This window comes from Spirillospora sp. NPDC047279, from assembly GCF_040643285.1.
Taxonomy (GTDB): domain Bacteria; phylum Actinomycetota; class Actinomycetes; order Streptosporangiales; family Streptosporangiaceae; genus Spirillospora.
Map to the genome: position 1 here is coordinate 281261 of NZ_JBEYUA010000002.1, position 57671 is coordinate 338931.

47 protein-coding genes, 1 tRNA gene and 1 pseudogene (2 of these 49 running past the window's edge) are annotated in these 57671 nt (G+C 71.6%); 22 read left to right on the forward strand and 27 right to left on the reverse strand.

Annotation, left to right across the window (positions count from 1 at the left end; all coding sequences use genetic code 11):
• From ABZ810_RS05565 to topA, 8 genes are all read right to left on the reverse strand, one after another.
• A protein-coding gene (locus tag ABZ810_RS05565; RefSeq protein WP_358399568.1) for a fructosamine kinase family protein crosses the window boundary here: on the reverse strand, nucleotides 1-53 show its start. The gene continues 820 nt to the left of window position 1, outside the view; only the first 53 of its 873 coding nucleotides appear in the window; its start codon is at nucleotides 51-53; the stop codon falls past the left edge of the window.
• Between the two features lie 3 nt (nucleotides 54-56).
• Complete coding sequence (locus ABZ810_RS05570; RefSeq protein WP_358399571.1) at nucleotides 57-536, reverse strand: low molecular weight protein-tyrosine-phosphatase; 480 nt, start codon at nucleotides 534-536, stop codon at nucleotides 57-59.
• A gap of 42 nt (nucleotides 537-578) precedes the next feature.
• On the reverse strand, nucleotides 579-1190 hold the full coding sequence (locus tag ABZ810_RS05575) for a permease-like cell division protein FtsX (RefSeq protein WP_358399573.1): 612 nt from the start codon (nucleotides 1188-1190) through the stop codon (nucleotides 579-581).
• Nucleotides 1187-1723 carry a SigE family RNA polymerase sigma factor gene (locus ABZ810_RS05580; protein ID WP_358399575.1) on the reverse strand — a complete coding sequence of 179 codons (537 nt, stop codon included), beginning with the start codon at nucleotides 1721-1723 and terminating at the stop codon, nucleotides 1187-1189. Before ABZ810_RS05580 ends, ABZ810_RS05575 begins: the two co-directional genes overlap by 4 nt.
• Nucleotides 1724-1867: 144 nt before the next feature.
• A complete protein-coding gene (locus ABZ810_RS05585; protein WP_358399578.1) occupies nucleotides 1868-3589 on the reverse strand; it encodes a S8 family serine peptidase in 1722 nt (573 codons plus the stop codon).
• Nucleotides 3590-3886: 297 nt separating this feature from the next.
• A complete protein-coding gene (locus ABZ810_RS05590) occupies nucleotides 3887-5080 on the reverse strand; it encodes a DNA polymerase III subunit delta' (protein ID WP_358399580.1) in 1194 nt (397 codons plus the stop codon).
• Between the two features lie 19 nt (nucleotides 5081-5099).
• Nucleotides 5100-7268: a dTMP kinase gene (gene tmk / locus ABZ810_RS05595; RefSeq protein ID WP_358399583.1), complete on the reverse strand. Its 2169-nt coding sequence runs from the start codon at nucleotides 7266-7268 to the stop codon at nucleotides 5100-5102.
• 158 nt (nucleotides 7269-7426) lie between these two features.
• Nucleotides 7427-10102: a type I DNA topoisomerase gene (gene topA / locus ABZ810_RS05600; RefSeq protein ID WP_358399584.1), complete on the reverse strand. Its 2676-nt coding sequence runs from the start codon at nucleotides 10100-10102 to the stop codon at nucleotides 7427-7429.
• Between the two features lie 252 nt (nucleotides 10103-10354).
• On the opposite strand from topA, the gene ABZ810_RS05605 reads away from it, so the two are divergent.
• A complete protein-coding gene (locus ABZ810_RS05605; RefSeq protein ID WP_344544196.1) occupies nucleotides 10355-10540 on the forward strand; it encodes a DUF5703 family protein in 186 nt (61 codons plus the stop codon).
• Nucleotides 10541-10895: 355 nt separating this feature from the next.
• On the opposite strand, the gene ABZ810_RS05610 is transcribed toward ABZ810_RS05605, so the two are convergent.
• The 3 genes from ABZ810_RS05610 to ABZ810_RS05620 form a co-directional block, all read right to left on the reverse strand.
• Entirely contained in the window at nucleotides 10896-13031 is a 2136-nt protein-coding gene (locus ABZ810_RS05610) for a chaplin family protein (RefSeq protein ID WP_358399587.1), read from the reverse strand.
• Between the two features lie 318 nt (nucleotides 13032-13349).
• Entirely contained in the window at nucleotides 13350-14099 is a 750-nt protein-coding gene (locus ABZ810_RS05615) for a hypothetical protein (RefSeq protein WP_358399589.1), read from the reverse strand.
• Between the two features lie 115 nt (nucleotides 14100-14214).
• Nucleotides 14215-15525, reverse strand: a complete 1311-nt coding sequence (locus ABZ810_RS05620) for a M20/M25/M40 family metallo-hydrolase (RefSeq protein ID WP_358399591.1) — start codon at nucleotides 15523-15525, stop codon at nucleotides 14215-14217.
• 121 nt (nucleotides 15526-15646) lie between these two features.
• Between ABZ810_RS05620 and ABZ810_RS05625 the strand changes: the two genes are divergently transcribed.
• Nucleotides 15647-15735 (forward strand) — tRNA-Leu (locus ABZ810_RS05625).
• A 63-nt stretch (nucleotides 15736-15798) separates the two neighbouring features.
• Here ABZ810_RS05625 and ABZ810_RS05630 read toward each other — a convergent pair.
• From ABZ810_RS05630 to ABZ810_RS05640, 3 genes are all read right to left on the reverse strand, one after another.
• On the reverse strand, nucleotides 15799-17502 hold the full coding sequence (locus ABZ810_RS05630) for a SulP family inorganic anion transporter (protein WP_358399594.1): 1704 nt from the start codon (nucleotides 17500-17502) through the stop codon (nucleotides 15799-15801).
• Nucleotides 17503-17560: 58 nt separating this feature from the next.
• Entirely contained in the window at nucleotides 17561-19360 is a 1800-nt protein-coding gene (locus ABZ810_RS05635; protein WP_358399595.1) for an alkyl sulfatase dimerization domain-containing protein, read from the reverse strand.
• 638 nt (nucleotides 19361-19998) lie between these two features.
• On the reverse strand, nucleotides 19999-20310 hold the full coding sequence (locus ABZ810_RS05640; protein ID WP_358399597.1) for a UBP-type zinc finger domain-containing protein: 312 nt from the start codon (nucleotides 20308-20310) through the stop codon (nucleotides 19999-20001).
• A 473-nt stretch (nucleotides 20311-20783) separates the two neighbouring features.
• Here ABZ810_RS05640 and ABZ810_RS05645 point away from each other — a divergent pair, with 473 nt between their 5' ends.
• Nucleotides 20784-21776: an acyl-CoA desaturase gene (locus ABZ810_RS05645; protein ID WP_358399600.1), complete on the forward strand. Its 993-nt coding sequence runs from the start codon at nucleotides 20784-20786 to the stop codon at nucleotides 21774-21776.
• Nucleotides 21777-22037: 261 nt separating this feature from the next.
• Here the strand turns inward: ABZ810_RS05645 and ABZ810_RS05650 are convergent, their stop codons facing one another.
• Nucleotides 22038-22364, reverse strand: a complete 327-nt coding sequence (locus tag ABZ810_RS05650) for a UBP-type zinc finger domain-containing protein (protein WP_358399602.1) — start codon at nucleotides 22362-22364, stop codon at nucleotides 22038-22040.
• Between the two features lie 376 nt (nucleotides 22365-22740).
• Here ABZ810_RS05650 and ABZ810_RS05655 point away from each other — a divergent pair, with 376 nt between their 5' ends.
• Nucleotides 22741-23655 (forward strand): LysR substrate-binding domain-containing protein, encoded by a 915-nt coding sequence (locus ABZ810_RS05655; protein WP_358399604.1) that lies wholly within the window; start codon nucleotides 22741-22743, stop codon nucleotides 23653-23655.
• A gap of 61 nt (nucleotides 23656-23716) precedes the next feature.
• On the opposite strand, the gene ABZ810_RS05660 is transcribed toward ABZ810_RS05655, so the two are convergent.
• The 6 genes from ABZ810_RS05660 to ABZ810_RS05685 form a co-directional block, all read right to left on the reverse strand.
• Complete coding sequence (locus ABZ810_RS05660; RefSeq protein ID WP_358399607.1) at nucleotides 23717-24142, reverse strand: STAS domain-containing protein; 426 nt, start codon at nucleotides 24140-24142, stop codon at nucleotides 23717-23719.
• A gap of 56 nt (nucleotides 24143-24198) precedes the next feature.
• The gene (locus ABZ810_RS05665; protein ID WP_358399609.1) at nucleotides 24199-24807 is read right to left on the reverse strand and encodes a DUF5994 family protein; all 609 of its coding nucleotides are present in this window, start codon (nucleotides 24805-24807) and stop codon (nucleotides 24199-24201) included.
• A 455-nt stretch (nucleotides 24808-25262) separates the two neighbouring features.
• Nucleotides 25263-25640, reverse strand: a complete 378-nt coding sequence (locus ABZ810_RS05670; RefSeq protein ID WP_358399612.1) for an STAS domain-containing protein — start codon at nucleotides 25638-25640, stop codon at nucleotides 25263-25265.
• 814 nt (nucleotides 25641-26454) lie between these two features.
• Nucleotides 26455-27141 carry a pentapeptide repeat-containing protein gene (locus ABZ810_RS05675; RefSeq protein WP_358399614.1) on the reverse strand — a complete coding sequence of 229 codons (687 nt, stop codon included), beginning with the start codon at nucleotides 27139-27141 and terminating at the stop codon, nucleotides 26455-26457.
• The gene (locus ABZ810_RS05680) at nucleotides 27138-28790 is read right to left on the reverse strand and encodes a hypothetical protein (protein ID WP_358399616.1); all 1653 of its coding nucleotides are present in this window, start codon (nucleotides 28788-28790) and stop codon (nucleotides 27138-27140) included. The genes ABZ810_RS05675 and ABZ810_RS05680 overlap by 4 nt, the downstream gene beginning before the upstream one ends.
• Nucleotides 28791-29049: 259 nt before the next feature.
• Nucleotides 29050-29862: a methyltransferase domain-containing protein gene (locus ABZ810_RS05685; RefSeq protein ID WP_358399618.1), complete on the reverse strand. Its 813-nt coding sequence runs from the start codon at nucleotides 29860-29862 to the stop codon at nucleotides 29050-29052.
• 173 nt (nucleotides 29863-30035) lie between these two features.
• On the opposite strand from ABZ810_RS05685, the gene ABZ810_RS05690 reads away from it, so the two are divergent.
• On the forward strand, nucleotides 30036-30599 hold the full coding sequence (locus ABZ810_RS05690) for an OsmC family protein (RefSeq protein ID WP_358399621.1): 564 nt from the start codon (nucleotides 30036-30038) through the stop codon (nucleotides 30597-30599).
• A 3-nt stretch (nucleotides 30600-30602) separates the two neighbouring features.
• On the forward strand, nucleotides 30603-31832 hold the full coding sequence (locus tag ABZ810_RS05695) for an NAD(P)/FAD-dependent oxidoreductase (protein ID WP_358399623.1): 1230 nt from the start codon (nucleotides 30603-30605) through the stop codon (nucleotides 31830-31832).
• 6 nt (nucleotides 31833-31838) lie between these two features.
• Here the strand turns inward: ABZ810_RS05695 and ABZ810_RS05700 are convergent, their stop codons facing one another.
• The gene (locus tag ABZ810_RS05700; protein WP_358399625.1) at nucleotides 31839-34298 is read right to left on the reverse strand and encodes a winged helix-turn-helix domain-containing protein; all 2460 of its coding nucleotides are present in this window, start codon (nucleotides 34296-34298) and stop codon (nucleotides 31839-31841) included.
• A 114-nt stretch (nucleotides 34299-34412) separates the two neighbouring features.
• On the opposite strand from ABZ810_RS05700, the gene ABZ810_RS05705 reads away from it, so the two are divergent.
• A complete protein-coding gene (locus ABZ810_RS05705; protein WP_358399627.1) occupies nucleotides 34413-34574 on the forward strand; it encodes a hypothetical protein in 162 nt (53 codons plus the stop codon).
• 11 nt (nucleotides 34575-34585) lie between these two features.
• Here the strand turns inward: ABZ810_RS05705 and ABZ810_RS05710 are convergent, their stop codons facing one another.
• On the reverse strand, nucleotides 34586-35137 hold the full coding sequence (locus tag ABZ810_RS05710) for a GAF domain-containing protein (protein ID WP_358399628.1): 552 nt from the start codon (nucleotides 35135-35137) through the stop codon (nucleotides 34586-34588).
• A 354-nt stretch (nucleotides 35138-35491) separates the two neighbouring features.
• On the reverse strand, nucleotides 35492-35719 hold the full coding sequence (locus tag ABZ810_RS05715; protein ID WP_358399631.1) for a hypothetical protein: 228 nt from the start codon (nucleotides 35717-35719) through the stop codon (nucleotides 35492-35494).
• 268 nt (nucleotides 35720-35987) lie between these two features.
• Here ABZ810_RS05715 and ABZ810_RS05720 point away from each other — a divergent pair, with 268 nt between their 5' ends.
• On the forward strand, nucleotides 35988-36191 hold the full coding sequence (locus ABZ810_RS05720; protein WP_358399633.1) for a cold-shock protein: 204 nt from the start codon (nucleotides 35988-35990) through the stop codon (nucleotides 36189-36191).
• A 96-nt stretch (nucleotides 36192-36287) separates the two neighbouring features.
• Here ABZ810_RS05720 and ABZ810_RS05725 read toward each other — a convergent pair whose 3' ends face one another.
• Nucleotides 36288-39647 (reverse strand): DUF4132 domain-containing protein, encoded by a 3360-nt coding sequence (locus ABZ810_RS05725; protein ID WP_358399636.1) that lies wholly within the window; start codon nucleotides 39645-39647, stop codon nucleotides 36288-36290.
• A 585-nt stretch (nucleotides 39648-40232) separates the two neighbouring features.
• Between ABZ810_RS05725 and ABZ810_RS05730 the strand changes: the two are divergent.
• The 6 genes and pseudogenes from ABZ810_RS05730 to ABZ810_RS05755 form a co-directional block, all read left to right on the forward strand.
• A pseudogene (locus ABZ810_RS05730) lies at nucleotides 40233-40538 on the forward strand (aldehyde dehydrogenase family protein); the annotation flags it as partial.
• On the forward strand, nucleotides 40538-40936 hold the full coding sequence (locus ABZ810_RS05735; protein WP_358399638.1) for a DUF779 domain-containing protein: 399 nt from the start codon (nucleotides 40538-40540) through the stop codon (nucleotides 40934-40936). The pseudogene ABZ810_RS05730 and the gene ABZ810_RS05735, both read left to right, overlap by 1 nt.
• A 135-nt stretch (nucleotides 40937-41071) precedes the next feature.
• Nucleotides 41072-41449, forward strand: a complete 378-nt coding sequence (locus tag ABZ810_RS05740) for a DUF2255 family protein (protein WP_358399640.1) — start codon at nucleotides 41072-41074, stop codon at nucleotides 41447-41449.
• A gap of 15 nt (nucleotides 41450-41464) precedes the next feature.
• The gene (locus ABZ810_RS05745) at nucleotides 41465-41698 is read left to right on the forward strand and encodes a DUF2945 domain-containing protein (protein ID WP_358399642.1); all 234 of its coding nucleotides are present in this window, start codon (nucleotides 41465-41467) and stop codon (nucleotides 41696-41698) included.
• A gap of 288 nt (nucleotides 41699-41986) precedes the next feature.
• Nucleotides 41987-42874, forward strand: a complete 888-nt coding sequence (locus tag ABZ810_RS05750) for a peptidase inhibitor family I36 protein (protein WP_358399644.1) — start codon at nucleotides 41987-41989, stop codon at nucleotides 42872-42874.
• A gap of 18 nt (nucleotides 42875-42892) precedes the next feature.
• Nucleotides 42893-43837 carry a SpoIID/LytB domain-containing protein gene (locus tag ABZ810_RS05755; protein ID WP_358399647.1) on the forward strand — a complete coding sequence of 315 codons (945 nt, stop codon included), beginning with the start codon at nucleotides 42893-42895 and terminating at the stop codon, nucleotides 43835-43837.
• A gap of 110 nt (nucleotides 43838-43947) precedes the next feature.
• Here the strand turns inward: ABZ810_RS05755 and ABZ810_RS05760 are convergent, their stop codons facing one another.
• Together ABZ810_RS05760 and ABZ810_RS05765 are read right to left on the reverse strand one after the other, a co-directional pair.
• Nucleotides 43948-48222: an AAA family ATPase gene (locus ABZ810_RS05760; RefSeq protein ID WP_358399648.1), complete on the reverse strand. Its 4275-nt coding sequence runs from the start codon at nucleotides 48220-48222 to the stop codon at nucleotides 43948-43950.
• An 89-nt stretch (nucleotides 48223-48311) separates the two neighbouring features.
• Complete coding sequence (locus ABZ810_RS05765) at nucleotides 48312-49031, reverse strand: NUDIX domain-containing protein (RefSeq protein ID WP_358399650.1); 720 nt, start codon at nucleotides 49029-49031, stop codon at nucleotides 48312-48314.
• 101 nt (nucleotides 49032-49132) lie between these two features.
• Between ABZ810_RS05765 and ABZ810_RS05770 the strand changes: the two genes are divergently transcribed.
• The 8 genes from ABZ810_RS05770 to ABZ810_RS05805 form a co-directional block, all read left to right on the forward strand.
• Nucleotides 49133-52033, forward strand: coding sequence for a BREX system ATP-binding domain-containing protein (locus ABZ810_RS05770; RefSeq protein ID WP_358399653.1), 2901 nt, complete (start codon nucleotides 49133-49135; stop codon nucleotides 52031-52033).
• 136 nt (nucleotides 52034-52169) lie between these two features.
• Nucleotides 52170-53039, forward strand: a complete 870-nt coding sequence (locus tag ABZ810_RS05775; protein WP_358399655.1) for an AraC family transcriptional regulator — start codon at nucleotides 52170-52172, stop codon at nucleotides 53037-53039.
• A gap of 31 nt (nucleotides 53040-53070) precedes the next feature.
• On the forward strand, nucleotides 53071-53742 hold the full coding sequence (locus tag ABZ810_RS05780; RefSeq protein WP_358399658.1) for a response regulator transcription factor: 672 nt from the start codon (nucleotides 53071-53073) through the stop codon (nucleotides 53740-53742).
• Between the two features lie 140 nt (nucleotides 53743-53882).
• On the forward strand, nucleotides 53883-54287 hold the full coding sequence (locus tag ABZ810_RS05785) for a peptidase inhibitor family I36 protein (RefSeq protein WP_358399659.1): 405 nt from the start codon (nucleotides 53883-53885) through the stop codon (nucleotides 54285-54287).
• Nucleotides 54280-55212 carry a hypothetical protein gene (locus ABZ810_RS05790; RefSeq protein ID WP_358399662.1) on the forward strand — a complete coding sequence of 311 codons (933 nt, stop codon included), beginning with the start codon at nucleotides 54280-54282 and terminating at the stop codon, nucleotides 55210-55212. The genes ABZ810_RS05785 and ABZ810_RS05790 overlap by 8 nt, the downstream gene beginning before the upstream one ends.
• Nucleotides 55209-56468: a peptidoglycan-binding domain-containing protein gene (locus ABZ810_RS05795; protein WP_358399665.1), complete on the forward strand. Its 1260-nt coding sequence runs from the start codon at nucleotides 55209-55211 to the stop codon at nucleotides 56466-56468. The genes ABZ810_RS05790 and ABZ810_RS05795 overlap by 4 nt, the downstream gene beginning before the upstream one ends.
• Nucleotides 56465-57187 carry an ABC transporter ATP-binding protein gene (locus ABZ810_RS05800; RefSeq protein ID WP_358399668.1) on the forward strand — a complete coding sequence of 241 codons (723 nt, stop codon included), beginning with the start codon at nucleotides 56465-56467 and terminating at the stop codon, nucleotides 57185-57187. The genes ABZ810_RS05795 and ABZ810_RS05800 overlap by 4 nt, the downstream gene beginning before the upstream one ends.
• Nucleotides 57184-57671, forward strand: the 5' portion of a protein-coding gene (locus tag ABZ810_RS05805; RefSeq protein WP_358399670.1) for an ABC transporter permease. The gene runs 772 nt beyond the window's last position; only the first 488 of its 1260 coding nucleotides appear in the window; it begins with the start codon at nucleotides 57184-57186; its stop codon lies beyond the right edge, outside the window. Before ABZ810_RS05800 ends, ABZ810_RS05805 begins: the two co-directional genes overlap by 4 nt.

Genomic DNA, 57671 nt, shown 5'->3' on the forward strand with positions numbered 1-57671 from the left:
CGCTCGGCCGGTACGCCGAGCAGGTCACCGATGCGTTCCCGGTCCAGCACCACCGCTCAGCGTTCCTTGAGCGCGGCCCGGACCTCGTCGAGGAGCCCCGGGACCGCCGCCTCGACCAGGTCGCGAACGTGCTCGAAGTCACTCCGGCCGCCGTAGTAGGGGTCCGGCACGTCCAGGTCGTCGCCCGCGGCCGGGTCGAACTCGCGGAGCAGCCTGATCTTGTCGCGGGCCGCCGCGTCCGGGGCCATCGCGCGCAGGTCCCGCAGGTGCCCGTCGTCCAGCGCGATGATCAGGTCGTAGGTGTCGAACCAGGACGCTTCGAACCGCCGCGCCGCGTGCGCCGACCGGTAGCCCGCCCGCCGCAGGGCCTGCACGGTCCGGTGGTCGGCGTCGTCGCCCACGTGCCAGCCGCCGGTGCCCGAGCTGTCGACCTCGACGTCCAGGCCCTCGTCCGCCACGTGGTGGCGGAAGATCGACTCGGCCATCGGCGAGCGGCAGATGTTGCCCGTGCAGACGAACGTGACGCGATACGGCATACCCCCATCCTGCCCGACGCCGGCGGGGCCGCCCACGGAGGCTCAGGAGCCGACGGCGACGGCGGTGTCGACGCCGGGAAGCCCGGTCGCCCAGTCGAGGATCATCTGCGCCTCGCCGGGGGACGCGATCCCGACGAGGAACGCGTCGGGAATGTCACCCGGATTGGCGTTCGCCGCGAAGCCCAGCCTGTCGTCGAAACGTTCCCTGAACCGCTCGTACGCCTGCTGCCTGCTCTCGTACTCGACGTTGACCACGCCGGGCAGTTCGCCCAGGCCGGCACGCAGGCTCTCCTTCTGCGCCGGAGTCGCGTCGCGGCCCAGGCACGAGGGCCTGGCCGACGTCTTGACGCACAGGAAGACGGCGACCTGACCACCCCGTCCCGCCGTGGAGGAGCCGACGGCAGGGCCGTGGCGGACGTCAGGCTCACCACCACCCGAGTTCTGGATCAGGGCCGTTCCCCCTGCCGCGACCACGACGGAGGCCGCCGCTGCGGCGATCACGAACATCGGCCTGCCGGCGAACGGCCGGCGGCCTCGGAGGCTCCTGCGGCCTCGGGAGCCGGCGAGATCGAGCGGGGGGACGTCGTGCGGCCCGAAGGTCTCGCCGACGGCCCGCATCGCCTCGGTGAGGCGCTCCTCGGTGGTGGTGTTCATGACCGCGCCTCCAGGATCCGGCCGAGCGCGGCGAGCGCCCGGGACGTCGTCGACTTGACCGTGCCTCGGCTCACGCCCATGGCCTCGGCGATCTCCGCCTCGCCGAGCTCCGCGAAGTAGCGCAGCACCAGCGCCTCGCGCTGGCGCACCGGCAGCCGGTGCAGGGCCGCCATGACCTCGCCGCGCTCCTCGCCCACCAGGGCCTGCGCCTCGGCGGACCAGACCGGCGGTACGTGCACCGCGCGGAGCGGGCGGTGGCGGCGGCGCAGCGCCGTCCGGCACCCGTTGAGGACCGACGACCGCACGTACGTGAGCGCCTTGGTCCGGTCCTCGACGTTCGCCCATCGCCGGTAGAGGCCGAGGAACGCCTCCTGCACCACGTCCTCGGCCGTCGCCCGGTCGCCGACCATCATCAGCGCGAGCCGCGTCAGGCCCAGGGCGTGGCCGCGGTAGAGGTCGGTGACCGCGGCGGTCGCCTCGTCCTCGCGTGTTCGTCCGCTCGCGGGTTCGCTCAGCACCGCTTCAGCTCTCATGCCCCAGAGACGCCAGGAGGCCCCCGAGGTTGCCTCGCCCTCGGGGAAATCACCCCGGGCGGCCGACGTCGGCTCGATGTAACGGAACGTGGCCCCCGGCCGAAGCCGGGGGCCACGCTCAGGACGCGGTGATCAGCGCTGGGGTCAGCGCTTGACGGCGTTGAACGCGTCGATGATGCCGCTGCCGTAGAACCCGTTGTACTTCTTCGAGCCCTCACAGGCGTGCGTGGCGACGACCTTCTGGAACGAGCCGTCGGCCTGCTTCACGTACCGCGTGTAGGTGTACGAGCCGCCCGCCGGGCAGGGCGTCTCGGCCGCGGTGCCGGTCAGGACCGAGCGGACGATCGCCGGGGACAACGTCAGACCGCCGTTGCCCCTGTCGCGCTTGCCGTACCGGCTGACGATCAGGGCCGCGACACCGGCCGCGTGCGGCGAGGCCATCGAGGTGCCCTGGATCGACTGGTAGTACGCGCACGTGCCGCCCTTGCAGCTGCGCACGACGCGCGGGGTGTTGGGCGTGCCGTCCGCGTTCAGCTCGCCCCGCTCGCGGGCGATCGACTCGGGGTAGGCGGCCCAGATGCCGGCCTTGTCGTCGAGCTTCTGGTCGGCGGTGTCGTACTTGTCGCCGCCGGGCGCGGCGACCGCGATGTAGCCCTTGCCGAAGCTGGAGTAGTAGGCCTTGCGCTTGCTGACGCCGGTCGAGGACACCGGGATGACGTGGTCGCCCTCACCGGGCAGCGAGAGGCAGCTCGGCGGGATCTGGCGCTCGTACGGGGCCTCGCCCGGCTCCGAGGCGAAGTCGGGGCTGGTGGCGTCGGTGTTGGTCTTGGTGTAGTCGATCGCCTCGTTGCCCGCCGCCGCGACCAGCGTGACGCCGTGCTCGTACGCGAAGTTGAGCGCCCGGTTGGTCGCCTCGATGACGGTGCGCTGCTCGGCCTGGTCGGCCGGCGAGTCGGCGGGGTTGTTGCCGCAGTTGAACAGCCACGGGTCGATGTAGTAGCTCATGTTGACCACGTCGATGCCGTTCTTGCCCGCGTAGGTCAGCGCGTCGACCGACGGCTGCAGGAAGAAGTAGCCCGAGTCCTGGCCGGCGCGCAGGTTGACCAGCGAGACGTTCGGCGCCACGCCCGCCATGCCGAGCCCATTGCGGGGCGAGGCGATGGTCGAGGCGACGTGCGTGCCGTGCTCGTTCTCGTCCACGTCCGCCGGGTCGTTGCAGGACTTGTCCGGCTCGGCCTCGCACGGCCCGTCGATCTCGTCGCCGTTGGCGTCGACCGGGACGTCGGTGGTGAAGTTGCGGCTCAGCGCCCGGTTGAAGTTGGGCTTGATGTCGGGGTGGGAGCCGTCCACGCCGGTGTCGATGACGCCGACGGTCACCCGCCGGTCGCCGGGCTCGACCTTGTAGGAGCCCTTGGCGGTGGCGTTGATCTGCTTCATGTCCCACTGCAGGGAGGCGAGGGGCTCCTCGCCCTTGCCGTGCGACTTCGCCGCGGTGGCCCCGGCTGTCTGGCCGCGGCCCTCCTTCTCCACGGCGAACTGCTTGGTGACCTTGCCGGTCTTGGGAGCACGGCCGATCACGCGGTTGCCCGCCGCGCCGTCCAGGGCTCCCTGGCTCCTGGCGCGCGCGGCGAAGTCGGTGGTGGCCGATCGAACGGTGGCGACGCCGACGTCGGCGTTCTCACGGACGATCGTGCCGCCGGCCGCCTTGACGGCGGCGCGTGCCTTGTCGAGGGAGACGCCCTCCTTGTAGAGGACCACGTACTCCGATGCCTGGCCCGAACTGGTCGGGCCGGCCGAGGCGGGGACCGCGAACGCCGTCGTCGCGGTGACGACGGCGCAGGCCGCGGTGATCAAGGTACGCCGCAACGTACAACCTCCTGGAAGAGATGCGATAAGCCCGAAATGGGGGGCTGAACCAGGCGACGCTACGACCCTTGCTGTCGAGACTCGTGAACGAATGTGTAACGAAAAGGGGCTAGTTGTGTGAAAGTGGCCGACGGTGCCGGCACGGAAACAGCCTGTCAGGATGATCGTCGGCCGTCACGGAGGCTGGACCGCGCGGATCCCCACCGGCCCGGATCGGGCCGGGGTGGGGCCCGAGGGTCAGGTGCGGAGGGCCAGGGTCAGATGCGGAGAGCCGGGGTCAGATGCGGAGAGCCTGGGTCAGATGCGGAGAGCCAGGGTCAGGGCTTCGACGGCCAGGAGCGGGTTGACGTTGGCCTCGAGGCGTTCGCGGCACTCCATGATCGCGTCCAGTCTCCGCAGGGTGGCCTCGGGCGGGCCGGACTCGGCGGCCGTCCGCAGCTCGGCCGACAGGTCGGAGTTGACCAGGTCGGAGCCGGCGCCGAGCTGGAGCGTCAGGACGTCGCGATAGTAGGACGCCAGGTCGAGCAGGGCCAGGTCGAGGGCGTCGCGCTTGACCCGGGTCGCACGCGACTTCTGCCGGTCTTCCAGATCCTTGAGCGCGCCGGCGGTGCCGCGCGGCATGCGGCCCTTGGCGCTCTCGCCGAGGGCCTGGCGCAGGGCGGTCGTCTCCGACTCGTTGAGCTCCTCGGCGGTGACCTTGGCCTCGGCCTCGGCCGCCTTGACGAGGGCCTCGGCGGCGATCACGGCGGGGCCGACCGAGGTCAGCCGCCGGGGCACGGCCAGCACGTCGTTGCGCCGCTTGCGGGCGTCGGGGTCGGTGGCGAGGCGGCGCGCGCGGCCGATGTGGCCCTGCGCGGCGCGCGCGGCGAGCTCCGCCAGCTGCGCGTCGATGCCGTCGCGCTGCACCAGGACGTCGGCGACCGCCCGCACCGGCGGCGTGCGCAGCGTGACCAGGCGGCAGCGGGACCGGATGGTCATGAGCATGTCCTCCGGAGAGGGCGTGCACATCAGCCAGACGGTGCGCGGCGGCGGCTCCTCGATCGCCTTGAGGAGGGCGTTGGCGGCGGCCTCGGTGGCGCGGTCGGCGCCCTCGAAGAGCACGATCTGCCAGCGCCCGCCGGACGGTGAGGACGAGGCGCGCAGGACGAGCTCGCGGGTCTCCTTGACCCCGTAGGACAGGCCGGACGGGCGGATGACCTCCACGTCGGCGTGGGTGCCCTGGAGCACCTGGTGGCAGGAGGCGCAGTGACCGCAGCCGCGCGGGGTCTCGGTGCACTGGAGGGCCGCGGCGAAGGCGCGGGCGGCGGTGGAACGGCCGGAGCCGGGCGGGCCGGTGAAGAGCCAGGCGTGCGCCATCTTGCCGCTCGTCGAGCCGCCTGCCGAGCCGCCGCCCGCCGGACCGGCTCCGCCGCCGGGCGTGGACGCGTCGACGGCGGAACGCAGCTGCTCGACGACCGGATGCTGGCCGACGAGGTCATCCCACACGCTCATGCCGTCAAGGCTATTGCCTTCAGGCGTCGGTGATGGCCGGGAAGGTGCTCGTGATGTCCTCGGTACCGGCCGGGATCGGGTCGGGCAGGATCGCCCGGATGCGGTCCTGGATCTGGCGGCTGATCTCGGCCTGGGAACGGGAGGCGTCGATCACCAGGTAACGGTCGGGGCTGGAGTCCGCGAGCATCCGGAAGCCGCGCAGGACCCGCTCGTGGAACGCCTGCGGCTCGGACTCCATGCGGTCGGCCGGCGTGGTGATGCGGTCGAGCCCGTCCTTGGGAGGCAGCTCCAGCAGGACGGTCAGGTCGGGCACCAGGCCCGCGGTCGCCCACGCGTTGAGCCGGGCGATGTCGCCCACCGGCTGCCGGCGGCCGAAGCCCTGGTAGGCCAGGGACGAGTCGACGTAACGGTCGCTGACGACGATGGCGCCGCGTTCCATGGCGGGCTGGATCACGTTCGCGACGTGGTCGGCGCGGTCCGCCGCGTACAGCAACGTCTCGGCGCGGTCGGACAGGCCGGTCGTCTCCTTGTCGAGGAGCAGCGCGCGCAGCCGCATGCCCGTCTTGGTGGCGCCGGGCTCGCGCGTGGCGACGACGTCGAAGCCGTGGTCGCGCAGCCAGATCGCGGCGAGCCGCGCCTGGGTGGTCTTGCCTGCGCCCTCGCCGCCCTCGAACACGATGAAGACGCCGCGGTCGCGGATGACCTGCGTGGCGACGGTAGGCGCCTCGGCCACCGGCAGGCTGTAGACCTCCCCGCGCACCGACGCGGTGAGGTCGGGCAGCAGCGGGATGCCGCGCCGGTCGTCCAGCCTGCGGTAGGCGACCAGGCCGGAGAGCAGGCCGGCGACGGCGATGATGAGCAGCGCGGCGCTCGCGCCGGTGAGGTCGTAGACACCCCCGCCGGGGAACGACAGGCGGTGGTCGCCGAGTACGCCCGCCAGCGGCGGCACCACGATCACGGCGACCAGCGCGGCCAGGAGCGCCACCGAGCTCAGGTAGCCGAACGCGCGCTCGCGCCGGCGTTCGGCGCCGGCCAGGGTCGTCCCGGCCCCGTAGGCGACACCGGCGGCGACGCCCATGAAGCCCGCTGTGAAGACGACCACGACGAGGTTCTGGACGAGGGCGACGACCAGGAGGTCGAGCGCGGCCGCCAGGACGGCCAGGCCGAGCAGCCTGCGGCGGCTGAACGGGCCGAGCATGCGCGGGCCGAGGAAGATGCCGAACGCGAGCCCGAGGGAGAGCGTGGTGGCGAGCGCGCCGTATCCGGCGTCGCCGCCGCCGAGCGTCCCCGCGTACACCTTGGCGATGGAGATGACCGCTCCGCAGGCGAGGGCCACGCCGACGACGCCGAGCGCGAGCCCGCGCAGCGGCGCGGGGCCGCCCTGCGGTGCCCTGCCGTCGCCTTGCTGCGCCCCGTTGCCGCTCTGCTGCGCCCCGCCGCCGTCGCCCCGCCGCCTCCGGCCCTGGCCTTGGCCCGCGTCGTCGCGGGCGGGCCGCAGCCCCTGGAACGCCAGCCGCAGCGGCGACGGCACCGGGACCGCTCCCCCGGCGGGCAGGCCCGACATCGCGGACACCGCCGCGGCCGAGGCGAGGAACACCACGGCCGTCACGTACAGCGGAAGGTCGGCGCGGTCGGCCGCCCCCCACGAACCGCCCGCGATCAGCGCCAGCACGGAGAAGATCGCTGCGGCCACCGGAGCCGAGCCGTAGGCGGCGAAACGCCCCGCCCGGCGCGCGTCGTCCTGCCGCGCCTCGGGCACCAGCCCGGGACCCGAGGCGCCCACCACCGGGATCCACAACAACGTGACGCAGGCCACCAGGAACGCGGCGGCCACCGTCCACGCCACCGAGTCGATCAGCGGCACCGAGACCAGCAGCGCGAAGCGCACGATGTCGGCGACGATCAGCAATATGCGGCGGTCGATCCGGGCGGCGAGCGCGCCGGCGAGCGGCGCGAAGAGCACCGCCGGCACCAGCATCGCCACCAGCACGGCGCCGATGATCTGCGCCTGGACCTGGAAGTCCTCGTCGCGGGTGAGGGCGCCGGCCATCGCGGTGAGCGACAGCACGCTCAGCCAGTGGCCGAGCCCGGCCAGCGAGATCGCGATCCACAACCTCCGGAACGGCTTGATCGAGAGGAGGCCTTGCGAGCTGGCCACTGGCGGCTGGACGGCGCCCGTTCTGGTCATGTCGGTCAGGGTATCGGCGCGGATGTCCTTAGGAGTGAGACTTTGCGACCTGAGGACCTCTACTTCAACGCGTCGTCATCCCGTCACCGAAATGTCAGGATCACGACCCGGTGAGAGTCAGGGACCCTGGTCACGGCCACCGGCCGTGACCAGGGTCGTCACGACTTCGTGGGCGCCTTGCGCCGCGGCGCCGCCTTCTTCTTGGGACCGCCGCCCGCGGCCACCTTCTCACGCCGTTCGGCGAGCAGTTCGGCGGCGCGCTGGATGGTGATGGACTCCACCTCGTCGCCCTTGCGCAGGCTGGCGTTGGTCTCGCCGTCGGTGACGTACGGGCCGAACCGGCCCTCCTTGACCACCACCGGCTTCTCGCTCGCCGGGTCGTTGCCGAGCTCGCGCAGCGGCGCCGCCGCCGCGGCCCGCCCGCGGCCCCGCTGCTTGGGCTGGGCGAACAGCTCCTTGGCCTTGTCGAGGTCGACGGTGAAGAGCTCCTCCTCCGACCCGAGCGACCGGCTGTCGGTGCCCCTCTTGATGTACGGGCCGAACCGGCCGTTCTGCGCGGTCACCGGCTCGCCGTCGATCTCGCCGAGCGTGCGCGGCAGGCTCAGCAGCTTCAGCGCGTCCTCGAGCGTGATCGTGTCGAGCGACATCGACTTGAAGAGCGAACCCGTGCGCGGCTTGACCGCGTCGGCCTTCTTGGTGCGCCCACGCTTTTGGGGAGCAGGTTTCGAGCCGTCGGCGGGCGGGGTCGACGAAGTCGGCGTAGCCGACTCGGGCTCGGGCAGGACCTCGGTCACGTACGGGCCGAAGCGGCCCGACTTGGCGATGATCGCGTGCCCGGTGGCCGGGTCGGTGCCCAGCTCCCGGTCGCCGCTCGGCTGCGCGAACAGCTCCTCGGCCTTCTCGGCGGTGAGCTCGTCCGGCGCGAGGTCCTCGGGGATGTTGACCCGCTCGCCGTCGCGGTCGAGGTACGGACCGTACCGGCCGACGCGGATCACGATGTCCGTCCCCCGGATCGCGAACGAGCTGATCTCCTTGGCGTCGATGTCGCCGATGTCGCCGGTGAGGTCCTTGAGACCCTCCTCGCCGTTGTCGCCGAAGTAGAAGCGCGTCAGCCAGCGCACCCGCTCGGCCTCGCCGCGGGCGATCTCGTCGAGACCGTCCTCCATGTGCGCGGTGAAGTCGTAGTCGACCAGGTTGCCGAAGTGCTGCTCCAGCAGGTTGACCACGGCGAACGCCAGGAACGACGGGACGAGCGCGGTGCCCTTCTTGAAGACGTAGCCGCGGTCGAGGATGGTGCCGATGATCGAGGCGTACGTGGACGGCCGCCCGATCTCGCGCTCTTCGAGCTCCTTGACCAGGCTCGCCTCGGTGTAGCGGGCGGGCGGGCGGGTCGAGTGGCCCTCGGCCGCCATGGCCAGCGCGGTGAGCGGGTCGTGCTCCTGGAGGTTGGGCAGGCGCCGTTCCTGGTCGTCGCGGTCGGTGGCCGGGTCGTCCGCGCTCTCCACGTACGCCTTGAGGAACCCGTAGAACGTGATCGTCTTGCCGGTCGCGCCGAACTCGGCGACCTCGTTCCGCGTGGAGGTGCCCGTCACCCGGATCGACACCGACTGGCCCGCCGCGTCCTTCATCTGGGACGCGATCGTGCGCTTCCAGATCAGCTCGTACAGGCGGAACTGGTCGCCGGACAGGCCGGTCTCGCCGGGCGTGCGGAAGCTGTCGCCGGCCGGGCGGATCGCCTCGTGCGCCTCCTGCGCGTTCTTGACCTTGCTGGCGTAGACGCGCGGCTTGTCCGGCACGTACTCGGCGCCGAACAGCGACGCCGCCTGGCGCCGGGCGGCCGTGATCGCCGTCTCGGAGAGCGTGATCGAGTCGGTACGCATGTAGGTGATGAAGCCGTTCTCGTACAGCTTCTGCGCGACCGACATCGTGTACTTGGCGGAGTAGCCCAGCTTGCGGCTGGCCTCCTGCTGCAACGTCGTGGTGCGGAACGGCGGGTACGGCTTGCGGGTGTACGGCTTGCGCTCGACCGACTTGACCTCGTACGGGCGGTCGGTCAGGCGGTCGGCGAGACCGCGCGCCGCCTCCTCGTCCAGGTGCAGCGCGTCCCGGGTCTTGAGGGTGCCGTCGGACGCGAAGTCGCGGCCCTGCGCGACCCGCTTGCCGTCGACCGAGACCAGCCCCGCCTTGAAGGCCTTGGGCTCCTCGGCCTTGCCGGTGTCGAACTCGGCCTGGATGTCCCAGTAGTGCGCCGGGACGAACGCGATGCGCTCGCGCTCGCGCTCCACGACCAGCCGGGTCGCCACGGACTGGACGCGGCCCGCCGAGAGCTTCGGCATGACCTTCTTCCAGAGCACCGGGCTGACCTCGTAGCCGTAGAGGCGGTCGAGGATCCGGCGCGTCTCCTGGGCGTCGACGAGGCGCAGGTTGAGCTCGCGCGGGTTGGCCGCCGCGGCCCGGATCGCGTCGCGGGTGATCTCGTTGAAGACCATCCGGTGCACCGGGACCTTGGGCTTGAGCACCTCCTGGAGGTGCCAGGCGATCGCCTCGCCCTCCCGGTCCTCGTCCGTCGCGAGGAGGAGCTCGTCGGCCTCGGCCAGCGCCTTCTTGAGCTTCTGTACCTGCTGCTTCTTGTCGGCGTTGACGACGTAGAGCGGCTCGAACTCGTGGTCGACGTCGACGCCGAGCTTGGCCCACGCTTCGCCCTTGTACTTGGCCGGCACCTCCGAGGCGCTCCCGGGAAGATCCCGGATATGGCCGATACTGGACTCCACTATGTAGCCGCCACCCAGGTATCCGGCGATCGTCTTCGCCTTCGCAGGCGACTCGACGATCACCAGGCGGGTACCCCCGCCCGCATCCTGGCCACCACGTTTCGCAGTGCCGTTCTTGGCTGGCACAGTCGCTCCAACCTCACTGTCTGGTCTCTTGCACGGGCTTTCTACAACACTCGAAGACGACGCGTTCATGCCCGTGAGTTCCCGCCGCCGCAAACCTCCGACAGGATGACACGTCCCTGACGGGCTTGCGGACCAAGGCCACCACCGGAGCGTTCCCCGGCGTACACCGAGGCGTCATAATGGACCGCAATGGTGGAGTACACCTACCTCGTCCTGCGGCTGCCTCGCGGTACCACCAGGGATACCGCCCGGCAGGTGCTTACCGAGCACGCCGAACACGGCGGCTGGGAGCTCCACAGACTGCGCCTCTACCCAGACGGTAGCCGCCGAATCCAACTCAGGCGCAAGATCATCCGTCAGGTACGGACATTCTGACCGCTCTCGTCCGGAGAGTAGCACTATGTACGACCGCTATGACGTGCGGTAATCATTATGCCCGACCCCGGACAGGGCTTTGCCCGCCCCAGACCGCGCTTCCAGGACGGGCAAAGCGTTCGTGTCACCTCACCTGGAAGGTGCCAGGCGGTCCGAAAGACCGCGGCAGCACCAACGTGGGCAAAGCGTTCTTGTCACTCCACCTGCACGATGACTGGCGGTCGAAGACCATCGCAGCACCGACGCGGGCAGAGCGTTCTTGCAACTCCACCTGGAGGGTGAAGCGGCTTCTTGACCTTTCTTTCGCGTCAGGCCCGGGGCTGCTCAGGGATGCCTCAGGCCTGACGCGGGGTGATCAGCGGCGGCCGATCCGGACGCGCCGGGTCAGGGCCAGGGCGCCGGACACGGCGGTCAGCATGGCCACGGTGGCCAGCACCCAGATCGACGAGCCGGCCTCGCCGACCATCGGGTCGGTGGCCGACATCGGCTTGATCGCGCCGAGCGTCTCGGTGACGCCGCCGACCTCGGGGGCCTTCACGCCGCCGGTGACGGGCAGCTTGGGCAGCGCGGGCAGCTGCGGCAGCCCGGTGGTGGGCAGTTCGGCCGCCGGGACCGGCGTGGCGGTACGGGCGTGCGCCGGGGTGGCGGGCGTCGCCGGCAGCTGCACGGGCAGCTGCGGGGCACCCGCGAGGAGCGCCGCCGGGTCGACCGGCAGGCCGGTCTCGGGCAGCGCGGCGTTCGGCGACAGCGGCAGCGCGCCGGCGAGCTGGCCGACGACCGGCAGGTCCGTGCCGGTGGTCCGCGAGGACGCGGACGGGACGGCCGGGGCCTTCAGCTGGAGCTGCTTGGTGGCCTGCTCGGCCGCGACGGGCAGGCCCGGCACGGTGACGGGCAGGCTGTCCGCCGGGGTCGTACGGCCGGTCGGCAGCTGCTGCTGCGTGGGCACCTGGACGGGCGTCTTCGGCAGCGCCGGGGCCTGGGCGGGCAGCTGCGGCAGGGCCGGCAGCGCCGAGGTCAGCCCCAGCGGCAGGGCCTGGGAGCCCGCGGGCAGCGACGGCAGCCCGCCGAGGAACTCACCGGCCGCCGGGCCGGGGAGGCGCTTGCCGCTCGTACGGCTGTAGGAGTGGTAGCCGCCCCAGCTGGGGCCGTCGTCGCACTGCGGCTGCGCGTGCCCGGCGACCGCGACGGCGTTGCCGCACACGTCCACCGGCGCCTTCACCGGCGCGTTGACCTGGTTGCCCGAACCCACCCCGGACTCCCCGGAGGTGGTGGCGCCCGAGCCGTTCGAACCCTTGACGACCGCGGAGCCGTTGCACCCGGCGGCGGCGTCGCCCAGGACGGCGACTGCGTTGCCGCACACGTTCACCGGGATGTTGACGGGCGCGTTGACCTGGTTGCCGCCGAGCACGCTGTTCTTGCCCGAGGTGGTCTGGTCGCCGCCCGAGCTGCTGCGCACGTGGGCGCCACCGTCGCAGGCCGCGCCCGCCACGCCGAGCACGGCCACGGCGTTGCCGCAGGCGCTGACCGGGATGCTCACGGGAGCGTTGACCTGGTTGCCGCCGAGCACGCTGTTCTGGCCGCTGGTGGTCTGGCCGCCGGAGCCGTGCCCGCCGTTGCGGACCGAGGCGCCGCCGTCGCAGTCGGCCGCCGCGTTGCCGACGGCGTTGCCGCAGACGTCGATGGGAGCCGAGATCGGGGCGTTGGCCTGGTTGCCGCCGAGCACGCTGTTCTGGCCCGAGGTGTGCTGCCCGGCGCCGGTGTGGCCGCCGTTCTTGACCTTCGCGCCGCCCTCGCAGCCGGCGACGGCCTCGCCGAAGATCGCCGCGGCGTTGCCGCAGACGTTGATCGGCGCGGAGATCGGGGCGTTCACCTGGTTGCCGGCGACCACGCCGTTGGCACCGGTGGTCTGCTGGCCGCCGGAGCCGCCGTTCTCGACCTTCGCGCCGCCCTCGCAGCCGGCCTCGGACGAGCCGAACACCGCGACCGCGTTGCCGCACGCGTTGACCGGCGCGGAGATCGGGGCGTTGACCTGGTTGCCCGAGGCGACGCCGTTCTGGCCGGACGTCTTCTGGCCGGTGGAGCCGCCGTTCTTGACGGTCGCGCCGCCCTTGCATCCGGCGTCCGCGGTGCCGAAGATGGCGATCGCGTTGCCGCACGCGTTGATCGGGGCGGAGATGGGGGCGTTGACCTGGTTGCCGGAGCCGACCCCGTTCTTGCCGGAGGTCTGCTGGCCCGAGCCGCCGCTGCCGTTGACGACCGACGCGCCGCCCTGGGAGGCGGCCGAGGAGGCGCCGGCGACGGCGGCGGAGTTGCCGCTCGCGTCGATCGGCGCCGAGATCGGCAGGTTGATCTGATTGCCGCCCAGAACGCCGGACTCACCGCTGGTGGTGTCGGCGAACGCACCGCTGGGGAAGGCGGTGCCCGCGCCGAGCGCGACGAAGCTCGCAGTGAGCAGTGCTGCACGAGCAGTGCCCTTGGCCCACGTTCGCATGATGCTCCATTTCGGGGGAGTAATGGTGAATTGGACTTGATGGACAGGTGAGATCGAATGCGTGATCGCGAGTTGCGAGCGCCGTGACGTGCGGCCACTCGGTGGCGTCCGCTACGTACGTACGACCGCTGTTCTGTTTGGGGGCGGACCGCCGGTCAGTGGGGTCGTGGGCGCGCTTCGCGCCGCACCGGACGCCATCGGCGCTCGTGCGTTCCGCGTTCTCGCGTGATCTCGGGGGACGACGCACCGCCAGGGGGCGGCGCGTCCCGGTCTCATCGGCCCGAACCGCACGGACCGGGAGCCGGAGACTGTGGAGTGCTAGTCAGGTGAGAAGGTCGGCTCGTCCGCGGCCGTGCGGACGAGCGGCGGGACCGCGCCGGAGCCGGGCATGAGCACCGGCCGGGGCCGGGCCGCGGTCCAGGACCAGCGGCCGAGGTGGCCGCCGAGCCCGCCGAGCAGGGCCGCACCGCCGGCCGGGACGACCGTCCCGGCCTGGGCGGGGGCGTGAAGAGGGGCGAGCGGAGCCGGCGCGGGGGCCGGCTGCGGGGCGGCGACCATGGGGGCGGCGGCCGTGCCGGCCGCGGCCTTGGGCGTGCCCGATGCGGCGGCGCGGGTGTGCTCGCCGCGCGAGACCTTCGCCGCCTCGGAGGCGACGGGTCGCTTAGACATCACGGCCCGACCGTCGCCGCCGGTCGCCGGACGCGGCGCCGTCAGCTCGCCGGTCACGTCGCGCACGGGCTCCGGCAGGGTCAGCCCCGGCCGGGCCGTGCGCAGGTCGGGCAGAACGGCCTTGGCCTTGTCGCGCAAGCCCTGGGCGGCGTCCCGGAAACCCGTCCGGGGCGCCGGGGCCGGTGCCTGCGCGACGTCCTTCACCACGGGCAGCTGCGCCACGATGCCGGACGCGTCCGGGATCGGGCCCTCGTCCGCGTGGGCCTGCGCCGCTCCACCGAGGAGCCAGCCGGCGATCACGATGCCCGCGAGCACCAGGAGCCGGTGCAGGAGGCGGCTACAGGCGACGCGGCGCAGCCGGACGGAGACCGTCCGCATCAGCGCCGCGTCGTGAGCCACAGGTTCTCCTCGGAAGTCGCCGGGAGCGAGTCGATCCGCTCCCTACGGATGGTGACCGTAGCACCACGGATCGCATGCGCGGCGGCAATTCCGGGAACCTTTTCTCAACCTCCGGTCATGAACGATCAAGGAATTGGTCGAGAACCCGCACGCCGAAGTGCAATCCGTCGACCGGGACCCGCTCGTCGATGCCGTGGAACATTCCCGAAAAGTCCAATTCGGGCGGCAACTTGAGCGGCGCGAAGCCATAGCAGCGCATCCCCAGGTGCGCGAAAGCCTTCGCGTCCGTCCCGCCGCTCAGGCAGTAGGGAACGGGCAGCGCGCCCGGGTCTTCCGAGGTCAGAGCCGCTTCCATCGCCGCGACGAGCGCGCCCTCATAGTCGGTCTCGACCGCCCAGTCATAATGGACGAATTCCCGCTTTACGTCCGGACCGAGCAGTTCGTCCACCGTCTCGAAGAACTCCTCCTCGTGACCCGGAAGGAATCGCCCGTCCACCTGTGCGGTCGCCCGTTGCGGGATGACATTCGCCTTATATCCGGCATCAAGCCGGCTCGGATTCAGCGTGTTCCTGAGCGTCGCGCCGATCATCCGCGCCAGCGGCCCGATCTCCTCCAGCGCCCGCTCCGGCCGTTCGGGATCGAACTCCACCCCGTACGCCAGGCAGGCCCGCTCCAGGAACGCCCGCACCGTCTTGGTCAGCCGGACGGGGAACTCGTGCTGCCCCAGCCTGGCCACCGCCGCCGCCAGCGCCGTCACCGCGTTGTCCGGATGCACCATCGACCCGTGCCCGGCCGTCCCCTCCGCCGTGAGCTGCATCCACGCGATGCCCTTCTCGGCGGTCTCGATGAGGTACATGCGCTTGTCGCCCGGCACCGTCAGCGAGAAGCCCCCCACCTCTCCCACGGCCTCCGTGCAGCCCTCGAACAACCCGGGGTGCTCCTTCACCAGCCACTGCGCGCCCCACTTGCCCCCGGCCTCCTCATCCGCCAGGAAGGCCAGCACCACGTCACGCGGAGGCTTGCGCCCCTCCCGCAGCCGCTGCCGCACCACCGCCAGGATCATCGCGTCCATGTCCTTCATGTCCACGGCCCCGCGACCCCAGACGCACCCGTCGGCGATCTCCCCGCCGAACGGGTCCCGCGTCCAGTCCTCCCTGCGCGCCGGCACCACGTCCAGATGCCCGTGCAGCAACAAGGCGTCCCGGCTCGGATCCTCCCCCTCGATCCGCGCCACCAGGCTGGCCCGCCCCGGATGCGACTCGAAGATCTGCGACTCGAGCCCCACCTCCTCGAGCCGCGCCTTCACATACTCCGCGGCCTCCCGCTCCCCCGGCCCCGAATGGTCTCCTGGGTTGCTCGTATCGATCCGGATCAGCTCCTGGCAGAGCTGGACGACCTCGTCCTCAGCGGTGGGAACCTCAGCCAAAGTGATCACCTTCTCGTCCCGACTCCTACCCGCCCCATGGTGCCCCTCGATCGACTTCGCCGCGAGTCGGGACCTTTGGTATGGTGAAGCCCGCCGCAGCAGCCCTGCGGCATGCACACCTGTCCGGGTGGCGGAATAGGCAGACGCGCTAGCTTGAGGTGCTAGTGCCCTTTACGGGGCATGGGGGTTCAAGTCCCCCCTCGGACACCATCGCAACGAAGACGCCGGGTCGTTGACCTGGCGTTTCTTCGTTTCCAGGTCTCGGCGCCGGCACTAACCCGTCACCGGGCGGGCGAGGTCGGTGTGGGCGGCTTGGACTGCGGCTTCGACGGTGGGATGAGGGCGTTCGGTGTCCTGGCCAGAGGCTTGGCCGCTGTCCTGGCGCAGGACGTCGCGAACCTGGCCGACGTTGTGGGCCAGGTAGAGGCGGACGTCACGGCGGGCCAGGTCGCGGCGCAGGTCGGCGAGCATCTCGGCGGCGGTCACGTCGACGAACGGGACCGTTTCGGCGTCCAGGACGATGGCCCTGACGCCGTCGCGGGCGGCGAAGTCGCGGAGCGCCTGGCGGACATGGTCGGCGTTGGCGAAGAACAGTCCGCTCTCGACGCGGACGACGGTGACGGCGGGGTCGGTCCGAGCGTTCGGGCGGCGTCTGGTGTCGACCCAGTCGCCCGAGGGGAGCCGCCCGAGAACGGCGATGTGCGGACGGGAGGCCCGGTAGAGCAGCAGCAGGAGCGAGACGGTGATGCCGATGAACAGCCCCGGCAGCGTGTCGAAGATGAGGACGCCCGCCAGGGCGGCGAGAGCGGCCAGGAAGTCGGCGCGGGCGGCCGGGCCGTAGATCTGGCCGAGGCGGCGCGTCCACATGCGATACAGGCGGGCCAGTGCGGGGATGTCGACCAGTTCGATCACGGCGGCGATCACCACGGCGCCGAGCGTGGCCTCCGGCAGCTTCTCGAACAGGCCGGTGAGAAGGAGCAGGGTGACGACGGTCAGGAGCGCGGCCGACAGGCCCGAGATCTGGGAACGGGCTCCGGCGCCGCCGTTCACCGCGGTCTTGGACAGGCTGCCGTTCACCACCATCCCCGAGGCCAGCCCCGAGCCCAGGTTGGCCGCTCCGAGGCCGACCAGCTCGCGGTTGGCGTCGATGTCGTAGCCCGCCTTGGTGGCGTAGGTCTTGGCGGCTCCCAGCCCTTCGGCGAAGCCGACCAGGGCGACGCCCACGGCTCCGCCGGCGAGCGACAGGTAGTCCTTCGCGGGAACGTCCGGCAGGCCGAACGGCGGCAGCCCGCTGGTGATGTGCCCCACCACGGCGACGCCCTTGCGTTCCAGGTCGAGGGCGACGACGGCGAGCACGCCGAGCGCCACGACGATCAGCGACGCGGGCAGCAGCGGCACGAAGCGTTTCAGGGCGAGCACGACCGCGAGGGAGAGAAGCCCGATCGCCGCCGCCCGCCAGTTGATGTGATCGAGCTGGGTGACGAAGTCCCAGATCTTCTCGAAGAAGTTCCCGTCGCCCTTGGGGACGCCGACGAGTTTGGGGAGCTGACCGGCGATGATCGTGAGGGCCAGCCCGATGATGAAGCCCTTGAGGACGGGTTCGGAGATGAACCCGGCCAGGAATCCGAGACGGGCCAGCCCGGCGATGATCGCGATGACGCCGGTGACCACCGCCAGGGCGGTGGTCATGGCCGCGAAGTTCGTGCCCTTGGCCGCCATCCCGCCCACGACCGCCGCCGACAGCGCCGCCGTGGCCGACATGGGTCCCACGACCAGGTGCCGGGAACTGCCGAACGCGGCGTACAGCAGCAGCGCCACCGGCGCGGCGTACAGGCCCACCACCGGATCCACTCCGGCGATCGAGGCATAGGCCAGCGACTCGGGCACGAGCACCGCCCACACGGTGAAGCCGGCGATCACGTCGCCGCGCGCCCATGCGGGCCGGTACCCCCGCAGGGACGGGAACAAAGCGATCACCGGTCTCCCCCGCGAAGCCGTCCCCCACGGACGTCGGCTACCTCCGCCATGCCCGCGGTCAGGGGGTGACGATGTCGAACTCGCGGTCGCCCTCGTCCAGGAGGCCGAGCAGTGTCGCCATCACCTTCTGGTCACCGGACGCCTGGACGCCCTCCATGCCGCCGCCGGCCGTCATGGCCAGGAGTTGCGGCTTGGTGAGGGTCAGGGTGAGGTCGGCGGGTGTGCCCGGCTCGGCGTGCGTCTGGATGAGGACGCCGTTGGACAGGCTGAGGCGGACCGCCTTCTTGAGGTCGGTGAAGTTCCAGTCGATGGCGAGCTCGGTGTCCCAGGCCCTGGGGCCGTTCACCCGGATCGCCATGGAGTCGAAGATCTGCTCGACCGTCAGCGCCATCGCCATGTCCGGGTTGAGGGTGTCGAGCGCGGTGTTCGCCTTGTCGCCGCGCAGTTCGGCGGCACCCTGGAGGTAGAAGTTGCGCCAGGGGCCGTTCTCGGCGCCATGCCCGAGCCGGTCGTACACCTTGGCCAGCAGTTCGCGGGCGGTGGTGTTGGACGGGTCGGCGAAAACCAGGTAGTTCAGGACCTGCGCCGCCCAGCGCAGGTCGCCCGCGTCGAACGACGCCCGTGCCTTGCCGAGGGCTTCGTCGGCGCCGCCCATGAACTCGACGTGCTTCTTGGCCGACTCCACGGGCGGCAGTTCCCACAGGTGGGCGGGATTGCCGTCGAACCAGCCCATGTAGTGCTGGTAGATGGCCTTGACGTTGTGGGAGACCGAGCCGTAGTAGCCGTGGGTGTGCCAGGCCCGCTGCAGGGCGGGCGGCAGCTCGATCATCTCGGCGATCTCGATGCCGGTGTAGCCCTGGTTGAGCAGCCGGAGCGTCTGGTCGTGCAGGTAGGCGTACAGGTCGCGCTGCTGGGTGAGGAACGTCGTGAGGTGCTCGTTCCCCCAGGTAGGCCAGTGGTGCGAGGCGAACAGCACGTCGGAGTCGCGGGCGAACATCTCCATCGCCTCGGTCAGGTACCGCGCCCAGGTGTGCGGGTTGCGGACCACCGCGCCGCGCAGGGTCAGCAGGTTGTGCAGGTTGTGGGTGGCGTTCTCGGCCATGCACAACGTGCGCTTGTCGGGGAAGTGGAAGTTCATCTCCGACGGGGCCTCGGTGCCGGGCGTGAGCTGGAAGACGATCCGTACGCCGTCCACCACCTCCTCCTGGCCGGTCTCGGTGATGTCCAGAGTCGGCGGGATCAGGGAGATCGTGCCCGTCGAGGTGGTCAGGCCGAGACCTGCGCTGAGCTGGCCCTCCGGCCCCTTCGGCACCTCCGCGCCGTACATGTAGACGGCGCGGCGGGTCATGGCGGTCCCGGCGTAGACGTTCTCGCTGACCGCGTGTTCCAGGAAGCCCGCCGGAGCGATGATCGGGACGTCCGCGCCCTCGGGCAGGACACCGCGCACTCCACCGAAGTGATCGCCGTGCGAGTGGGTGTAGATGACGGCGGTGACGGGACGGTCGCCGCGGTGCTCGCGGTACAGCGCGAGGGCGGCCGCCGCGCACTCGGTCGAGATCAGCGGGTCGATCACGATGACGCCGCTGTCACCCTCGATGAACGAGATGTTGGACAGGTCGAAGCCCCGCACCTGGTAGATGCCGTCGGTGACCTGGAACAGGCCGTGCCGGGCGTTCAGCTGCGACTGCCGCCACAGGCTCGGATTCGCGCTGTCGGGACACTCGCCCTGCAGGAAGTCGTAGTCGTCGATGTTCCAGACCGTCCTGCCGTCCGCCGCCTTGATGACCCCCGGCGAGATGGTCGCGACGAACCCCTTGTCGGCGTTCTCGTAATCAATGCGGTCCGAGAAAGACGGCATGACTTCCACAGCATGCTCCTCAATGGCGAAGCCCACGGGACAGGAATCAGGCGGCCGGTCGACCAACGGACATGGACGGAGGCACAGGTCGGCGACACACTGCCGATGGCCGCTGTACCGCCGCTATACCCAGCCCGTACGCCCTTGCAGCAGCTCCTTCCCAGACTTGGGCGATCGCCCACGAGACGTTTACATCCGAACGCGGCTCCGCCGCCTCGGCCTGCGCGCCTGAGCGCTGCCGCACGGGGATACGTCGGTGGCTGCCGCAACCGGGCGCTACGCGGCAGGCGGGAACGGCAGCACGTCCCCCCGCGGGACCGGCGCGAGCCCATCGTCCCGCCCGAACACCGCCTGGCCTGAAGCCGAGGCAATCGGTCTCGGAGATGGGGCTTGCGCGGATTCCCCGTTTCCCCGATCCGTACGGTCGCCTTGACTGAGGCGGAGCAGCCTACTGCTGGGGAGGCTGTGTCCATAGTTCCGGGGCCGCTCTCGACTCTCGATCGCAGGGCGGCCCCGGACGCCATGACGGACGGCATCGGGCACCTGGGTGGATGGGGCACGGGGCCCGCCAGAGCCATGCGGGGGTCGGGTCGATGTTCGTGGCGTCCCAGCGTCTGCTGCCGGACCATCGCGCCCGCTCAAACGAGGCGCTGGTGCGCGTAGCACCAGCGCCAGCGCGGTCCGGGTGCGACCGGGGCGGCGAGCGGGTGGCCGGTCTCCTCGTAGTGGGTCTTGGCGTGCTGGTTGGGCGAGCCGTCGGAGCAGGCCACCCAGCCGCAGGTCAAGCAGGTCAGCAGGGTCGCCCGGCGGTCGTCACCGGCCTGACAGCCCCGGCAGCAGGCCGACTGAAGAGTGACCGGTACGAGACCGTCCAGATGCTCACAGGGCGGAGCCCATCCGCGCGCGCTGGTGGCGCCCGCGTCCAGCGCCTGGTTCTGCCGGGAGATCATGACGAACCCTCCACCCTGGTCGAAACGCTGAGCGCGGCCCAGCTGATCACCTTCAGTCAAGTCCAGCGCCGCTTCGCCGGAAACAGGCGACCTGAGCCGAGCTCATCAGCTGAGCCGATCATCAACTGACCCGGCATGCCGATCCGGGAGAGCCATCGTGATCGGCGGCGGACGCCTGCTGGTGATCGGCCATGGCGATGGGGCTTTCTCATGTCGCCGGTTTCCCCGCGGCCTGCCGGTGGGCTTGGCTGGAGACAGACGTGCTGGGACGAAACCAGATCCACGTACACGGGGGCAGGACGATGGCCCAGGCGGCTGAGAGCGGGCCGGTGGTCCGTGAGCCATGGGAGGACAGTGCATTGACCGGCATCGCGTCCCGGACGGGGAAGCACGGCGCTGAGAAACCGGGAGCCACTCAGAGGCGGGGCGACGCTGACAGATCGTCTGGTGGCGGCCGAGGGAGCGACTATGCGGTGTTGTCACGCACGGTCAAGCGCGCCGGGTTCCTGGATCGGCGTCCCGGCTACTACTCGCTCAAAATCGGGGTGAACCTGCTTCTGCTGGCCGCCGGATGGGCCGCGTTCGCACTGATCGGGCGATCGTGGTGGCAGCTGCTGGTCGCGGTGTTCCTCGCGGGAACGTTCACGCAGACCGCGTTCCTGGGCCATGACGCCGGACATCAGCAGATCTCCAGATCCAGGCGAGCCAATATCCTGCTGGGCCGCTTGCACGGCAACCTGCTGGTGGGACTCGGGCACGGCTGGTGGGTCCCCAAGCACAACCGGCACCACGCCCACCCCAACCAGGTCGACCGCGACCCCGACATCGCCGATGGCGCGCTCGCCTTCACGCCCGCCCAGGTCGGCGCCCGCCGCGGTTTCGGTGCCTGGGCGGCCCGCCACCAGGCCTGGCTCTTCTTCCCGATGTTGCTGCTGGAAGCCTTCAACCTTCACCTGGCCAGCGTGCGATCGCTCTTCGACCGGACCTCCGGCACACCCGCGACCAGGGCGATGGAGGCCGGCCTGCTGGCCGCTCATCTCGCCGGCTACACAGCCGCCCTGCTGTGGGTGCTGTCGCCCGCTCAGGCGGTGTGTTTCGTCGTCGTCCATCAAGGACTGTTCGGGCTGTACATGGGGTGTTCGTTCGCTCCCAACCACAAGGGAATGCCGATCTTCACCAGGGAACACGAGATCGACTACCTGCGACGCCAGGTGCTGACCGCCCGCAACATCCGCGGGGGACGCCTCACCACGTTCGTCTTCGGCGGGCTCAACTACCAGATCGAACACCACCTGTTCCCGTCCATGCCGCGCCCCAATCTGCGCCATGCCCAGGAACTCGTACGCGCCCACTGTTCCCTGCACGGCATCGCCTACTGCGAGACCGGCCTCCTCAACTCCTACGCCCAGGTGCTCAGGCACCTCCAGCGCGTCGGCGGGCCGTTGCGCCCCGAGCTGGAGTACTGACCGCCGCTCGTGTTCTTCGCACGGAGGACGGCCGCCGCGACCTTGGACGCCGGTCTCAGCCGAGCAGGGCCAGGAGAGCGATGGACGACCATGCGCCGGCGAGCGCGGTGCCGAACACCAGGATCAGGAGTCCTCCACCCGACCCCTCTCCCGCCCGCCGGTATCGAAGATGCTCACGGGTCGTCTCGGCGTTCCACCAGGGTTCCCTCGTCGATGGCGGCTGCGGTGTCATCTGCGCCCTGTCCGGCGTCCGCGGCGCGGTCAGACCCGCCGCTGGTGGGAGTAGCACCATCTCCACCGTGATCCCGGCTCCATGCCGCCGACGAGCGGGTGGTCGGTCTCGGCGTAGTGCGCCTTGGCGTGCTGGTTGGGTGAATCATCGGAACAGGCCACCCAGCCGCAGGTCAGGCAGAGCCGGAGAGCCTTCCAGTCATGCGCCTGGGCCAGGCATTCCCAGCAGCCCTCTGATCGCGGTTCGACAGGACTGAGCCCGTCCAGATGTTCGCAGCGCGGCGCCGACCCGTTCGCGCTCATCGCGAAAGGCGTCAGCGCCAGGTCGCCGCCGGGTGTGCTCGGGTCGGTGATCATGGCAAGCCCTCTACCGGGGTGGAAACACCGAAACCCCAGGGCGGGGACGGTGTGGCCGATCACGTTCAGTCAAGCCCAGAGCCGCCGCGGCGGAAACGGGCAACCTGTGCAGGGCCCATCACCCCAGCCGATCAACCGACCGCCTCCCTGTGCGCCTCGGCGGCGGCCGACCACGCGATCCTGCGAGGACACGGGCTTTACGGGGCGGACTCGAACACTCCAAACTGGACATGAGCTCCGACGAACCGGCGCCCTGGAGGAGCCGGACGGCCCTTCAGCCGCCGCGAACTCAGCGGAGCCGTTCCCATCGGGAGGACGCGGAGCCGGACACGACCGGGATCCCTGGAGGCGGAGTCATCGGCAGGAGGCGGCGGGCATGGAGCTGCGGCAGCTTCGCTACTTCGCGACCCTGGCGGAGGAACTGCACTTCGGCCGGGCGGCGGCCCGCGAGCACATCGTCCAGTCCGCGCTGAGCCAGCAGGTGCAGCGGCTCGAACGCGAGCTGGGCGTCCGGCTGCTGGAACGCAGCACCCATCACGTCGCGCTGACCGCCGCCGGCGCGTTGTTCCTGGTCGAAGCACGCCAGATCCTGGCGCACGTGGACCGCGCCGCCACCATCGCCCGCCGGGCGGTCGGCGCGTCCGCGGCGTTGCGGGTCGGGATCATCGACGCCAGCTACGACTCGATGCCCCAGATCCTTCACGAGGTCCAGGCCCGCTACCCCGCCCTGGTCATCCATCAGGTCGAGGTGGGCGTGCCCGAGCAGTACCAGCAGCTGGTCGACGGCCGCCTCGACGTGGGCATCGGCCGGGCCGCGCTCGCCCCGCCCGACGTCGCCTCGTTCCTGTTCCGCCGCGACCCCCTCGGGGTCCTGATCCCCCACGGCCATCGGTTCGCCGATCTGGACGCCATCCCCGTGGCCACCCTGGCCCAGGAGCCGCTGCTGCTCGCCGAAGAGGCCCAGGCGCCGGAGTTCAACCAGTTCACCATCGAAATGTGCCGGACAGCCGGTTTCACACCCGCGGTGTACGAGGGAACCGTGGAGAGCATTCGCGCCGCCGCCGACCTCGTCGCCCAGGGCCGCTGCCTCTACTGCGTGCCGTCCTCCTGCATCGCGGCCCTCCCCGGCACCATCTGGCGACCGCTCACCGAACCCACGTCCTACTACCCGTGGTCGGTCCTGTGGCGCGAGACCGACGACTCCGACCACGTCGCCGCCATCGTCGGGTGCGCCCGCGCGATGTCCCAAAGGCTCGGCTGGCTCGCCGTCACCGGCCAGCCCGCGGGCTAGCGGCCCGGCCGGATCTCGGCGCAGGTGGTGCCTATGAGGAAGACGCCGTTGGGTGCCGTCACTAGGCGGTGGTGTCCGCTGGCCGGCGGCAGGACGAGGTGATGGCGTCCTGCACGGTGGGGTGGACGGTCAGGAGCCGGTCGAGTCGGGTGACGCGCAACATCCTGGCGACCTGCGGTCCGGGGGCCGCCAGGCTCACCATGACGTTCGCTCCGGCGGCGCTGCGCTGCGTACCGACAAGGACGGCCAGGCCGGTCGTGTCGCACGACCGGACCTCGCTCAGGTCCAGTATCAGCAGCCGGGCGCTGTGGGTGAGAGCGCCGCGCAGAAGCTCGCGCAGGGCCGGAGCGGCGGCCAGGTCGAGATCGCCGTACAGGGCGACGATGGTACGGCCGGGACGCCGCGGGGCGGGCATGCTCACTTCGGGAGGGGCCTGCGGGCCCGAGGTCACGGTGGGCTCTGTGGTCACGGTCAAGGTGGCGGTCATGGTGATCTCCGATCGGTGGAAGGACTACGTCGCCCCGGCAGGGCTTCGCGGGCCGGTCAGATGGGCGCCAATGGTCGCCGCAGTTGCCCGCCTTCGGATTCCCAGGCGCTTTCGGGGGCGCTCTGAGGTGCCGCCTTCGTGGTGACCGGGCGTTCCGGACCGGTCGTTGTGGTTCCTGGACCGGACGTTGTGGGGAGCGCTGCCAGGAGTTCGACCGTGCGGAGGTGGTTGGTGGGGTGGACGGCCAGTTCCAGCGCGGCGCGGGCCGCCGCGTCCGCCGTCGTGGCCGGGACGATGAACAGGTCGACGCGCCGCCCGTCGGCGTAGATCGCTGTGAGCAGTCCGGCGGGCAGGCTGTCGAACCAGCTCAGCCGTACCACCCGAGTGTCGTCCGGGCCGTCCACGCGCAGCCGGCGCGGCCGGCTGTCCCAGTCGGCCACCCGCAACATGACGTGGGTGATCGGCCGGCGATCATCGGCCGGACCGCGGGCCTGCAGGGCCAAGATCAGTCCGGGCAGTTCGGCGACAGGGTCGGCCGTGCGGGGCCACCAGCCCCCGTCCAGCGGCGTCGGAGGCGCGCCGCCGGCATGCGGTCGCAGGTGGAGACGGGGTGCCGAAGGCGGCGAGAGGCTGATCGTCGTACGTCGTTCGGTGGTGGTCCGCATGGGGCGCTGCCCCTTTCCCCCGGGCCGCCTCAGGGCAACTCGGGGAGGTTTGTGACCGGGGGTGCAGATCTACCGGGTCAGCGAGGTCCCCGCAGAGCGGGGAAGGGCTGAGTGGCCGTGTGAGCCAGGCGGTTCCGGTCACCAGTACCGTGGCCAGTGCGATCACGACGGGCCACGCCTGGCCGGTCCGGGACGTCGATGGGTGTGGGCGTAGCCCGGATCCGCCAGGTCGGCGAGCGCGACCAAAGGTCGGCATGCACATCCCCCAGTCGGGGTGAGCCGGTGTGGCGGGTCAGCCTCAGGGTGGGGATGTCGTCTTTGCCGGATGCCCTTATTCTATCATCAAATCTTTCGTTTTTTCGGAATTTCGTAAGTAATCTTCGATGGCCGCTTTTCGATTTCGCCCTCCGCCAGGAGGTCCGCTGCGCGACGAGCTCGACGGTCGCCGGGGCGCCTTATTGGCTGGGCGGGGCGGAGGAAGTCGAGAAATGGCGGTGCATATCGGTGATGGTCAGCAGGCGATGTATAGGGGTGGAAATGTCCGCCAGGAGCAGCGGCAGACGATGGTGCCCCGCCAGGTTCTTGATCGTCACCAACACGCCCAGGCCGCGGGCGTCGATGAACGAGACGTTCCCGCCATCGATGACCAGCCGATCGATCGCCGCCCCCTCACCGCGCTGGCCGTTGCCCCGGACGCCGTTGGGCAGTTGGGTGAACACGGTTTCCAGGTAGGCCAGCAGTTGCGGTGCGGTGGCCAGGTCGAGGGCGCCTGCCACGACGATCGTGAGGGTGCCGCCGGCACGGTGCGTCGACAGGCGCAGTGCGTCGTCCATGAGTCAGGTCCCCGAGCGCTGGTGATCGGATGGGACACCGACGGGTGCCAGGCATTCCCGGCCCCTGCACGCGGGGGACAAGCACACCGATCCGCCGAAGGTCTCCGACGTGGCGCGGGGTCTGGACGACACGGTAGAGGGCTTGGTGAAGCGTTCAGCGAATACCGACAGGTATTCACTTTCCGCCACCGATTCCGTACACAACGCAATCTATAACAGAAAGAGCTTGATCCACCGGGGAACATGTCATTGGGGCCCCACAGCATCAGGCGAGACCGCCGCCCACCGTCACCCGCCCTCCCGGCCGGGTTCGCGTTTCCGGCCGACGACCAACACCCTGCCCCCACGGCACGCAGTACTGCACGATACGGGGAACCGGATCTGGATGAGTCTCACGCCAGGAGCAGGCATGCCGTCCACCTGTGAACGGCTCCGCCCACCATGTGGAACCCAACCGGCTTGTCATGCAGGTTCGGGACTGGTGGCGTGGGCAGGCGGTGCTTTCCGGTCACCGGCACACCGTCCCCGACAGATCTGCCCGACCAGGCCGCTGGACGGGCAGGCCGGCGAGTCCAGATGGCGACGACCGGAGCGACCGCCTCTCGGCCCGCGCACGCCTGCTCCACCGCGTCGGGCCCGGCACGAGCCCGCCCGCTCTCTCCCCCGGCGCCATCGATTCCCGCCCGATCCGAGCGGCCGCTGGCGCAGTGCGGACGTGTGACTCAGAGGCCGTGTCACGTGGGCGAGTTCATCCACGGCCGGTGATGTCCAGCCCTGCTTTGCCGGACCAGCAGGGGCGCCGTCCGGCGTGGCGTCAGCGTCCCGCAACGACCTTGATCGCGGGGGCGCCATGCGCATGGAACCAGGACGCCAAGGCGGCCCCTTCGAGGAGATCGGTTTCATCGTCGCCGATATCCACCGGGCCGACAACGAAACCCCCTGCTTCGTCGAACGCACAATTGGCGATGCTCGCCCCGGTCATTATCGTCGCCGCGGCTTCTTGATGGCCGAAATGGCAAAAGCGAAGCGAAGCATTCCGGAGATCGGCGCCGTCGAGTCGGGTTTGAAAGAACGATGTCGAGTTGACGATCGCGTCGCGCAGGTCCACGGAGCGCAGATCGGCATCGCTGAAGTCCACCGAAAAGAGAGTCGCGCCGGTGAACGTTGCGTGTTGCGCATCGCATTCAACCAGTTCGGCTTTGGTCAGATCGGCGGAGGTGAGGTCGGACCTGCGCAGGATGGCACCACCGAGGTTCGCCCGGCCCAGGGATGCACCGACCAGCCGGACGTCGGACAGGTCAGCGTTGAACAGGAACGCTTCGTCGAGCATCAGGTGGCTGAGATCCGCTCCACGAAAATCCATCATCTCGCCGGAGAGCACTTTCGCGACCTCGCCGACGGAGGCGTTCAGGTCCTCGAGATAGTCGGCCAGTTCCGCCGCGGCCTCGGAATCATTCGGCCAAGCGCGTACGTCTTCGCGGGAAATGCCGTGTCCGCTCATGGGTAGAAGAGTACCTTGCCTGACCACTCCGGATGGCTTGCCACCAGGCTCCGCACGTCCGCAAGGGCAGCCGATGACAGATCTTTAGTGTCGATGATCACGTTCTGGCCCTCTGCCAGTTCTTTGATTATCTGATTCTCGAACCTGGCCCGATCATATCGACCCTTCAGACCCTCCGGCATCGGCTCGCCCGCCTTCTTGCCACTGGGGAAAAGGTCCTTGGGCGCCTTGACGTCCCAGTGCTGTCCGTTCCTGTCGACGAACTCGCCCATGTCCTTCTGGAACGCCGGGTCGGAATTGTCGAGTTCCGCTCGTTTGAGCGGGCCGTCCAGGGTCCCTCTCCGCTCGAGTTCGAGGCCGACCTCCGCCTCGCGCCTGGCCGCAGGTTTGATCGGCCGACCTTGATGCGCAGGATCTTCGGCGAGCTCACGCAGGCGCTTCTCGTACTCGGGAGTGCCGGCCTTCGGAGTGCTGGATTTCCCGGGACTCTGGTCGCCGCCGTTCTTCGGCCCAGGGACGTTCGGGCCAGGTGCATCCACTCCCCGCTCGACCTGCCCCGGCGCGGTGGGCCCGTTCCCGTCGATCTGCTCACCGAGCGGGTCGGTTCGGCCCGCCTGGCCTGCGGCGTCGTCAAGGGCACGGACAGAAGGGGCGGTGACGGCAGTCGGGGCCTTGGGCGTGGTCTTACCGAGGGCGGCGGCGAGGCGGCTGCCGACACCGCTGCTCGAGCCGGTGCCCATCGTGACGGCGCCGACGATGAGGGAGGGGACCATGGTTCCGTAGGCGCGGAGCGGGTCCTTCTTCCACAGGTCCCAGTTGACCATCGCCTTGCCGAACTCGACCGGGTGCTGCACTCCCTGGGCAAGGCCCTTGGCCTGGCCGACCGGACCCCGCCGCACCCAGCCGTCCCAGTCCTGGACCATATAGACAGGCGCGCTCACCGGGTTGCCGGCCAGCGTGTACAGCCCGAGATCCTTGCTGCCGCTCCACACCCCCGCCAGGTACCGGTGGGTGTAGTCGTGCCACGTCTTCTTCAGCGCGGCCCTCAGCACGTTCCGGTCCTGTCCGGGCTCGCCGACCAGACCCCGGACCACACCCATGGCCGACTGCACCGCGGCCTGCACCGCCGCCTGCTGATCGGCCTTGAGCAGCTCATCACGCCGCCGCTGCACGTCCCGCCGCCGGCCTGCCACCCAGCCCCCGGCGCGCCGGACATCATGGCCCGGGCCGGTGTTCAGTCCCAGGCCGCCCAAGATCCGCGTCAATGCGCCCCCGGCGGCTTCCCACTCCCGCCCCGCGCGCCCCAGTTCCCCACCGAGCCGGTGCAGCCCGTCCGGCGAGCCACTGCGCACGTCCGCGGACGCACGGCGGCCACCACGCGGCGGTCCCGGAATGTACGGCTCGCCGATACGGGGCGGTCCGTTATCGGCCTGCGCGGCGAGCCGTTCCACCGCGTCGAACGCTTCGTAGAACCTTGTCCGGACCTCGCGATGCCGCTGCGCCAGGTCATCCAGGAGCCGGTCGCCGGCCGGGCCGACCAGCGCCCCCTCCAGCAGTAGCCCGAACGGCTGCCGCAACGCGTTCCCATGCTGCTCGGCCAGCCGTTTGACCTGCGGCAGGCGTTCTGCCGCCTGCTCAGCCCGCCCCACCAGCCACCATCCGGTCAGCAGCAGGAGCGAGAAAGGTGTTCACCGCGCTCCGCCTTCACCATGGGAACGAACGTGATCGAACCCGGGGGTGAGGCCGGGGGGAGCCGAAGCCGTGGGGGGCTGAGGCTTGGGACGGGTGTGACATCAGCGCACAGGCTACGCCCCCATATCCACCCTAACCAGACCCGTTCGACCATTCAGACAGCGTTGTCAAGCCAGGAGGCTCTCTCGCTTCGTTTGGTCACGCGGGGGTCAGGGGTCAGGTGGTGGGTTGGGTTGGGGCTTTGGCCAGGGCGTAGCGGTGGTCGTTGCGGAAGCGGTAGATGCCGTTTTCGTCGCGGCAGGGGGCGATGGCGGTCAGGACTTCTTGTTTGATTTCGGCGGGGTCGCCGTGGCGTAGGGCGGGGACGGCGGGGCCGGTGCTCGCCAGGGCTCGCCAGGCGGTGTCGGGGTCGGGCCACTCGATGGTGGAGACGCATCGGCCCTGTTCCAGGACTTCGAAGCCGGCGTTGACGAGCATCTCTTCGGCGACGTCGGGGGAGGCTATGTCGTTGAGGCGTTTCATCGACGTGTAGTGGTCGGTGGGGGCGTGGCGGGCGAAGACCTTGAAGCAAGGGCGGAGGTCCAGGGGCGGGCCGGTGCCCCAGAAGCTGATGCCCAGCAGGCCACCGGGGCGCAACACCCGCAGGGCTTCGGTCAGGGCCTGCTCGCAGCCGCCCCAGATGCCGTTGATCGAGATCGCGGCGTCGAAGGTCTGGTCGTTCCAGGGGAGCTCGAACATGGAGCCCACTCTCAGGTCGGCGCCGGGGTTGCGGGTGCGGGCGACCTCGATCAGGGCTTCGGAGGCGTCGATTCCCGAGACGGTCGCGCCGGCGGCTCGTGCGTGACGGGCGGCCATGCCCGCGCCGCAGGCGATGTCGAGCAGGTGTATGCCGGGCCCCACGCGGACCTTCGGGAACATCGCGGTGAGCAGCTCGTGTGAATAGTGCTCGAACAGGCACGACCAGTCGGCGGCGCGGTGTCCCCACGCGTCTCCGGCGGCGCGCCAGGTGTCGGTTGTGGCGGTTGTCATGGGCAGAAGGGTGCGTTGGGCCGCAGCCGAGGTTTTGGAGGTGGGGTGGAGATTTCTGGGAGGAGGTCTCCACTCGGTCGTCATCCGGTCTCCAAGTTCGGGGCGGTGTTGTGGCGGAAGGTCGTGACGTCCCCGCGAGGGCTGGGACGTGACGATGCGAAGGGGACGGATCGATGGACACGATCGGAACGCAGGACGTCGGCAACGGGGTCAACGTGCAGGCGCTGCTGGACGCGCGTCAGGCGCTCGGCGCCGCGCCTGAGGCCGCGCGGTTCCAGTGGCGGGCGCGGTGCCAGTGGGTGAACGGGACCCACAGCCGTACGACGGTGCACGGGTTCTCCGGGCTGGGCACGGAGCACGCGCACCGGGTCCCGTTCGTCTTCGACGGCGACCACCCGGAGGTGTTCGCCTCGCAGGACAACGGGGCCACGCCGGTGGAGACGCTCCTGGTGGCCCTCGCCGGTTGCCTCACCGCGGGCGTCGCGACGGTCGCCGCTCGGAGGGGTGTGCGGTTGCGCTCGGTGGCGGCGTCGGTGAGCGGCGACATGGACCTGCAGGGCATCCTCGGGATCGACGCCGACGTGCGCAACGGGTTCAGTGGCGTCCGCGTGGTCTACGAGATCGACGCCGACGCGCCGCGGGCCGACGTCGAGGCCATCGTCGCGCAGTCCCAGAAGCGCTCGGCCGTGTTCGACATCGTCACCAACCCGACCGTGGTGACGGTCGAGGTCGCCTGACCGGTGGAGACCCCGGTCGTCATCATCGGCGCGGGTCAGGCCGGTCTGGCGATGAGCCGGTGCCTGACCGACCGGTCGGTGGAGCATGTCGTCCTCGAACGCGGGACCGTCGCGCACGCCTGGCGCACCGAGCGCTGGGAGTCGCTCCGGCTGCTGACTCCCAACTGGATGAGCCGGCTGCCGGGTCATCGATATGTGGGGGACGATCCGGACGGTTACATGTCCGCGGCCGAGGCCGCGGGGTTCCTGGAGGGCTACGGGCGATCGTTCGCGGCGCCCGTGCGCGCTCACACGACGGTGACGGCGGTGGTGCCCACGCCGGGCGGGTCCCTGGTCGAGACCGACCAGGGACCCTGGCGGTGCCGGACGGTCGTGCTGGCCACCGGTGCGGCCGGCGCCCCGCACGTTCCTGGTATCAGCGCCGCGCTGCCGGCGGTCCGGCAGGTCACGGCGCTGGAGTACCGCAGTCCGGATCAGCTGGACGCGGGCGGGGTGCTGGTGGTCGGCGCGTCCGCGTCGGGCGTTCAGATCGCCGACGAGCTGCGGCGTGCGGGCCGTGCGGTCACGCTCGCGGCCGGTGAGCACATCCGCCTTCCTCGGACCTACCGGGGCCGTGACATCCACTGGTGGATGGACGCCATAGGCCGGCTCGACGAACGTTACGACCAGGTCGACGACCTCTCCCGGGCGCGTCGGCTGCCGTCGCTCCAGCTGGTGGGAACGCGTGAACGCCGGACCCTCGACCTGAACGCCCTGGCGGCCGGGGGCGTCCAGGTCGTGGGCCGCCTGGTGGGCGTGTCGAGTGGGAGGGCGCAGTTCTCGGGCTCGCTGGCCAACGTCGTGGCGAGTGCCGACCTCAAGCTGCACCGGCTGCTCGACCGGATCGACGAGCACGTCGCGGCGCACGATCTCGCGGGACGGGTCGGAGCCACGGATCGGCCGGAGCCGACGAGGGTCGCGACCGCGCCGACGGAGATCGAGCTGTCGCGGTTCTCGACCGTGGTGTGGGCGACCGGTTACCGGCCGCGCTACCCGCGGCTGGACGGGTCGGTGTTCGATCGCCGCGGACGTCTTCGTCATGACGGGGGTGTGGTCGAGGCGCCGGGGATGTACGTGCTCGGCCTGCCGTTCCTGCGGAGGCGCAAGTCCAGTTTCATCGACGGCGCCGGGCCCGACGCGCATGAGCTGTGCGCTCACCTCGTCCGCCGCCTGTCTCGGAGGCGGGCCGCGTGAACCGGCTCAGCCGGTCGCGGCCGAGCGCATCCACGCGCGGGCCTCCGCGCCGATCTCCTCCAGCGTCCCGGTCGCCAGCGGGTCCTCCGCGCTGACGCCGACGACCTCGCGGATGCGCCGGTAGGCGCAGGTGACCTGGAAGCTCTGCGTCGAACGGGGAGAGTCCCGGATGGCCCTGACCCACCGGGCCGCCCGTTCGTCGTCGCCGACCCGGTGGGCGAGGACGGCCGCGGGCACCAGGAGGTCGGGCAGGCTGTCCTGGCCCGCCCGGGACAGCCGGATGTGCACGGCGTCGGCCAGCGCCGCCGCGCCGGCGCGGTCTCCGCAGGAGGCCAGGACCGCGGCGCCGAGCACCTGGTTGGCCCACATCGGCTCGTCCCGGGACGGCACCGACAGCAACATGTCGAGCCACGGCGCGCAGAGCGCCGGCCGGTGGACCACCTGGCACGCGACCAGGCCGGTGATCGCGACGAAGACCTCCTGCCGCGGGCCTCCCTGCCGCGGCGTGTCGCCGATGACCGCCTCGGCCTGCTCGATCGCCTCGTCGAAGCGCCGCATCCAGGCCAGGTGGAAGGCTCGGTAGGAGTTGGACAGGTTCTGGACGAGGATGTCCTCGGCTCGCGCGGCCAGCGCGGCGGCCTCCTCGGTCATCCGCACGGCCCGGCCGGGGTCGGTGAACACCACCGACCACGAGTGATGGACGAGGGCCACGGCCAGCAGGCTCGGATCCCCGGACGATCTCGCGGCGCGCGCCGCGGCGGCGCCGTGGGCCGCGATCAGCTCGGGGGCGCGGGTGGCCATGCCCGCGAAGACGCCGGTGACGTGGAGCCGGGCGGTGAGCGCCGGGTCGTCGACACGTTCGAGCAGTTCGTCGATGACCGGCAGGAGGTCGGCGGCGCGGGTGCCGGAGTCGCAGTGCATCACCAGGCCGGTGCCGCACAGCAGCAGGGCCGCCTCCTCGCGCCGGTCGTCGTCGAGCAGCTGACGGATCCCGGCCCGGACGTCGTCGTAGTGCCGGGCGCACCATTCGGCGGTCTCGAAGTCGAAGAGGTGAACGTGCAGGGAGCGGCTGACCCGGTCGAGGCACCAGAGGGCGTGCCGGGCCGAATTCCGATGCGCGTCGGTCTCGCGCCGGGCGAACAGCCTGACCGTCTCCAGGAGGCGGGGCCGTCCGCCGTCGGCCGAGGCGGCCACGACCAGCGACCGATCGATCAGCCGCGTCAACGTCCGCACGGCCGCGCCCGCGGGGAGTTCGGGACACAGCTGTTCGACGTCGGCGAGGTCGAACGGCCCGGGGAACGCCGCCAGCCGTCCGAGCAGCTCACGCTCTCCCCCGTCGAGCATGGCCCAGGTCTCCTCGAGGACCGAGGTGAGGCTGGCGTGGCGGTCGCGTCCGGGTGGGCGGCGCGTCTGGAGCAGCTCGAAACGCTGGTCGAGGCGTTCGGCGACCTCGGCGGGGCGCAGGACGCGCAGCTGGGCCGCGGCGAGCTCGATGGCCAGGGGCAGGCCGTCGAGGTCGCGGCAGATCCGCTGGGCGACCGGCAGATCACGGTCGTGCAGCTCGGCCCCGAACCGTTCGGCGGCGGAGCGGAACAACTCGATCGCGGGCGCCGACACCGCGCCCGCGTCCAGCGGCTCGATGTGGACGTGGCGTTCGTCCAGCACGTTGAGGGGTTCCCTGCTGGTCACCAGGAAGTGCGGGCGGACGGTGTGCTCCAGCAGATGATCGACCGTGGCCGCCACCTCGTCGCGGACGTGCTCGCAGTTGTCGAGGACGAACAGCGCGGCGCGGTCGGTCACGAGCCGGGCGAGCCGGCGCCGGGGATCCCCGGCGCCCAGGGCCAGTCCCGCGGCACGGGCGATGGTCGTCTCGACCGTGTGCTCGTCGCGGGCGGGCACGAGATCGACGAACCACACGCCGTCGGGGAAGCGGCCGAGCGCCGAGTGGCCGGTGGCACAGGCCAGCCTCGTCTTGCCCGACCCGCCGATCCCCAGCAGCGAGACCAGGCGCCGGCGCGCCACGAGCGCGGTCAGCTCGGCGATCCGGTCCGCGCGGCCGAACAGCGGCGTCCGCTCGGCCGGCAGGTTGTGCCGCACCGGCGCCGGCGCGGGTCCGCCCTCCAGGTGCGGACGATCTCCATCGTCCGCGGGGGCCTCGGCGGGAACGACCTCGGCGGTGAAGCGGTAGCCCCGGCCGTGCACGGTCCGGACGAATCGCTGGCCGCGGCCGTCGTCCCCGAGTGCCCGGCGCACGTGTTTGATCCGGCTGGTCAGCGCCGACTCGCTCACGAAGCGGTCGCCCCAGACCTGGTCGAGGAGCTCCTCCTTCGGCACCACCCGGTCCCGGTGCCGGACCAGATGAACGAGCACGTCGAAGACCTGGGGCTCCATCGGCACGGGGCGTCCGTCGCGCAGGAGCTCGAATGTGGTCTCATCGAGGAGGAACCCCTCGAAAGAAAACCTCACGCCGCCAACTATCCCACATCCGGTCTTACACGGATCTGAACGGCGAACAGGGCGTGTGCCGATGATGGTGGGGCGTTTCGGGCGAAGGACGCCCCGGAGCGCCTGCGGTGGGCGATGAACCGCTGCCTGGCCCAGATCGGGATCGACCACGCCGAGCACCGTGCCCGCGCGATCGACATCGGCGGACGGCTCGAGGTGCTCAAGGACTATCCGACCTCCCCGGGCTGTACGTCCCCGTTCGCGCCCATCTGGATCACCGCGATGGTGGGCCGGTAGGGCGTCCCCGCTCAGCGGTGGGCTTCGGCCAGTTCGACCAGCCTCGCCGCGAGGTCGGCGAACCGGATCAGCTCCCGGGCGACCGGGTGGGTGAACGGCTGCTCGCCGCGGTCCGCGACGGCCAGCACGCCACGGACGGTCTCGCCCGTCTCCAGAGGGACCAGGAGGATCGGGCCGGCGGGGAGACCCCCCAGGGCCGCGTCGCCGGCCACCCTCGCGGACAGGGTGCGGCGGGTGCTGAAGGCCCGGCCGATCATCGAACGGCCGCGGCGGACCGTCAGGTCGCGGACCGCCTCGCTGCCCGCCCCGACCGCGACGGCGACCCAGAGCTCGTTGCCCTCCCGGTCGGGCAGCGCGATGAAGGCCAGCGACGCGCCGGCCATCGTCCGCGCGTGCGTCGCCACGCGGGTGAGGAGGTCGGGCAGGGCGGCACCGTGCAGGACCGCCGACATCAGATCCGACGACGCGGCGTACCGCCCGAGGTCCCTCCCCGTCTGGGGAATGCCGCCGGGAGCCCAGGTGATCGGCGGGAGCTCGCGTTCCGCCGCGGGGATGCGCTCCACGCGATCAGGCCGCGGGATCAATGGTGACGGCGCGTTCCAGCCCGGTGATCGGTCTCGCCACCTGCTGCGGGATGTCCTGCATGGTGAATCTCCGATCCGAGCTCTCCAGGGGTCGCGCGGCGGCTGCCGGAACAGGCCGTCCGGAGGCCGCTGCTCGCGCGGAGGCCCGGGTGGGGCGGAAGAGCGGCGTCATGTGCGCCGAACCTGTCCGGGCGCTGGAGAGCCCAAGTATCAGGACGAGGGGAGACACCGGCTTGACTGCCGCGTCACGGGCCCCTTGCCGACGCCGAGTCTACGCCCTGGCGTTTTAGATCATGAATTTTGCCCGTTATCTCGGGTGCTCAGCCGCGCATTTCAGAGCTTGAAAAGTTTGGGGTAAGGGACGAGGATCCGGACTTTTCGGGTGCCGAAGTCGACCAGGACGGCGCGTCCGGGCTCGACCTCCAGCACCCGCCCGAGCCCGTAGGTGTCGTGAGTGACCTGGTCGTCGACCGCGAACTCCCTGACAGGTGGCGGCTCGGGCGGAGCCTTGAACGGGCTGGTGGGAAGGTGGCGGCGCCCGGCGGGTCTTTGAGATTTCACAAGACCAGTATGCGCCCTGCCAAGGGTTTTTTGGGCGGGGGTGGCCTCGGTGTGAAAATCATCGCCGCCGCGCGGGCCGTCGCCGGATCCGGCCGGCACCCCGGATCCTGTGCTACCGTCTTACAGTTGCGGTTCCCATAGACATGTACGTGCGCCTGCTGGGTCTGACCTCAGGCGCATTTTTGTTGTTCTGGATTTTCCGGATGGGCCATCGCGGCGTCGTCGGTCGCGCGCGGTGCGCGGCCGGGACCGACCCAAGGAGATGACCATGGCCACCGGCACTGTCAAGTGGTTCAACGCGGAAAAGGGCTTCGGCTTCATCGAGCAGGACGGCGGAGGCCCCGACGTCTTCGCCCACTACTCCAACATCGCTGCCCAGGGCTTCCGCGAGCTCCAGGAGGGCCAGAAGGTGTCGTTCGACATCACCCAGGGCCAGAAGGGCCTGCAGGCGGAGAACATCGTTCCCTCCTGACCCTCACGGCGTGCGGGGCCAGTGTGGACGCGGCTTGTGCCGCGACCACACTGGCCCTTCGTCGTCTTCGCCCCGTCTCGTCTTCGCCCTGCCCCGTCACTCGGCCTCGGCGGCTAGGTGGGTGAGGTCGGTGAGGATTTCGGAGACGATGACCGGGTCCAGGTCTCCCAGGCGGGAGGACGTGGGCCGGTCCGGCCGGTAGCTGCCGGGGAGCTCCGTGAGCCGGACGTCGGTGAGGAGCTGGCCGTCGCCCAGCATCGCGGGGTCTCCGACGGGGATGCCGGGGTCGAGGCCGATGACCAGGTGCTGGTCGGGAGCGACCTGGCGGGAGATCCACTGCTCCAGGCCCACGTCCATCGGGGTCCCGCGTTCCCAGCCGCGCCGGACCAGGCCCAGCAGGTCGCCCACAGGGACCGTCAGGCCCTCGAACCGGGGCAGACGGCTGGCCTCGCGCTCGTCCTCGGTGAGGGCGTGGACGGGACGGGCGAGCTGGTCGAACGGCTGGATGATCTCGTAGTCGGCGAACAGCTCCGACCAGCGCTTCAGCTCGTCCAGGTGGACGGGGTGGGCGACGCGGACCCGTGCCGTCCCGGCGAGGACGAGCGTGTCGTCGTCGGCGTTCGCCCACGTTCCGTCCTCGGCGACCCGGAAGGCCGTGGCCGTCTCGTCGAGCCAGACCAGGCGGCGGACCAGGTGGCCTAGCAGCGGGTGGCCCGCGAGCAGATCGCGGAACTCGGCGAGGGGCCACCGGCGGCCGGTGATCATGGCCTGTTCGAGGCGGCGGATCTGGTCGGCGGCGGCCGTGCGCACGTCCTTCTTGAGCGCGGCGAACCGGGCGTGGGCGGCGGGTGCGCGTTCGGGGTCGTCCTTGGCGCCGGGCTTCGGGAGGGACGCGCGGACCCGGCCGTCCTCGTCGGTGATCGTCGGCCTGAGCTGCTCGTCGAAACCGATGGTGAAGCGGCGCGGGCCGTAGTCGAGGGTGAGGGTGCCGGAGGCGTCCAGGCCGAAGTCCGGGACGAGCCGGTCGGCGAGCTGGTCGGCGGTCAGTTCGAGCTCGGCCGCGACCTCCCCGATCTTCTCCTGGGCGCGTGTCCTGAGGGCCTTGAACTTCACGCGCCGCGCGATGGAGTGCAGGTGCATGAGGGCCGTCTCGGTGCCGATGGTGGCGAGGACGTCCAGGCCGGTCACCGCCTTGGCGTGCCCGCCGTCGCCCGGCCAGGCCCGGATCACCGGCGTGAGGCGCCGGACCGTCTCGTCGTCGCCGGTCAGCGCGAGCCCGGTGAACGCCCAGCTCTCCGTGGACGGCGCGCCGTTGAGCTCCCACCAGCGGAACAACGCCCAGCCGAACCCGGCGAGGGAAGCCGGGTCGCAGAGGTCCCGGACGGCCTGCGCACCCGCGTAGTCGGGCATCGCCAGCATCGTCAGAACGTGCCCGGCGGCGGCGTCGGGGAGGACCTCCGCGCGGTCGCGCAGGAGGAGCGGAGGGAGAACGCGCGGCTCGGCCCAGTCGACGACCGGGATCTTCTTGGGCAGGACGTCCAGACGGTCCGTGGTGAGCAGCGTCTCGATCGCGGCGGCGGCCTTGTCACCATGGACGCGGGCGGCGTCGACGATCGGCGCGGGATCGTGCTGGTCGGCGATGAGGCGGAGGGCGTGTTCGGCGGCACGGCGGGCGGGGCCGGCCTTGCCGAGCGCGTCCGGGACGAGGGAGGGCGCGGCGGCGGTGCCGTGCCTGCGGAACCAGGCGCGGGCGGTCCTGGCTCCGGCCTTGAGCCGGACGAGCCACTCGGCCATCGTCCGCGCGATCTCGTCGGTGAGCAGCGGCAGCAGGTACGGCCCGAGGGTGGCCGGCTGGCGGCGGGCGAGGGCCAGGACGGGGTCATGGGCGTCCAGCTCGCGGCGCGCGACGAGGGGACCCAGCCATTGGTGGGCGTCCCAGAGGAGGCGGGTTCCGGGGTCCCAGCCCTTCAGGACCGGGCGGACCAGGTCGTCGGGGCCCTTGAGGACCAATGCCAGCATCTCCGAGTGGAAGGGGACCTTTCCGGTCGCGGCCTCGGCGGCCAGGACGGCGAAGTCCGCGTCCCACCGCCGCATGTTGGCCGGCAGCCGCGCGGCCCAGGCGTCACGTTCGCCCATCGTCCAGGTGACCGCACGGGCGCCGGGCGTGGGCAGGTCCTTGATGACCACGGGCTTGATCGCCTTGCGGGGCCGGGTCCACGGAGGCTCGGCCAGCAGGGGCGGCACGTCCGTCGTCCGCGGGAAGCGCCTGTCGGCGTCGAGAACCGCCTGGATCTTCGGGTGGTGCGGCGCGAGCCCCGCGGCGACGGCCGGCTTGGCGCGGACGTGCGCGGCGAGCAGATCGGCGGCCTTGGGCGCCCGCGACGCGGGCAGCAGCCGCATCGCACGGGCCGGGAAACGGCGGGCGGCGGCCAGCACGGCGGGACCCGCGTCGGAATCGCCGATCCGGTCGAGGAGGGCCTGGAACGCCTCGTCCGCCGGAATCACGGCGAGGTAGTCCATGATCGTCCTGGCGGTTTCGCCGGAGTACCGCTCAAGGGATCTGGCCAGCAGCGGCGCGGCGGGGCCAGGGCCGACGCCGTCGATCAGGGAGGCGATCACGTCCAGGTCGGCGGCGGTGAAGCCGAGCGGCAGGCCGAGCTCCGCGGGCTGGTGCGGACGGCCGAGCGCGCAGAACGTCATCCAGATCGCCCAGGCACGGTCCCGCGGGAGCTCGTCCGGCCGTGCCCACAGGTCCTCGACCCAGTCGTCCCGGGTCGGCGCCAGGTACGCGGCGATCACCTTCTGCAGGACGTGGCGGCGGGTGCCCTCGAGGCGTTCGACGGCCTCGGCGTAGACGCCGTCGGGCGCGGCGGCGAGGTGGGTGCGCAGCGACCGGGCGTTCTCCCGGCTGTACCACCAGCCGGCGTACACCTCGTCGGGACGGCGGTGGCGGAGGGGCATCGACCTGAGCTCGTCGCCGTCGCACTCCCGCGCGAGCCTGCCGGGCGACGGCGGATCGCTCGACCTGTTCAGGCGTTCCGGGATCTCGGTCACGATCCCGGCCCACTCCGCGAACGTGTGGACGGCGAACGCGATCCCGTGGCCGGCGACCAGGGCTTCGGTGGCCAGGAGGTCGGGCGGGGGGTCCGACGACTCCGGCGGTGCGTTCAGCATGGCGGCGACGTGCAGGGTCGCCGCCGCGCCGAGCGCGTTCGGCTCGCCGCGCAGGTGGGCGCGGGCGGCGTCGGCGATCTCGGGCGCGGTGCCCGGGAGCGCGAGGACGTGCTCGATGTCGTCACGGACGGCGTCGACGAGGGACCGGACCCGCTCGGCGGCGGCCTCGTCGGGCACCGCCGCCGGCGGGACGTCGGGGCGGTCGCGGCGCGGGTGCCGGGCGCGGCGCCAGGCGTCCGGCATGACCAGGGTGTTCTCGTCGGGGTCCGTGGAAATGATCACGAGCCCCTACCGTAGAACAGATCACCGACAACCCGCCGAAATCGGCTGAGCGAGGTGTAGCGCTTGCGCCACGAGTCGCCGGGGCGTTCGTCGCGTTCGACGAGGAGGGCGGGCACGCCGAGCCGGCGCATGCGGCCTGCCGGAACGGCTCGGGCCGGCACCGTGGCGCCGATGTGGCCATGGTCACACGCACCGGCTTATGCTGCGGTCATCGCCCGTTCACGGGAGGTGAGGTCGTGCGCGTGCAGGGAGCCGTCCGCCCCGGGACCAGCCTGCCCGACCACGCCCGCGCGCTGGTGGTGTCCCAGCCGTACCGCCTGGCCGGAGGGGTGAGCCTGCGTCTGATCGGGGGGCGGGAGGATGCCGATGGCGCCGCACGGCCTGCGTGACCGGCGGACCCGGCTCGTCCGGGAATGGGGCCGCCTGGTGGACGGGGGCGGCTCCCCCGCGCGGCCGCGCGACCCGGACCTGCGCGCCGAGATCGCCGCGTCGTGGGACAGGTCGCGGATCGTGGTCGACCCGCACCGCGACAGCGCGCCCGCCTCCCCCGACGTGGCGGACCGCTGGCACACGTCGGCGCTGGCCGGGCCCGTCGGCGTGACCACGTTCGACTCGCCCGACGAGGCTCTCAAGATCGCCAACGAGACGTTGTACGGCCTGGGCGCCGGAGTCTGGTCCCGCGACGGAAACACCGCCTACCGGATGGGCCGCGCGATCAAGGCCGGCCGCGTGTGGACCAACTGCTACCACGCCTACCCCGCGCACGCCGCGTTCGGCGGCTACAAGCAGTCGGGGATCGGCCGCGAGAACCACCGGGCGATGCTCGACCACTACCAGCAGACCAAGAACCTCCTGGTCAGCTACTCCGCCAAGCGCCTCGGGTTCTTCTGATGGTGGAACGCGTCGGGCTCACCGAGGCGGCCGCCGACCTCCTCGCGAGCCTGGTCGTCCGGCACGGGCCGGTGATGTTCCACCAGTCGGGCGGCTGCTGCGACGGCAGCTCCCCGATGTGCTATCCGCGCGGTGAGTTCATGGTCGGCTCGTCCGACGTCCTGCTCGGCGAGCTCCCCGACGGCACCCCGTTCTGGATGAGCGTGGCGCAGTTCGAGTACTGGAAGCACACCCATCTGACGGTCGACGTGGTCCCGGGCCGGGGCAGCGGCTTCTCCCTGGAGGCCCCGGAGGGCGTCCGCTTCCTGATCCGCTCCCGCCTCTTCACCGACGAGGAGGCCGAACGGGTCGCGTCCGAGCCGCCCCTGCCCACCGGCGACGCCGTCCACCCCGGCTAGACCGCGGAGCCGGGCCTGCGCCCGCCGGCCCAGGCCCGGCCCCGGCGTTTGTCGGGTCTTTCCCGGCCTCTGCCGGTCATTTGCCTGATCTCGGGTAGTTCCACCGGGGAAGGCTCAACGGCAGGAGACGACACGATGACCACCTGGACCGCCACGGAGCTCGGCGAGATCGACCAGAACGACGAGCTCGACCTCCAGTCGGAACGGGCCGACGGCAGCCTCCGCCGCCCCGTCACCATGTGGGTCGTCCGCCACGACGACGACCTCTACGTCCGCGCCGTCAAGGGCCGCGACGGCTGGTACAAGGGCACCCGCAGCCGCCACCAGGGGCACATCCGCTCCGGCAAGGTGGACAAGGACGTCTCCTTCGTGGACGCGGAGGGCGACTCCACCCTCGACGAGGCCCTGGACACCGCCTACCGCACCAAGTACCGCGACTACTCCGAGAACATCGTCGGCCATGTCACCAACGACCAGGCCCGTGGCGCGACCCTCAAACTCGTCCCACGCTGATCGGCCACCGGCCCCATGGCGAAGAAGAACGAGAAGAAGCTGTCGACCGGCGACGAGGTCACCTGGCGCAGCCACGGCTCCACCGCCGAGGGCGAGGTGGAGAAGAAGGTCACCGACCGGCGCCGCGAAGCGGGCCGTACGGTCGACGCCTCACCTGAGGACCCGCAATACGTGGTCCGCAGCCGGAAGAGCGGAAAGAAGGCGGTGCACAAGCCGTCCGCGCTGCGCAAGAAGAAGAACTCGAAATGAACAAGGTGGCCGGTCGCGTGAACCGCCATCTCGCGCAGTTGCCACGCCCCCTCACGTAGGGCAGGTCGCCAGGGCGTCCGGTCGGATGTCCGGGCGTGAATCTCTGACCTGCGGTTCCTAATTGTCCAGGGAGCGCTGTACGCCTCCTGGACGAAGATCTCTTGGCTCTGAACGGGCCCGCGTGCCACCGTTGCCGCGCAGCAGCCGGCCGGCCGCGCTCCTCCGTTCAGGGCCCTTCGTTCCCCGCTCGGGCCCTGTGCATTCTTCCGAACGGGAAACGGAGACACCGTGAATACGCTCACCCGGATATTCACCGCGACGACCGCCGCCGCCGCGCTCGGCGGGACCGTTCTCGCCACCACCTCCCCCGCCTCCGCGGCCGCGCGCAACGGCACGTGCGAGAGCGGCGAGTTCTGTTACTACTACAACAGCGGCACCAAGGGATCGGTCTCGGACTTCACCGGATCGGTCGCCGACCTCGGCGCCAAGCAGCCCTCCTGCTACGAGTTCAAGGGCGCGGGCGCAGGCAAGGACAAGTGCGTCAAGAACAACGCCGCGTCGGTCTGGAACCGCAGCGGCAAGACCGTCCGGGTCTACTTCAACAGCAACTACGGCGGCGCGTACCAGGACTTCAAGGCGGGCACCAAGGGCAACCTCAACGCCGGTCTGAAGAACCAGAACGCCTCGCACCAGTTCTCGCCGTCGTCGCGCACGAACATGTCGCGCGGGCTGTACACGGCCACCGGCGGCCGGATCACCTGCGGCTTCGACGGTTACACCAGCACCCCCGGCCGGCACGAGGGCATCGACATCGCCCGCGGCGTCGGCTCGGACGTCCGCGCCCTGGTGAGCGGCCAGATCATCTACCTCGCTCGCGGAGCCACCGGCCGGGCGGGGCTCTCCACGATCTCCGTCTACAACGCCTCGCTGAACAAGACGGTGATCTACCTGCACTCCGCGCCGCGCTCCTCCCTGCGCGTGGGCCGGCAGGTCTCCCGCGGCCAGGTCATCGCCGACGAGTCGTGGCGTGGGGTGTCGACGAGCGCCTCCGCGCACACCCACGTCGAGATGCGCCTCGGGCGGCAGACGCACGCGGCCAAGAGCGTCAACGACCCGCACCTGGACAACCCCGACCCGACGTCGTTCTGGAACGCCCAGGGCTACCACGTCCGCTAACAGATGAGAAGGACACCTGTGTCGACACGATTTTCACGGCTGATCTCGGGCCTCGCCGCGGCGACCGCCGCGCTGGCGTTCGGCGGGGTGGCCGTCGCGACCGCGGCGCCCGCCTCGGCGGCGGCCCGCAACGGCAAGTGCGAGAGCGGCGAGTTCTGCCTCTTCTTCAACAGCGGCAACAAGGGGTCGGTCTCGGACTTCACCGGCTCGGTCGCCGACTACGGCGCCAAGCAGCCCGGGTGCTACGAGTTCAAGGGCAAGGGCGCCGGCAAGGCCAAGTGCGTCAAGAACTCCGCCGCGTCGGTCTGGAACCGCACGAGCAAGACCGTCCGGGTCTACTTCAACAGCAACTACGGCGGCAGGTCGCAGGACTTCAAGGCGGGCGTCAAGGGCAACCTGACCGCCGGTCTGAAGAACCAGAACGCCTCGCACCGGCTCTGGAGCACCGCGCCGCCGACCGGCTGCAAGACCGACGGCACGCACAGCAAGCTGCCCACGACGATCCTCGTCTACCGGGTGTCCCTCGGCCGCGTGGACCGGGTGTCGTTCAAGACCTACGTCAAGAACGTCCTGCCCAACGAGTGGGTGACGAGCTGGCACCGGGAGTCGCTGCGGGCCGGCGCGATGGCCGTCAAGAGCTACGGCTGGTACTGGGCGCTGAACTCGACCCGCAGGACGGCGGGCGGCCAGTGCTTCGACGTCTACGACAACACCAACAGCCAGGTCTACAAGCCCGGCTCGGCGAAGGCGTCGACCAACGCCGCGGTGGACGCGACGTGGGGCAAGCGGATGACCCGCGGCGGCAAGATCATGCCGGCCCAGTACTGCGCGACGACGACGGCGTGCGGCGCCTGGGTCACCGGCGACTGGATGTCGCAGTACGGCTCCCGTGACAAGGCCAACGCGGGCTGGAGCCACTCCAGGATCCTCAAGGCCTACTACCGCGGAATCGTCCTCTCCTGACCCCGGAGAGCGTCCGACCCCAGGGCCCCGCCGTGCGACCCACGCCGGGGCCCTGGGCTTTCGCGGTCCAGGGCGTGCGGGCCCACGCCGGGCGGGCCGGGCCGTGCGGGCTAGCGGGACGGGCAGGCGGTGGGGGTGCTGCCTGGAGGGAGGGTCCGGCGTTCGGCGGGGGTGAGGTCGCGGCCGACGATGCGGCAGAGGTGTTCCGCCCAGCGGTCCGGGTTCAGGGGGATGCGGACCGGACCGTGCTTGAGCCAGGCCAGGAGGGTGCCGCCGTCCGGGGAGAGGACCGGATCGGACATGTAGGAGTCGAGGGCGATCTCCGCGGCCGGGGCACGATGGGTCAGATCCCAGACCCGGACCTGGTCTCCCCCGTTGACGATGATCCGGTCGCCGTCGGGAAAGTCCACGATCCGGGCATTGGTCGCGTCGGCCGGCTCCAGGACGTTCAGCGGGCTTCCGATCCGGCGCCGCTCTTCGGTGTCCCAGACCTGCAACGATCCGTCGGCGGACAGGACCGCCAGCAGCCGCCCGTCCGGGCTGAACCGCAGGCCGGTCATCCGGCTGCTGGCGTTGACCGGAAGGCTCACCACCTGGCGTCCGCGGCCGAGATCCCAGAGCTCCACGCCGCGACCGACGTTGAACGCCAGCTGGTCGTGCCCCGGCCGCGCCGCGCACACGTCGGTGCCCGCCAGGCGGGTCAGGTGGGTCTGGTCGCGGTAGGGGCGGATCGGGGCTCCGGCCAGGGTGCCGGTGCGGAGGTCGAGGCGGTTGACGAGGCCGCCGTACATCGCCGCGACCGTGCCGGCGGCGGTGGTCCCGGTGACGCAGAAGTCGTAGGGCGTCTCGATCGAGGGACGGACGCCCGGAGTCGGCGTCAGCGGTGTCTGGGACAGCAGGCGCAGGGACGGCACTTCCCGCACGTAGAGGCGGAGGGTCTTGTCGCTTCGGGTGAGGAGCCGACGGCCGTCCTGAGCGAACAGGAGCGGTTCCTCCTCGTCGGGGTTGGCGACCCGGGCGATCTCGCGACGGCTTCCGGCGTCCCACAGCCGCAGGCCGGACGGCGCCGACCAGACGGAGGGCGACCAGGTGGTGGCGATCAGGCGCCGGTCCCGGCTGTAGATCGTCGCGACGTTCAGCTCCCGCGGCCTGTTGATCTGCGCGAAACGGGACGCGCCGACGTCCGTCACGGCCATGGTCAGGCCGGTGCCGGCGATCAGCCGGGTGCTCTGCCCGGTGGCCAGCAGCGTTCCGTCCCCACCCTTCGTCGCCCCGGGGAGGGCGGGTGCGGCGGGCTCGCGCGTGTCCAGGTTCAGCAGCACGGGCCGGGTGTTCGGTTTGACTCCAGAGACGTCCGAGAGAAGGATCCGGCCGGTCCGGTCGACGGACATGAACCAGCAGTCGGTCGGTGCGGTCTGCCGGTCGCGTTCGCGCAGGGTCGTCAGGTCCCAGCGGACGACCGTGTCGCCCGTGCAGGTGACCGCCGTACGCCCGTCGCCCGAGACGACCGCGCGGCCGCGCCGGTCCATGGGGGTCACCCGGGTCGACCTGCCCGAGGCGATGTCGACCCGGGCCAGCTCGCGCTCCGTGGCGACGACCAGGGTGCGGTCGTCCGGCCCGAACCACACCTGGTTGGACTGTGAACGGGCCGGGCCCGGCGGGAAGGGGGTGGCGACGCCGCGTTCGAGGTCCCACACGCGTGAGCTGTCGCCGGACCGCTGGACGAGCAGCCTCGTGCCCGCCGCGTCGAACCGGAGCGGGCCGATGCCCGTCCGGACGATGTCCCGTCCGAGCTCCATCGTGCTGCCGTCGGGCCGCCAGAGGATCAGGCGCGAGGTGGGGCCGTCCAGGCCGACGAGGTAACGCCCGTCCGGGCTGAGGGCGACGGCGCGCAGGACGCGGTCGATGTACCGGAACGGCGGCGACCGGCCGTCCAGCCGACCGATCGCCGTCCTGGTGGAGCCGCCCACGGCGACGGTGCCGCCGTCGGCGCTGATCGCCATCACGCCGATCGGGCCGGTGCCGGGGTTGATCAGACGGTCGACGTCGCGGTAGAGCATGTACTGCTCGGCGAGGTTGGCCAGGACCTTCGGGTGGCGGCTGGTCCGGTACGCCGCCACCGACAGCAGCGCGACCGTGTCGGCGTCGGTGCGGGCTCCCTCGCGCGCCTCGCCGACCAGGAGGTGCGCGGCGTTGTCGCGGAGCTGGTCGCTGAGGTCGCCGGTGCGCTGCCGCAGGAGCACGGCGAACGTGCTGGCCAGGAGGAGCAGGCTCACGACGGTGGCGAGGACGGCCCGCACTGCGGTGGCGCGGCGCCGGGCCCGGCGGCGGCTCACGGCGACGAACTCGCGTTCGGCACCGGTGATGTCGCTCGGGTGGTCGCGCGTCCACCGGAGCGCGTCGGCGAGGCGGGGGCCGCGCAGGGGTTCGGCCCGTTCCATGCTCTGGCGCAGGTCCTCCTGCCAGGTGCGGAAGTCGCCCTCCTCGTCCAGCCAGCCGCGCAGCCGTTCCCAGTGCGTGGCCAGGGCGGCGTGCGCGAGGTCGTAGGTCGGGCGCCCGTCGGCGTCGGCGCCGGTGACCACCAGCCGGGTCGCGGCGAGCCGTCGCGCGACCGGCAGGACGCCGGGTTCGAGGTCGACCGTGCGGGCGGTGCGCCGGATCGCCTCCTCCTGGTCGCCGGGCCGCACCATCTGCATGAGCAGCCGGCGCGCGTGGGCACGCTCGGCGTCGTCGAACTCGTGGCTCCAGACACGTTCGGCGTAGCGCGCCAGCGCGCCCTCGACCCCGCCGAACCCGTCGTACGCGGCGTGCGTCAGCATCCAGCCGTCGTGTTCCTCCCACAGCAGCGTCAGCGCGAACTGCATCAGCGGAAGGGCGGCGGGCGCGGCTTCGGTGGAGGCGAGGACACGTTCGGCGAGCCCGTGCTCGAAGACCACCCCGGTGGGCACCACCGGGCCCTCGATCGCGGCGCGCAGCTGTTCGGCCCGCAGCGCCGGGAGCAGGATGACCGAATGGCCGGCGGGCTCGCCGAAGCCGAGCTGGTTGAGGGCCAGGTCCAGCGTCTCGGTGCGCAGCGTCACGACCACGTGGACGGGGAGCGGGCCCTCGGCCAGGCCGTTCAGCAGGCTCGCCAGCTCGCGTGCGGCGTCGGCGTTCCTGGCGAGGAACTCGTCGAACTGGTCCACGCACAGGACGAGCCGCGCCGCCGAGGTCCGGGCGAGCACGTCCGCCGCGATCTCCGCCAGCCGCCCCTCGGTGATCGCCTCGGCCAGCGCCGCGCGGCGTTCGAGGGTCTCCACCGGGTCGAGGCCCGGCTCCAGCAACGGGAGGAGGCCGCCCGCCACGGTGGTCGCGGCGGGCACGTCGGGCAGCGGGCGGAACGCCGCCACGCCCCACTCGCGGCCGCGGAGGCGGGGCACCAGCCCGGCGTTCAGGAACGAGGACTTCCCGGTGCCCGACCGCCCGGCGACGATGACGAACCGCCGGTGTTCGAGGAGCCCGGTGAGCTCGTCGGCCATCTCGTCCCGGCCGAAGAAGACCTCGGCGTCCCGTTCGCGGAACTCCGCCAGCCCCCGGTAGGGGCAGGGCAGGCGGCCCATCGGCGCCGCGGGCGAGTGCCCCCGGCCGATGCGGGCGGCGAGGGCGGCCGCGAAGGCCGCGGCCCGGGAGGCCGCGATGACCTGGAAGCCGGCGGCGTCGGTCTGGCGTTTGTGGCCGCTGGCCATGTCGCTGACCGCGCGGACGGTCACCGCGCGGTGGAAGTCCTTGCGGTGCGCGGCCTCGGCGACGCCGGCGCTCTCCATGTCGATGGCCACGGCGTCGGCGTAGTGCGTGGACAGCAGCTCGGCGATCGGCGAGGTACGGGAGTCGAGCACCACCTCGCCGGACACCACGGGCTTGAGGTGCACCTTGGGCGGCGGGCGTTCGTCGGTGTCGTCCTCGATGTCGATCCAGGAGCCCTCCCGGGCCACCTCGCGGGCGAGCTGCTCCAGGCCGTGCGGCAGCGGCCAGCTGCGCGGACGAGGGTGGAATCCGCCGCCGTCCTCCCGGCCGCCGTGGTACGCGTGGATCTGGCTCGCCACCACGACGTCGCCCAGGACGACCTCGTTGCTCAGGCCTCCCGCGATGCCGACGCAGAGCAGCGCCTTGGGGTGGAACTCCTCGATCGCGCGGCCGGCGAGGGTGGCCGCGCCCAGGTTGCCCATCCCGATCAGGGCCAGCGCCACCGAGCAGTCCGTGCCGCGCAGCACGCCGATGTCGTAGCGGGTCCCGTCGGCGTCCCGGTGCTCGCGGGTACGGGTCATGTGCTCGGCGAACGCCCGGTGTTCGAGGTCGATCGCGGTGAGGACCACGATGTCGGCGCCGACGTCCGGTGACCCTGCCATAGCCCGACCCCTGATCCCTGATCCCGACCCTGATCACCGAAATGGCCGGACCACCGTACAGGCCTGGATCGTTCCCGCCCGGCCGGGCCTCAGGGGAGCTCGTGGCCGATTCCGGTCCGCAACATCGGCGGGTACAACGTCGTCGCCGGGCCGCCGCTGTAGAGGGTCGCGGGGCGGCCCGTCTCCGGCCGCCTCTTGGCGCCCGTGGGCACCACGAAGCCCTCGGTCCTCCTGATCTTGCGGCTGAAGTTGCGCTCGTCGACGGGCATGCCCCAGACGACCTCGTAGACCTGCCGCAGCTCGCCGATGGTGAACTCCTCCGCGCAGAACGCGGTGGCCAGCGTCGTGTACTCGAGCTTGCCGCGGGCCCGCTCGACCGCGTCCTCGACGATCTGGGCGTGGTCGAACGCCAGCGTGCCCGGCGCGGACGTCACCTCGTCGAGCGGCGTCCAGCGCGCCTGGCGGGCGTCCGACCCGGCGACCGGCTCCGGCAGGCACGGCGCGATGGCCAGGTACGCGACGGAGATGACATGGCCTCGCGGGTCGCGGTCGGGGTGGCTGTAGGCCTGGAGCTGCTCCAGATGCAGCCGGGAGCCGTTGAGATTGGTCTCCTCGTGCAGCTCCCGGTATGCGGCGTCGTCCAGCTTCTCGCGTCCCCGAAGGAATCCGCCGGGCAGCGCCGGGCGGCCCAGGTACGGCTCCTTGCCCCGCTCGATCAGCAGGAGCTGCAGGCACGACTCGCGCACGGTCATGATCACCAGATCGACCGCGACACGGGGCGTGGCGTGGGGCGGCCTCGCAGTGCTCACGAGCGCCAGCCTAGCTTAATGTCTCATTGACAGGAACCCTGAGCCCCTTTACTGTCCGGAGGACATAAAGCAAGCCACCGTGTCGATCCGGGGGTGGTCGTATGCCCGTCCAGGACCCGCATGACATCGGCGACGCGGGCTGGGAGGCACCGTTCGTCGGCAGGGACCGCGAGCTGGCCAGGTTGCGGGCGGAGCTGGACCGTGTCCGTGCCGGCGAGTCCCGGCTGGTGTCCATCGACGGCCCGGCGGGCATGGGCAAGACCACGCTGCTGCGCCGTTTCCTCGCGAACGCGCACGTCGCCCAGGCACACGTCACTCAGGCGCACATCACCAAGGCCCACGTCACCAAGGCCCACATCACCAAGGCACAGGATGTGCGCGCCCTGTACGCGAGCGGAGAGGACAGCGAGACGCTGCTGCCGTACGGCATCGTGGCCCAGCTGGCCCCGCAGGTCGTCCCGCAGGTCGCGGGGGCACGTGAGGAGGAGGCCGGGCGGCCCGATCCGCTGGTGGTGGGATCCGCTCTGGTGGACCACCTCCAGGGCCTCCAGGACGACCGGCCCCTCGCGGTCCTCGTCGACGACGCCCACTGGGCGGACGCGCCCTCGCTGAGCGCGCTCGCCTTCGCCGTCCGGCGGCTCCGCGCCGCCCGTGTCCTCACCGTCGTCATCACCACCGACGCCGCCGACCCGCGGCTGCCCGGAGAGCTGCGCCGCATGCTGGCCGACGACGAGACCGCGCGGTTGTCGCTGAGCGGCCTCGGCACGTCCGAACTGCGCGAGCTGAGCGGGCGGCCGGGCGAGCGGGCCCCGCTCGCCCGGCGCGCCGCCGCGCGGTTGCGCGAGCACACCGACGGGAACCCGCGGCATGCCCGCGCGCTGCTGGAACGGGTCCCGGCCGAGGTGCTCGACGACCTGTACGCGCCGTTGCCCGTGCCACGCGCGTACGAGTCGCTGGCGCGCGAGCGGCTCGCGGACTGCGCGCCCGAGGCGCGCCTGCTCATCGAGGCGGCGTCCGTTCTGGGCCGGTCCTGCACGCTGCACGAGGCCGCGACGTTGTGCGAGGTCCAGGACCCGCTGTACGCGGCCGAGCAGGCGGTGGCGACGGGCCTGCTGACGGAACGGCCCACGGCGGGCGGCCTGGACCTCCGCTTCCCGCACCCGCTCGTTCAGGCGGCGGTCTACCAGCGGCTCGGGCCCGCCCAGCGCACCCGCCTGCACCTGCGGGCGGCCGAGGTGCTCTCCGACGACCCGGCCCGGTTGCGGCACCGGCTCCGGGCGGCGGGCGAGCCGGACGAACCCCTGGCCGCGGAGTTCGCGCGGCTGGCCCGGCGCGACGCCGCCCGCGGGCTCTGGGCCGAGGCCGCCGAGCACATGACGTGGGCGGCGCGGTTGTCCACCGGCGGCGGCGAGCGGGCCGGGCGTACGGCGGAGGCGGTCGAGGCGCTGCTGTTCGACGGGCAGGTCGCCGAGGCCGGCACGCTCGCGGACGGGATGGCCGAGGACGCCGATCCGGCGCCGCGCGGGTACGTCCTCGGGGCGATCGCCGCCGCCTCGGGCAGCCCGCACCGGGCGGAGGCCTGGCTCACCGGCGCCTGGCGGAGCTGCGACCGGCCGGCCGAACCGGCCCTGGCCGGGCGCGTCGCCGAGCAGCTGGCCTTCAGCCTGTTCCTTCAGGGCAGGTGCGCGGACGGCGCCGTATGGGCCGAACGGGCGGCGGCTCTGGCGTCGCACCGTCCGGGCGCCGATCTCGTCCGGGCCCTCCGCCTCCTCGGCCTCGCGGCAACCGGCAGGCTGGACGAAGGGCTCGGGCACACCGCACGCCCGGCCGACGCGGCCGCCCTCGCCACCACCGGCGAGGTGGACGCGCTGCTCGGCCGGGGCCTGCTGCTCGTCCACTCCGGTGACGTCGAACGGGCCGTCGCCGAGCTCACCGCGCTGGTGGAGGTGCCCGCGCCCAGGTCGGTGCAGTTCAGGCTCGTGGCGCTGGCCGCCCTCGCCTGGGCCGAGTTCCAGCTCGGCGGCTGGGACGACGCCGCCGCGCACGCCGCGGCGGCGGTGTCGGCCACGCTCGAGGCGGACCAGCGGTGGTTCGCGCCGATGGCGCACGGCCTCGCCGCGCTCGTCCCGGCGGCCCGAGGAGAGTGGGGGGCCGCCGAGGCGCACGTCCAGGCCGCCGCCAAGGCCGCCGGACCCACCCGGGGCTTCGGCGCCCTGGCCGCCGCGGCCGCGCGGGCGCACCTCGCCCTCGCGCGCGGCGACCGCCCGATCCCGTCGGCCGCGTTGTGGCCGCTGACCGGCCAGGACCCTCCCTGGCACGAGTACGTCGTCGAGGTGCTCCTCGCCGACGGCCGTCTCGCGCAGGCCAGGGACGCCCTCGCCAGGTACGAGAAGTCCGCGGCCGTCCGCGGGGGCCCTTCCGTTCTCGCGTCGGTGGCGCGCCTGCGCGGCAACCTCCTGGCCGCCCAGGACGAAGGCGTGGCCGCCGAAGCCGCCTACCAGAGCGGCCTGCGCCGTGCAGGGCGGACGTCGGCGCCGTTCGTTCAGGCCCGCCTGGAGCTGGACTACGGCAGGTTCCTGCGGCGCACCGGCCGCCGCGCCGTCGCCGCGGAGCATCTGGAGTCCTCGCGCGGCCTCTTCGAGCGGCTCGGCGCGCGGCCCTACGTCCAGCGCTGCGACAAGGAGCTCGGGCGGCGCGCCCACTGGCCGATGCAGATGACCGCGGGGCACGCGGCGCGGCTGACCCCGCAGGAGCAGGCCGTGGCCCGGCTCGTCGCCACCGGGCTGACCAACCGGCAGGTCGCCGGCGAGCTGGTCCTCAGCGTCAAGACGATCGAGTACCACCTCAGCAACGCCTACTCCAAGCTCGGCGTCGCCGGGCGCTCGGGCCTGGCGGCGATGCTCGCCGAGCACTCCGCCCTCGGGACCCAGACGACCCCGGGGTTCGCCCCCGGGGTCCCCGGAGAACGAAAGCCCTGGGATATCCAGGGGTCCTCTCCCTGAGGCGTTCACACCGCCCGTCCTCGTACCGTCAATTACAGCAATAACTGGCACGGTCGGGGTGCCGGTTTCCGGGCAATTCGAGGAGTGCGATATGCGGGTACGGCATTTCGGATTTCCATCGGCGAAACGGGAGGCCGTGCTTTCCTGGCCGCATTCACGGCTGCGGCCCGGCGTCCACGCCTACCTCGGTTTCCGGATCGGCGCGGGATCGGCCCTGCCCTGGCGGGAGCTCCCCGGCGGCGCCGTGACGCTCCTCCTCGGGCTCGACCCCCGGCACCCCCTGTGGTGCCGCAGGCTGGACGGCGACACCACGCGGACGCCCCGCGCCTCGTTCGTCTCGGGGCTGGCCACCCGGTCGTCCTGGGCCGTCGAGCCGGCCGACGGCGCGCACTGCGTCACGGTCGTCATGGCGCCGTGGACGGCCTTCGCTCTCTTCGGCGTGCCGATGAACGAGCTCGCCGACACCATCGCCGACCCCGCGGACCTGCTGGGCGACCGGGTGCACCTGCTGACCGGCGCGCTGGCGGCGATGCCCGACTGGGAGCAGCGGTTCCACCTGCTGGACGAGGTCCTGGCGAGGTGGATCGCCGAAGGGGCCGTCTGGTCCCGCCAGGTGGCCGGGGCCCACGGCGAGCTGGTCCGCACCATCGGCGCAGGAGGATCCACCCCCATCGACCGGCTGGCCGAGAAGTCCGGCTGGAGGCCGCGCCAGCTGGAGTACCGGTTCAAGGAACAGATCGGCGTGTCCCCCAAGGCGATGGCGCGGATCCTGCGCTTCCGCCGGGCCGCGCTCCTGCTCGCCGGCGGTTCGAGGTCCGCGGGCACGGCCGCGGACTGCGGCTTCAGCGACCAGGCGCACCTCACCCGCGAGTTCAAGGCCATGGCGGGCTTCACCCCGGAACGTTTCCGCGGGAGGGCTCGCACGGCCCCCGCGCTCTCGCCGATCTACGCGGCGTCCTACGCGGCGGCACGACAGACGAAGACCCTCATCCTCCCCGCGGCCTGACCGCACCGGCCGTCCATTCGCGGGAGCGAGCATGCAGATCCTGCTGGCCGGTGCCGACGGCCCGGACAAGGAGTCCCTCGCGACGGGACTCCGGCAGCACGGGCACGAGGTCGACCTGGCTCGGACCGGAAGGGAGGTCTTGTCATGGCTCGGCCACACCGAGTTCGTCCTCTTCGACCTCGCGCTTCCCGATCTCGACGGGTGCGAGCTGTGCCGGCGCATCCGCGCCGAGTCGGCCGTGCCGGTCATCGCGTTCGCCGAAGCGGAGGCGCATCTCGACCGGGTGCTCGTCCTGCGGGCCGGCGCGGACGACTGCGTGGTCCATCCCATCGGGTTGCACGAGCTGGCCGCGCGCATCGAGGCCGTGAGCCGGCGGACCGGCGGCGTCCGCAACGGCGGCGCGCTCTACCGGCTGGGGGCGCTCACCGTGGACGCGCTGCGCCGCTGGGTGACGCTCGACGGGACGCAGGTCCGGCTCACGCGCAAGGAGTTCGAGCTGCTCGCCCTGCTGGCCGAGGCCAGAGGAGCCGTGGTCACCCGGGACTCGATCCTCGCGCAGGTGTGGGGCGACAACTGGTACGGGTCCACGCGCACGCTGGACGTCCACGTGGGCGCCCTTCGCTCGAAGCTCGGTGACAAACGGTGGATAGAGACCGTGCGCGGAGTGGGATTTCGCCTGCACCCGCCGCGGCGAGAAATGTAAGGAAAGTGTGTAGGCAAGCTTGCCGATGCGCTTGAGAAACGCTGCTTCTTTGTCGCACAAAGACCTGTCAGATTAATGAACGTCAGAGCAAGTCGGCCCCGAAAGGGTGGTTGATCGCAATGTCACTGAGAAGGCTGGGCATGGTCTCCGGAACCGCGATGGGCCTGACCGTCGCCACCACCGCGCTCGGGATCAAGACCTCGACCGCGCACGCCGCCGCCCCCAACTACAACTGCGAGACCGGCGAAGTCTGCCTCTTCGAGAACAACAACTACAACGAGAACAACACCAACCACGTCTACCAGTGGACCGGCAAGGACGAGCTCTACAACAACAACGTCTGGTACAACAGCTCCGACGGGCTCAACGACGAGGCGAGCTCCGTCAAGAACAACGGTGGCGGCAGCTTCAACGTGACCCTCTACCAGCACGAAGGCGGCGGCGGCGCCCACTCGACGTACGCCCCCGGCTCCGGGAGCGCGCGCCTGGGCAACAACAACATCGGGGACAACCGGGCGAGTTCGCACTACTGGACTCATGTCTAGAACGATCATGGTGCGGGGCCGCAGGCTGAAGGCGCTGCGTGCGGTCCTCGCACCGACCGTGCTGGTGGCGCCCCTGACCCTGGCGGGCTGCGCGTTCGGAGGCGGCGGAACGACCGCCGACGAGCCCGCCATCGGCCCGGCCCCGGCCATCCGGGACGCCACCCAGATCAAGCTTCCGCTCGACGCCTACGTGCCGCGGGAGGGCATCCTCGGCAAGGCGAACGACCTCCTGCTGCGGGACTGCGTGCGGCGGTACGGCTTCTCGCTGGCGGCGGTCGCCGAGACGAGGCCGCGGCCGCCGAACGAGCGGCGGTTCGGCATCGTCGACGCGGACCAGGCGGCCCGGCGCGGTTACAACCCGCCCCCGGAGTGGGACCACGGAGCGACGAGCCAGCAGCGGCAGCTCGCCGTCCCGAACCCCCCTCCCACCGAGATCCTCTACGGCCGGGCGAGCAACTCCCCCCGGCGCACGATCCAGCAGTACGCGGGAAAGCCCGTTCCGAACGGAGGGTGCGTCGGGGAGGTCCGGACGAGGCTTTCCTCAGGCGCTCCCGTCGGCGCGGATCCCCGGCTCGGCGAGACGCTCGCCACCCGGGCCCACGCCCAGGCCGAGAACGACAGCCGCGTGACCACGGCATGGGGCCGCTGGAGCGCGTGCATGGCCAGGTCGGGCTTCACCTACAAGACGCCCTGGCACGCGCACGACGACCGGTGGGCCGGGGACACCGCGAGCGTGCGGGAGATCCGGACCGCGCGGGCCGACGTCGCCTGCCGGAACGAGACGAACCTGGTCGGCATCTGGGTGGCCGTCGAGTCCGCTTACCAGCGCCGGCTGATCGAGAAGAACGCCGTGGCGCTCGCGGAGACCAGGAAGCTCCTCGAGACGTTGCAGCGCAACGTGGCCCGGGTCATGGCGGGCCGATGAGGACCGTCCCGGAGGACCCCCTCCCCGGCGGGCGCCGGCGTCCGGCGCTCGCCGGGCTGGTGGCAGGCGCGGTCATGGTGTCGCTGGCGGGGTCGGGCGCGTCGACGCTGGTGAAGTCGCCGCAGCAGGTCGCGGCGGAGGCGGAGCCCCCGGAGCCTTCGGTGATCTCCGCGCCGGTCGAACGGCGGGTGCTGCGCGAGACGGTCGTCCTGCGCGGCACCGTCACCCCAGGCAAGACGATCAAGGTGGCCGCGCCCACGTTCAGCGAGGTCAAAGCGGTGATCACCCGCTCGCCGGTGAAGCGGGGGCAGCGGGTCGGGGCGGGCGCCGTGGTGGCCGAGGTCTCGGGGCGTCCGGTCATCGCGCTGCGCGGCCGGATCCCGGCGTATCGCGACGTCGAGCAGGGCACCAAGGGTCCGGACGTCAGGCAGCTGAACGCGGCGTTGCGTGACCTCGGCTATCGGGTCGGCGGCTCGTCCGAGGTCTTCGGGGCGTCGACCGCGGCGGCGGTGAAGCGGCTGTACGCCGACCGGGGTTACGACGCGCCGGTCGAGGAGGTCCAGCCGCCACCGGCTGAGGAGACGCCGTCTTCGAGCAGGGACAAGGAGCAGGAGAAGGAGCCTCCCAAGCAGGAGAAGCGGGCGTACCTCAGCGCCGGCGAGGTGTTGTTCCTGCCGGCCTTCCCCGCCCGGGTGGCGGCCGTGAAGGCGCGGCTGGGAGACCCGGCCAGGGAGACGATCCTCGAACTGTCGGCCGACGACCTGGTGGCCAGGGGCTCGTTGTCCGCGGCCGACCACGAGCTGGTCGAGACCGGGATGCGGGTGACGATCCTCGCGGAGGAGACGGGCCTGGAGGCAACGGGCAAGGTCACGTCCATCGGCGAGTTCGCCGGAGGCGGGGGCACCGGGGGCGGGAGCGCCGGCGGACCCGCCGAGGACGGCACCGGGCAGGCGGCCGCGCTGCCGGGGCACCCGATCGTGGTCAAGGGGATGAGGCCGCTCTCGCAGCGGTTCGAGGGCCGCGACGTCCGCCTGACGATCGAGGCGGCGTCGACCGGCGGACCGGTGCTGGTGGTGCCCACGTCGGCGATCCACGCGAGCGCGGACGGGTCGAACCAGGTGATCAAGCTGATGGCCGGTGAACGCCGGCAGCGGATCCCGGTGCGCACGGGCGCGTCCGGCGGCGGGTTCGTGGAGGTGGTGCCGAGCGGGCCCGGCCGGCTGGCACCCGACGACCGTGTGGTGGTGGGCAAGTGACGCCCCCGGTCATCGAGTTCGCGGGGGTCGGGAAACGGTATCCGGGTCCGCCGCAGGTCACCGCCCTGCGTCCGGCGGACCTGGTGATCCGCCGGGGCGAGTACGCGGCGGTCGTCGGCCCGTCCGGGTCGGGCAAGTCGACGTTCCTGAACGTCGCCGGCCTGCTGGACCGGCCGAGCGAGGGCGTCTACCGGCTGGACGGGATCGACACCGCCGGTCTGGACGAGCGGGACCGCACGGCGTTGCGCGGGCGGCGGATCGGGTTCGTCTTCCAGTCGTTCCATCTGCTGCCGCACCGCTCGGCGCTGGAGAACGTGATGTTGTCGATGCTCTACACCGGCGTGCCGCGCGGCAGGAGACGCGCGAAGGCGGCCGCGACGCTGGACCTGGTGGGCCTGGCGCAGCGGGCGCACGCGCCGGCGGGCCGGTTGTCGGGTGGCGAGCGGCAGCGCGTGGCGTTCGCGCGGGCCCTGGTGAACCGGCCGAGCCTGCTGCTGTGCGACGAGCCGACCGGCAACCTGGACACCGCCACCGCGGGAACGGTGCTGGAGCTGATCGCCGAACTCCACGCGGACGGCTTCACGGTGGTGGTCGTCACGCACGATCCGGGGGTGGCCGCGGGCGCCCAGCGGGCGGTGGTGATCCGGGACGGCACGCTCACCGAGGCGGAGCCGCGCGCGCCGGCCGCGGGCGTCGCGCAGGTGGGTGAGGGCGGATGACGCGGGACCGCCGCCGCACGAGGGTGGTGCGGCCGACGCGGCTGTCGGTCCGGGACGCCGCGGACGAGGCGGTGGCGGCCGTCCTGGCGCGTCCGGCGCGGGCCGCGCTGACGGTGCTCGGGACGCTGGTCGGGGTCGCGGCGTTCGTGGCCGTGCTCGGGCTGACGGCGACCACGTCCGGGCAGATCTCCAAACGGTTCACGGCACTGGCGGCGACCGAGGTGATGGTGGAGGACGCGCCCGCCGACCCGGCGCTGGCCGACCCCGGGTTCCCGCCCGACACCGAGGTCCGGCTGACCAGGCTGAACGGTGTCGAGGCGGCGGGCGTCCACTGGGAGGCGAGCGCCGGAACGGACGGCGCCGAGGCCGAGGTCAGCGCGCGGCCGCCTTCGGTCCGGCGGGAGCCCGGCGAACCCCTGACGGTGGTCGCCGCCTCGCCCGGCTACCTCGAGGCGATCCACGCGACCGTCGGCTCCGGACGCCT

Excerpts from the sequence above, each read along its gene's own strand:
- ABZ810_RS05570 (WP_358399571.1), bottom strand. The coding sequence starts at position 536 with ATGCCGTATCGCGTCACGTTCGTCTGCACGGGCAACATCTGCCGCTCG.
- ABZ810_RS05575 (WP_358399573.1), bottom strand. The coding sequence starts at position 1,190 with ATGAACACCACCACCGAGGAGCGCCTCACCGAGGCGATGCGGGCCGTC.
- ABZ810_RS05580 (WP_358399575.1), bottom strand. The coding sequence starts at position 1,723 with ATGAGAGCTGAAGCGGTGCTGAGCGAACCCGCGAGCGGACGAACACGC.
- ABZ810_RS05590 (WP_358399580.1), bottom strand. The coding sequence starts at position 5,080 with ATGAGCGTGTGGGATGACCTCGTCGGCCAGCATCCGGTCGTCGAGCAG.
- tmk (WP_358399583.1), bottom strand. The coding sequence starts at position 7,268 with ATGACCAGAACGGGCGCCGTCCAGCCGCCAGTGGCCAGCTCGCAAGGC.
- ABZ810_RS05605 (WP_344544196.1), top strand. The coding sequence starts at position 10,355 with ATGGTGGAGTACACCTACCTCGTCCTGCGGCTGCCTCGCGGTACCACC.
- ABZ810_RS05610 (WP_358399587.1), bottom strand. The coding sequence starts at position 13,031 with ATGCGAACGTGGGCCAAGGGCACTGCTCGTGCAGCACTGCTCACTGCG.
- ABZ810_RS05635 (WP_358399595.1), bottom strand. The coding sequence starts at position 19,360 with ATGCCGTCTTTCTCGGACCGCATTGATTACGAGAACGCCGACAAGGGG.
- ABZ810_RS05640 (WP_358399597.1), bottom strand. The coding sequence starts at position 20,310 with ATGATCTCCCGGCAGAACCAGGCGCTGGACGCGGGCGCCACCAGCGCG.
- ABZ810_RS05650 (WP_358399602.1), bottom strand. The coding sequence starts at position 22,364 with ATGATCACCGACCCGAGCACACCCGGCGGCGACCTGGCGCTGACGCCT.
- ABZ810_RS05655 (WP_358399604.1), top strand. The coding sequence starts at position 22,741 with ATGGAGCTGCGGCAGCTTCGCTACTTCGCGACCCTGGCGGAGGAACTG.
- ABZ810_RS05660 (WP_358399607.1), bottom strand. The coding sequence starts at position 24,142 with ATGACCGCCACCTTGACCGTGACCACAGAGCCCACCGTGACCTCGGGC.
- ABZ810_RS05665 (WP_358399609.1), bottom strand. The coding sequence starts at position 24,807 with ATGCGGACCACCACCGAACGACGTACGACGATCAGCCTCTCGCCGCCT.
- ABZ810_RS05670 (WP_358399612.1), bottom strand. The coding sequence starts at position 25,640 with ATGGACGACGCACTGCGCCTGTCGACGCACCGTGCCGGCGGCACCCTC.
- ABZ810_RS05675 (WP_358399614.1), bottom strand. The coding sequence starts at position 27,141 with ATGAGCGGACACGGCATTTCCCGCGAAGACGTACGCGCTTGGCCGAAT.
- ABZ810_RS05685 (WP_358399618.1), bottom strand. The coding sequence starts at position 29,862 with ATGACAACCGCCACAACCGACACCTGGCGCGCCGCCGGAGACGCGTGG.
- ABZ810_RS05690 (WP_358399621.1), top strand. The coding sequence starts at position 30,036 with ATGGACACGATCGGAACGCAGGACGTCGGCAACGGGGTCAACGTGCAG.
- ABZ810_RS05705 (WP_358399627.1), top strand. The coding sequence starts at position 34,413 with ATGAACCGCTGCCTGGCCCAGATCGGGATCGACCACGCCGAGCACCGT.
- ABZ810_RS05720 (WP_358399633.1), top strand. The coding sequence starts at position 35,988 with ATGGCCACCGGCACTGTCAAGTGGTTCAACGCGGAAAAGGGCTTCGGC.
- ABZ810_RS05735 (WP_358399638.1), top strand. The coding sequence starts at position 40,538 with ATGGTGGAACGCGTCGGGCTCACCGAGGCGGCCGCCGACCTCCTCGCG.
- ABZ810_RS05740 (WP_358399640.1), top strand. The coding sequence starts at position 41,072 with ATGACCACCTGGACCGCCACGGAGCTCGGCGAGATCGACCAGAACGAC.
- ABZ810_RS05745 (WP_358399642.1), top strand. The coding sequence starts at position 41,465 with ATGGCGAAGAAGAACGAGAAGAAGCTGTCGACCGGCGACGAGGTCACC.
- ABZ810_RS05760 (WP_358399648.1), bottom strand. The coding sequence starts at position 48,222 with ATGGCAGGGTCACCGGACGTCGGCGCCGACATCGTGGTCCTCACCGCG.
- ABZ810_RS05770 (WP_358399653.1), top strand. The coding sequence starts at position 49,133 with ATGCCCGTCCAGGACCCGCATGACATCGGCGACGCGGGCTGGGAGGCA.
- ABZ810_RS05780 (WP_358399658.1), top strand. The coding sequence starts at position 53,071 with ATGCAGATCCTGCTGGCCGGTGCCGACGGCCCGGACAAGGAGTCCCTC.
- ABZ810_RS05785 (WP_358399659.1), top strand. The coding sequence starts at position 53,883 with ATGGTCTCCGGAACCGCGATGGGCCTGACCGTCGCCACCACCGCGCTC.
- ABZ810_RS05790 (WP_358399662.1), top strand. The coding sequence starts at position 54,280 with ATGTCTAGAACGATCATGGTGCGGGGCCGCAGGCTGAAGGCGCTGCGT.
- ABZ810_RS05795 (WP_358399665.1), top strand. The coding sequence starts at position 55,209 with ATGAGGACCGTCCCGGAGGACCCCCTCCCCGGCGGGCGCCGGCGTCCG.